At 40.8% G+C, this 55,260-nt stretch carries 71 protein-coding genes, 1 tRNA gene and 2 pseudogenes (1 of these 74 only partly in view); 23 read left to right on the top strand and 51 right to left on the bottom strand.

The genetic code is table 11. From position 1 onward, the window contains the following. Together AC07E5_RS04360 and AC07E5_RS04365 are read left to right on the top strand one after the other, a co-directional pair. A pseudogene (locus tag AC07E5_RS04360) lies at positions 1–111 on the top strand (IS701 family transposase); the annotation flags it as partial. A 27-nt stretch (positions 112–138) separates the two neighbouring features. Further along, a complete protein-coding gene (locus AC07E5_RS04365; protein WP_498624700.1) occupies positions 139–384 on the top strand; it encodes a hypothetical protein in 246 nt (81 codons plus the stop codon). Between the two features lie 305 nt (positions 385–689). Here AC07E5_RS04365 and AC07E5_RS04370 read toward each other — a convergent pair whose 3' ends face one another. Beyond that, positions 690–1,172, bottom strand: a complete 483-nt coding sequence (locus tag AC07E5_RS04370; protein WP_004973490.1) for a hypothetical protein — start codon at positions 1,170–1,172, stop codon at positions 690–692. Positions 1,173–1,402: 230 nt separating this feature from the next. On the opposite strand from AC07E5_RS04370, the gene AC07E5_RS04375 reads away from it, so the two are divergent. Next, complete coding sequence (locus tag AC07E5_RS04375) at positions 1,403–2,836, top strand: GGDEF domain-containing protein (RefSeq protein ID WP_207973578.1); 1,434 nt, start codon at positions 1,403–1,405, stop codon at positions 2,834–2,836. 51 nt (positions 2,837–2,887) lie between these two features. After that, entirely contained in the window at positions 2,888–4,378 is a 1,491-nt protein-coding gene (locus AC07E5_RS04380; RefSeq protein ID WP_131261947.1) for an amidase, read from the top strand. A gap of 99 nt (positions 4,379–4,477) precedes the next feature. Here AC07E5_RS04380 and AC07E5_RS04385 read toward each other — a convergent pair whose 3' ends face one another. The 3 genes from AC07E5_RS04385 to AC07E5_RS04395 form a co-directional block, all read right to left on the bottom strand. Then, positions 4,478–5,659: an MFS transporter gene (locus AC07E5_RS04385; RefSeq protein ID WP_104851996.1), complete on the bottom strand. Its 1,182-nt coding sequence runs from the start codon at positions 5,657–5,659 to the stop codon at positions 4,478–4,480. A 278-nt stretch (positions 5,660–5,937) separates the two neighbouring features. Then, positions 5,938–6,948 (bottom strand): hypothetical protein, encoded by a 1,011-nt coding sequence (locus tag AC07E5_RS04390; protein WP_498624702.1) that lies wholly within the window; start codon positions 6,946–6,948, stop codon positions 5,938–5,940. Positions 6,949–6,959: 11 nt separating this feature from the next. Further along, the gene (locus AC07E5_RS04395; RefSeq protein WP_498624704.1) at positions 6,960–7,475 is read right to left on the bottom strand and encodes a Panacea domain-containing protein; all 516 of its coding nucleotides are present in this window, start codon (positions 7,473–7,475) and stop codon (positions 6,960–6,962) included. A gap of 735 nt (positions 7,476–8,210) precedes the next feature. On the opposite strand from AC07E5_RS04395, the gene AC07E5_RS04400 reads away from it, so the two are divergent. The 3 genes from AC07E5_RS04400 (at position 8,211) to AC07E5_RS04410 (ending at position 10,618) form a co-directional block, all read left to right on the top strand. After that, on the top strand, positions 8,211–8,825 hold the full coding sequence (locus AC07E5_RS04400) for a LexA family protein (RefSeq protein WP_104851998.1): 615 nt from the start codon (positions 8,211–8,213) through the stop codon (positions 8,823–8,825). Between the two features lie 20 nt (positions 8,826–8,845). After that, the gene (locus AC07E5_RS04405; RefSeq protein ID WP_498624705.1) at positions 8,846–10,144 is read left to right on the top strand and encodes a Y-family DNA polymerase; all 1,299 of its coding nucleotides are present in this window, start codon (positions 8,846–8,848) and stop codon (positions 10,142–10,144) included. 93 nt (positions 10,145–10,237) lie between these two features. Continuing rightward, a complete protein-coding gene (locus AC07E5_RS04410) occupies positions 10,238–10,618 on the top strand; it encodes a hypothetical protein (protein WP_291341522.1) in 381 nt (126 codons plus the stop codon). A gap of 23 nt (positions 10,619–10,641) precedes the next feature. Here AC07E5_RS04410 and AC07E5_RS04415 read toward each other — a convergent pair whose 3' ends face one another. From AC07E5_RS04415 to AC07E5_RS04630, 44 genes are all read right to left on the bottom strand, one after another. Then, entirely contained in the window at positions 10,642–11,223 is a 582-nt protein-coding gene (locus AC07E5_RS04415; RefSeq protein ID WP_498624706.1) for an N-acetylmuramidase family protein, read from the bottom strand. After that, a complete protein-coding gene (locus AC07E5_RS04420; protein ID WP_498624708.1) occupies positions 11,204–11,491 on the bottom strand; it encodes a DUF7940 domain-containing protein in 288 nt (95 codons plus the stop codon). Before AC07E5_RS04420 ends, AC07E5_RS04415 begins: the two co-directional genes overlap by 20 nt. Then, positions 11,488–11,859, bottom strand: coding sequence for a hypothetical protein (locus AC07E5_RS04425; protein ID WP_498624963.1), 372 nt, complete (start codon positions 11,857–11,859; stop codon positions 11,488–11,490). The genes AC07E5_RS04420 and AC07E5_RS04425 overlap by 4 nt, the downstream gene beginning before the upstream one ends. 58 nt (positions 11,860–11,917) lie before the next feature. Continuing rightward, positions 11,918–12,148, bottom strand: a complete 231-nt coding sequence (locus tag AC07E5_RS04430) for a hypothetical protein (protein ID WP_180061119.1) — start codon at positions 12,146–12,148, stop codon at positions 11,918–11,920. After that, entirely contained in the window at positions 12,141–14,219 is a 2,079-nt protein-coding gene (locus AC07E5_RS04435) for a hypothetical protein (protein WP_498624710.1), read from the bottom strand. Before AC07E5_RS04435 ends, AC07E5_RS04430 begins: the two co-directional genes overlap by 8 nt. Before the next feature lie 17 nt (positions 14,220–14,236). Beyond that, positions 14,237–14,623 carry a hypothetical protein gene (locus AC07E5_RS04440; protein ID WP_498624711.1) on the bottom strand — a complete coding sequence of 129 codons (387 nt, stop codon included), beginning with the start codon at positions 14,621–14,623 and terminating at the stop codon, positions 14,237–14,239. Then, on the bottom strand, positions 14,620–14,907 hold the full coding sequence (locus AC07E5_RS04445; RefSeq protein ID WP_498624713.1) for a carboxypeptidase regulatory-like domain-containing protein: 288 nt from the start codon (positions 14,905–14,907) through the stop codon (positions 14,620–14,622). Before AC07E5_RS04445 ends, AC07E5_RS04440 begins: the two co-directional genes overlap by 4 nt. Then, the gene (locus tag AC07E5_RS04450; protein ID WP_498624715.1) at positions 14,907–16,169 is read right to left on the bottom strand and encodes a hypothetical protein; all 1,263 of its coding nucleotides are present in this window, start codon (positions 16,167–16,169) and stop codon (positions 14,907–14,909) included. The genes AC07E5_RS04445 and AC07E5_RS04450 overlap by 1 nt, the downstream gene beginning before the upstream one ends. Before the next feature lie 51 nt (positions 16,170–16,220). After that, positions 16,221–17,837, bottom strand: a complete 1,617-nt coding sequence (locus AC07E5_RS04455) for a hypothetical protein (protein WP_498624717.1) — start codon at positions 17,835–17,837, stop codon at positions 16,221–16,223. 11 nt (positions 17,838–17,848) lie between these two features. Next, positions 17,849–19,816: a hypothetical protein gene (locus tag AC07E5_RS04460; RefSeq protein ID WP_498624718.1), complete on the bottom strand. Its 1,968-nt coding sequence runs from the start codon at positions 19,814–19,816 to the stop codon at positions 17,849–17,851. Continuing rightward, positions 19,816–20,217 carry a hypothetical protein gene (locus AC07E5_RS04465; protein WP_075315823.1) on the bottom strand — a complete coding sequence of 134 codons (402 nt, stop codon included), beginning with the start codon at positions 20,215–20,217 and terminating at the stop codon, positions 19,816–19,818. Before AC07E5_RS04465 ends, AC07E5_RS04460 begins: the two co-directional genes overlap by 1 nt. After that, positions 20,217–23,579, bottom strand: coding sequence for a tape measure protein (locus AC07E5_RS04470; protein WP_498624720.1), 3,363 nt, complete (start codon positions 23,577–23,579; stop codon positions 20,217–20,219). Before AC07E5_RS04470 ends, AC07E5_RS04465 begins: the two co-directional genes overlap by 1 nt. A gap of 83 nt (positions 23,580–23,662) precedes the next feature. Further along, positions 23,663–24,241 (bottom strand): hypothetical protein, encoded by a 579-nt coding sequence (locus tag AC07E5_RS04475; protein WP_498624722.1) that lies wholly within the window; start codon positions 24,239–24,241, stop codon positions 23,663–23,665. Then, the gene (locus AC07E5_RS04480) at positions 24,241–24,654 is read right to left on the bottom strand and encodes a Pmp3 family protein (protein WP_498624723.1); all 414 of its coding nucleotides are present in this window, start codon (positions 24,652–24,654) and stop codon (positions 24,241–24,243) included. Before AC07E5_RS04480 ends, AC07E5_RS04475 begins: the two co-directional genes overlap by 1 nt. After that, positions 24,654–24,941, bottom strand: coding sequence for a hypothetical protein (locus AC07E5_RS04485; protein WP_498624725.1), 288 nt, complete (start codon positions 24,939–24,941; stop codon positions 24,654–24,656). The genes AC07E5_RS04480 and AC07E5_RS04485 overlap by 1 nt, the downstream gene beginning before the upstream one ends. A gap of 61 nt (positions 24,942–25,002) precedes the next feature. Next, entirely contained in the window at positions 25,003–25,572 is a 570-nt protein-coding gene (locus tag AC07E5_RS04490; RefSeq protein ID WP_498624726.1) for a hypothetical protein, read from the bottom strand. Between the two features lie 74 nt (positions 25,573–25,646). After that, on the bottom strand, positions 25,647–26,177 hold the full coding sequence (locus AC07E5_RS04495; RefSeq protein ID WP_498624728.1) for an antA/AntB antirepressor family protein: 531 nt from the start codon (positions 26,175–26,177) through the stop codon (positions 25,647–25,649). 265 nt (positions 26,178–26,442) lie between these two features. Further along, positions 26,443–27,204, bottom strand: coding sequence for a phage tail tube protein (locus AC07E5_RS04500; protein ID WP_253104427.1), 762 nt, complete (start codon positions 27,202–27,204; stop codon positions 26,443–26,445). Beyond that, complete coding sequence (locus AC07E5_RS04505) at positions 27,204–27,371, bottom strand: hypothetical protein (RefSeq protein WP_368779935.1); 168 nt, start codon at positions 27,369–27,371, stop codon at positions 27,204–27,206. The genes AC07E5_RS04500 and AC07E5_RS04505 overlap by 1 nt, the downstream gene beginning before the upstream one ends. Before the next feature lie 9 nt (positions 27,372–27,380). Continuing rightward, a complete protein-coding gene (locus AC07E5_RS04510; protein WP_498624730.1) occupies positions 27,381–27,803 on the bottom strand; it encodes a phage tail terminator protein in 423 nt (140 codons plus the stop codon). Further along, on the bottom strand, positions 27,778–28,275 hold the full coding sequence (locus AC07E5_RS04515; protein ID WP_498624732.1) for a phage virion morphogenesis protein: 498 nt from the start codon (positions 28,273–28,275) through the stop codon (positions 27,778–27,780). Before AC07E5_RS04515 ends, AC07E5_RS04510 begins: the two co-directional genes overlap by 26 nt. Before the next feature lie 7 nt (positions 28,276–28,282). After that, positions 28,283–28,726 carry a gp436 family protein gene (locus tag AC07E5_RS04520; RefSeq protein ID WP_498624734.1) on the bottom strand — a complete coding sequence of 148 codons (444 nt, stop codon included), beginning with the start codon at positions 28,724–28,726 and terminating at the stop codon, positions 28,283–28,285. A 5-nt stretch (positions 28,727–28,731) separates the two neighbouring features. Continuing rightward, the gene (locus AC07E5_RS04525; protein WP_180158849.1) at positions 28,732–28,911 is read right to left on the bottom strand and encodes a hypothetical protein; all 180 of its coding nucleotides are present in this window, start codon (positions 28,909–28,911) and stop codon (positions 28,732–28,734) included. A gap of 10 nt (positions 28,912–28,921) precedes the next feature. After that, on the bottom strand, positions 28,922–30,001 hold the full coding sequence (locus AC07E5_RS04530; protein WP_498624736.1) for a major capsid protein: 1,080 nt from the start codon (positions 29,999–30,001) through the stop codon (positions 28,922–28,924). Between the two features lie 3 nt (positions 30,002–30,004). Then, the gene (locus tag AC07E5_RS04535) at positions 30,005–30,370 is read right to left on the bottom strand and encodes a hypothetical protein (protein ID WP_242769292.1); all 366 of its coding nucleotides are present in this window, start codon (positions 30,368–30,370) and stop codon (positions 30,005–30,007) included. A 3-nt stretch (positions 30,371–30,373) separates the two neighbouring features. Beyond that, positions 30,374–31,333: a hypothetical protein gene (locus AC07E5_RS04540; RefSeq protein WP_498624738.1), complete on the bottom strand. Its 960-nt coding sequence runs from the start codon at positions 31,331–31,333 to the stop codon at positions 30,374–30,376. Positions 31,334–31,389: 56 nt separating this feature from the next. After that, positions 31,390–32,595, bottom strand: coding sequence for a phage head morphogenesis protein (locus AC07E5_RS04545; protein WP_498624740.1), 1,206 nt, complete (start codon positions 32,593–32,595; stop codon positions 31,390–31,392). Between the two features lie 213 nt (positions 32,596–32,808). Further along, positions 32,809–34,296, bottom strand: a complete 1,488-nt coding sequence (locus AC07E5_RS04550; RefSeq protein ID WP_498624742.1) for a phage portal protein family protein — start codon at positions 34,294–34,296, stop codon at positions 32,809–32,811. Positions 34,297–34,306: 10 nt separating this feature from the next. Continuing rightward, positions 34,307–35,869 (bottom strand): phage terminase large subunit, encoded by a 1,563-nt coding sequence (terL, locus tag AC07E5_RS04555; protein WP_104852023.1) that lies wholly within the window; start codon positions 35,867–35,869, stop codon positions 34,307–34,309. Continuing rightward, entirely contained in the window at positions 35,847–36,323 is a 477-nt protein-coding gene (locus AC07E5_RS04560; protein ID WP_498624744.1) for a DUF2280 domain-containing protein, read from the bottom strand. The genes terL and AC07E5_RS04560 overlap by 23 nt, the downstream gene beginning before the upstream one ends. A 46-nt stretch (positions 36,324–36,369) precedes the next feature. Continuing rightward, positions 36,370–36,999 carry a putative metallopeptidase gene (locus AC07E5_RS04565; RefSeq protein ID WP_498624745.1) on the bottom strand — a complete coding sequence of 210 codons (630 nt, stop codon included), beginning with the start codon at positions 36,997–36,999 and terminating at the stop codon, positions 36,370–36,372. A 281-nt stretch (positions 37,000–37,280) separates the two neighbouring features. Continuing rightward, on the bottom strand, positions 37,281–37,445 hold the full coding sequence (locus AC07E5_RS04570; RefSeq protein ID WP_208011711.1) for a hypothetical protein: 165 nt from the start codon (positions 37,443–37,445) through the stop codon (positions 37,281–37,283). Between the two features lie 111 nt (positions 37,446–37,556). After that, a tRNA-Arg gene (locus tag AC07E5_RS04575) sits at positions 37,557–37,633 on the bottom strand. 275 nt (positions 37,634–37,908) lie between these two features. After that, positions 37,909–38,373 carry a hypothetical protein gene (locus AC07E5_RS04580; RefSeq protein ID WP_168526674.1) on the bottom strand — a complete coding sequence of 155 codons (465 nt, stop codon included), beginning with the start codon at positions 38,371–38,373 and terminating at the stop codon, positions 37,909–37,911. Between the two features lie 207 nt (positions 38,374–38,580). Continuing rightward, positions 38,581–39,135 carry a hypothetical protein gene (locus tag AC07E5_RS04585; RefSeq protein WP_498624748.1) on the bottom strand — a complete coding sequence of 185 codons (555 nt, stop codon included), beginning with the start codon at positions 39,133–39,135 and terminating at the stop codon, positions 38,581–38,583. Further along, a complete protein-coding gene (locus AC07E5_RS04590; RefSeq protein WP_225530860.1) occupies positions 39,132–39,536 on the bottom strand; it encodes a DUF559 domain-containing protein in 405 nt (134 codons plus the stop codon). Before AC07E5_RS04590 ends, AC07E5_RS04585 begins: the two co-directional genes overlap by 4 nt. Further along, positions 39,529–39,789, bottom strand: coding sequence for a hypothetical protein (locus AC07E5_RS04595; protein ID WP_498624749.1), 261 nt, complete (start codon positions 39,787–39,789; stop codon positions 39,529–39,531). Before AC07E5_RS04595 ends, AC07E5_RS04590 begins: the two co-directional genes overlap by 8 nt. Before the next feature lie 2 nt (positions 39,790–39,791). Further along, complete coding sequence (locus tag AC07E5_RS04600) at positions 39,792–39,995, bottom strand: hypothetical protein (protein ID WP_242769316.1); 204 nt, start codon at positions 39,993–39,995, stop codon at positions 39,792–39,794. Beyond that, positions 39,992–40,258 (bottom strand): hypothetical protein, encoded by a 267-nt coding sequence (locus AC07E5_RS04605; protein ID WP_498624751.1) that lies wholly within the window; start codon positions 40,256–40,258, stop codon positions 39,992–39,994. Before AC07E5_RS04605 ends, AC07E5_RS04600 begins: the two co-directional genes overlap by 4 nt. After that, on the bottom strand, positions 40,255–40,539 hold the full coding sequence (locus AC07E5_RS04610; RefSeq protein WP_498624752.1) for a hypothetical protein: 285 nt from the start codon (positions 40,537–40,539) through the stop codon (positions 40,255–40,257). The genes AC07E5_RS04605 and AC07E5_RS04610 overlap by 4 nt, the downstream gene beginning before the upstream one ends. Then, complete coding sequence (locus tag AC07E5_RS04615; RefSeq protein WP_498624754.1) at positions 40,536–41,285, bottom strand: ATP-binding protein; 750 nt, start codon at positions 41,283–41,285, stop codon at positions 40,536–40,538. Before AC07E5_RS04615 ends, AC07E5_RS04610 begins: the two co-directional genes overlap by 4 nt. After that, on the bottom strand, positions 41,282–42,184 hold the full coding sequence (locus AC07E5_RS04620; RefSeq protein ID WP_498624756.1) for a replication protein: 903 nt from the start codon (positions 42,182–42,184) through the stop codon (positions 41,282–41,284). The genes AC07E5_RS04615 and AC07E5_RS04620 overlap by 4 nt, the downstream gene beginning before the upstream one ends. Before the next feature lie 44 nt (positions 42,185–42,228). Continuing rightward, positions 42,229–42,687, bottom strand: a complete 459-nt coding sequence (locus AC07E5_RS04625) for a phage regulatory CII family protein (protein WP_498624757.1) — start codon at positions 42,685–42,687, stop codon at positions 42,229–42,231. Positions 42,688–42,738: 51 nt separating this feature from the next. Next, positions 42,739–42,957: a Cro/CI family transcriptional regulator gene (locus AC07E5_RS04630; RefSeq protein ID WP_151805483.1), complete on the bottom strand. Its 219-nt coding sequence runs from the start codon at positions 42,955–42,957 to the stop codon at positions 42,739–42,741. Positions 42,958–43,071: 114 nt separating this feature from the next. Between AC07E5_RS04630 and AC07E5_RS04635 the strand changes: the two genes are divergently transcribed. The 15 genes from AC07E5_RS04635 to AC07E5_RS04705 all read left to right on the top strand — a co-directional run bounded on the left by AC07E5_RS04635 (position 43,072) and on the right by AC07E5_RS04705 (position 52,334). Beyond that, positions 43,072–43,800 carry an XRE family transcriptional regulator gene (locus AC07E5_RS04635; protein ID WP_498624759.1) on the top strand — a complete coding sequence of 243 codons (729 nt, stop codon included), beginning with the start codon at positions 43,072–43,074 and terminating at the stop codon, positions 43,798–43,800. A gap of 21 nt (positions 43,801–43,821) precedes the next feature. Then, the gene (locus tag AC07E5_RS04640) at positions 43,822–44,034 is read left to right on the top strand and encodes a hypothetical protein (protein WP_498624761.1); all 213 of its coding nucleotides are present in this window, start codon (positions 43,822–43,824) and stop codon (positions 44,032–44,034) included. Between the two features lie 126 nt (positions 44,035–44,160). Continuing rightward, entirely contained in the window at positions 44,161–45,843 is a 1,683-nt protein-coding gene (locus AC07E5_RS04645; RefSeq protein WP_035265474.1) for an AAA family ATPase, read from the top strand. A gap of 15 nt (positions 45,844–45,858) precedes the next feature. Further along, positions 45,859–46,710, top strand: a complete 852-nt coding sequence (locus AC07E5_RS04650) for a DNA adenine methylase (protein ID WP_035265476.1) — start codon at positions 45,859–45,861, stop codon at positions 46,708–46,710. Between the two features lie 146 nt (positions 46,711–46,856). Then, on the top strand, positions 46,857–47,210 hold the full coding sequence (locus AC07E5_RS04655) for a hypothetical protein (protein WP_498624763.1): 354 nt from the start codon (positions 46,857–46,859) through the stop codon (positions 47,208–47,210). Positions 47,211–47,314: 104 nt separating this feature from the next. After that, positions 47,315–47,632, top strand: coding sequence for a hypothetical protein (locus tag AC07E5_RS04660; protein ID WP_498624765.1), 318 nt, complete (start codon positions 47,315–47,317; stop codon positions 47,630–47,632). After that, on the top strand, positions 47,629–47,886 hold the full coding sequence (locus tag AC07E5_RS04665) for a hypothetical protein (protein WP_498624767.1): 258 nt from the start codon (positions 47,629–47,631) through the stop codon (positions 47,884–47,886). The genes AC07E5_RS04660 and AC07E5_RS04665 overlap by 4 nt, the downstream gene beginning before the upstream one ends. A 2-nt stretch (positions 47,887–47,888) precedes the next feature. Beyond that, on the top strand, positions 47,889–48,869 hold the full coding sequence (locus tag AC07E5_RS04670; protein ID WP_498624769.1) for a YqaJ viral recombinase family nuclease: 981 nt from the start codon (positions 47,889–47,891) through the stop codon (positions 48,867–48,869). A gap of 29 nt (positions 48,870–48,898) precedes the next feature. Further along, positions 48,899–49,891: a recombinase RecT gene (locus tag AC07E5_RS04675; protein WP_498624770.1), complete on the top strand. Its 993-nt coding sequence runs from the start codon at positions 48,899–48,901 to the stop codon at positions 49,889–49,891. Between the two features lie 139 nt (positions 49,892–50,030). Then, positions 50,031–50,783, top strand: coding sequence for a hypothetical protein (locus AC07E5_RS04680; protein ID WP_498624771.1), 753 nt, complete (start codon positions 50,031–50,033; stop codon positions 50,781–50,783). After that, on the top strand, positions 50,783–51,046 hold the full coding sequence (locus AC07E5_RS04685) for a hypothetical protein (protein ID WP_498624772.1): 264 nt from the start codon (positions 50,783–50,785) through the stop codon (positions 51,044–51,046). The genes AC07E5_RS04680 and AC07E5_RS04685 overlap by 1 nt, the downstream gene beginning before the upstream one ends. Before the next feature lie 9 nt (positions 51,047–51,055). Further along, the gene (locus AC07E5_RS04690; protein ID WP_498624773.1) at positions 51,056–51,589 is read left to right on the top strand and encodes a hypothetical protein; all 534 of its coding nucleotides are present in this window, start codon (positions 51,056–51,058) and stop codon (positions 51,587–51,589) included. Beyond that, a complete protein-coding gene (locus tag AC07E5_RS04695) occupies positions 51,582–51,758 on the top strand; it encodes a hypothetical protein (RefSeq protein ID WP_498624775.1) in 177 nt (58 codons plus the stop codon). Before AC07E5_RS04690 ends, AC07E5_RS04695 begins: the two co-directional genes overlap by 8 nt. Next, positions 51,751–52,068 carry a hypothetical protein gene (locus AC07E5_RS04700; RefSeq protein ID WP_498624777.1) on the top strand — a complete coding sequence of 106 codons (318 nt, stop codon included), beginning with the start codon at positions 51,751–51,753 and terminating at the stop codon, positions 52,066–52,068. Before AC07E5_RS04695 ends, AC07E5_RS04700 begins: the two co-directional genes overlap by 8 nt. Beyond that, a complete protein-coding gene (locus tag AC07E5_RS04705) occupies positions 52,068–52,334 on the top strand; it encodes a helix-turn-helix domain-containing protein (RefSeq protein WP_104852053.1) in 267 nt (88 codons plus the stop codon). Before AC07E5_RS04700 ends, AC07E5_RS04705 begins: the two co-directional genes overlap by 1 nt. 7 nt (positions 52,335–52,341) lie before the next feature. Here AC07E5_RS04705 and AC07E5_RS04710 read toward each other — a convergent pair whose 3' ends face one another. The 3 genes and pseudogenes from AC07E5_RS04710 to AC07E5_RS04720 all read right to left on the bottom strand — a co-directional run bounded on the left by AC07E5_RS04710 (position 52,342) and on the right by AC07E5_RS04720 (position 54,749). Continuing rightward, the gene (locus AC07E5_RS04710) at positions 52,342–53,604 is read right to left on the bottom strand and encodes a site-specific integrase (protein ID WP_498624778.1); all 1,263 of its coding nucleotides are present in this window, start codon (positions 53,602–53,604) and stop codon (positions 52,342–52,344) included. A gap of 401 nt (positions 53,605–54,005) precedes the next feature. Beyond that, positions 54,006–54,206 (bottom strand): annotated as a pseudogene (locus AC07E5_RS04715) (I78 family peptidase inhibitor); the annotation flags it as partial. Positions 54,207–54,443: 237 nt separating this feature from the next. Further along, complete coding sequence (locus tag AC07E5_RS04720; RefSeq protein WP_346805239.1) at positions 54,444–54,749, bottom strand: DUF4298 domain-containing protein; 306 nt, start codon at positions 54,747–54,749, stop codon at positions 54,444–54,446. Positions 54,750–55,014: 265 nt separating this feature from the next. Between AC07E5_RS04720 and AC07E5_RS04725 the strand changes: the two genes are divergently transcribed. Further along, positions 55,015–55,260, top strand: the 5' portion of a protein-coding gene (locus tag AC07E5_RS04725) for a putative periplasmic lipoprotein (protein WP_096901594.1). It continues 108 nt past the right edge of the window; 246 of the gene's 354 nt are visible here — the first part of the coding sequence; its start codon is at positions 55,015–55,017; its stop codon lies off the right edge, out of view.

Genomic DNA, 55,260 nt, shown 5'->3' on the forward strand with positions numbered 1-55,260 from the left:
GAAAATGTATATCGTTGGCAGAAGAAATTATTTAGACCAGTTATCAAAAACTTCATTGATGACTTTATTCTCGATAAAAATCATCTGCTACCACAGAGAATCTATAAATAATAGTGCGTAAGTCCTAAATATACTTATATGCAACCTAAAAAATTCAAAAGTATGTTTAATGACACGACATATCAATATGGTTTATATACCAACATTGGTTCAAGCAATGCTTTTGGTTATGGCTATGCACAAAACAGTGCCGAAGAATATATGATGGATGCTAACCCAGTTTATCGTAATGCGGGTGTCTTAGTATTTGATCCAAGTGCAAACTTTGCTGTGGGAATGCAACAACGCAGCAGTAGCAAAGATGTCAGCATGATTTTGCAATAAGTGATCAGTAAATATGGACAAAGATTTAAGTTTTGTTCAGCTTAAAAGAACTGATACGAATATTCAATTTACAGTTTTTGCTTTTTTATCAGCCTCCTTCAAGACCTCGTGACTTGAAGGAGTTTTTTTATTCATTCATAGTGAGTTTAATCAGTATAACGATAAACTTCTTTCATAAATCGAAAATGATCATAAGCAATAAGTCGAATTGATAGTGAAAGTCCCTTTTCTTGCGCTATATAGCCGCAAGAGGATGAGGGGTGCGGATTTATGAAAGAACTCTGATAGACGAGATAATGAAAAGTTTAAGGCAGGACGCGGTACAACGTCGCAAAACATTGTTCTGCTTTTTCATTACTACAGAAATTAATGGTGTGCGCATTTTTCCATTTTACAAAATATTGTGAAATGTCCCCTGTTTGGTCTTCCTGATATCCAGAACAATCCACTTCATTATTGTCATATTTAACTTGCAAAATTAAAGCTGGTAACGAATTTGCAGGGTCTTGTGAAGGTTGATAATCATATACACCTGCAGACCATTCTTGACCGCTTTTAATCACCACATCGCTATTACTTTTAAAGTTGTAATATTCAATACATTTACGATTATTTGGGATTTGCATGCCCCACAGCCCCACAATTTCTGGACGGGTCACCACACGAAATTTATTGGTCGTTTCTGCTGCTACTGGCGTTAACTTGGCTGAATCTATTGTTGTATTTTCATTCGCAATCGCGCAGACAGAACATAAGCTTAAAACTGTGGTTAGATATATTTTTTTCATACATTTATTTAAAGATATAAACCGTTTAGACAACTTAGCATATTTTTAATCCAAATCTGCAAGCATAAACATAAGACAACAATTTTATTTAACGAAAATGTGACTTAGTTTACATTTAATCGACTTTGTAGGTAATGGTTATTTGATATGATCGCCTTTCTGTTGTGAACGTCACACTCATTCAAGTTTTTTTCTTAATTATCAACCCATTGCAAAAGTGAGTTTAGTACTTGCAAAACTTTAGCATACCGCAAACTATATCTTCGACTCAAAAGCAAATATTTGCCTTTGGACTGCTAGCCGTTGTGGTATTTTTTTCTTGTTTATTGGGTATTTTTACTCGCCCACTTAGCTACTTTTCTTTTTTTTGGCCAAGCAACGCCCTCTTGTTGGGGCTACTCATTCGCTTTCCATCTTTAAAAAGTTTTGGTGGAATTTTGGGTGCTTTTTTTGGCTATATGGGCGCCGATTTGGTCACAGACAATACTTTCCTGATGACGCTAGGTTTAACGCTTTCCAACTTTGTAGCTGTTTTTAGTGGGTTGTTTTTCTTTAATTTTGCCCGCGCTAAACTTCCAGCGAGCAATAATAATGTGTCAGAGCTATATCCACATATTATTGCTGTAACTTTAGGCTGTTTCTTTGGGGCTTTATTTGCCATTCTTCTGCTGCCAAATTTGCCGCACACCTTTATGTTAAAAGAAAATCGTTGGATTGATTTTTTTACTTGGTGGTCTGGTGAAATTTTAAATGCGGTAATTGTCTTACCTTTAATTTTGGCTGCCCCAGGCTGGTCTAAATTCAAAAAACTTATAAATAATCAATATGCTAAAGAAACTCAAATTCAGGATATCTTGCCCTTTTTTGCATTACTGATCTCTATCGCCTGCACCCATATTTTCTATGGGCCAGGCGCACTATTATATCCATTGGCTGCGTTAATTTGGGCAGCTGCCAGCTATCAACTTTTCAATTTGGCACTGATTAATAGCTTGGTCTGTTTAACTCTGTATCACAGCGTCACAGGCTTGTTTATAGATCAAGTGAATTCGAGTTATTTAACCACCATTATTTCTATTCGTGTGGGTTTAATTATTTTAGGTCTTGCCACGTTAATTTTATGTGTGATTAGCCAAAACCGAAATCAGTTGTATAGAGAAGTATTGTATTTGGCAAATCATGACAGTTTAACCGAAACACTGAACCGCCGTAGTTTTACTCAGTTAAGTGAAAAAGCTTTAAAGCATAAAAACAATCATTCATTGTCTTTAATTATGTTAGATATCGACGATTTTAAAAAAATGAATGATCAATATGGGCATTATGTCGGTGACCGTGCTTTGCAACATCTCTCTAACATCGTTAAAAGCAATTTACGTGATCACGATTTATTTTGTCGCATTGGTGGTGAAGAGTTCATTATTTTGCTGAACAATAATAACTTAAATAAAACTCAACGCATTGCAGAACGTATTCGTATGTGTATTGAACATCAAGCGTTAAATTTAGAAAACCTTGAACCCATTCATTTTACAGTAAGCATGGGCGTGTCACATACACACTTACCCACCAATCTCCCTTTACAAGATTTAATTATTCAGGCAGATCAGGCGCTATATCAGGCAAAAATGCAAGGTCGTAATCGGGTCATTCTTGCTTCTTAAACAAAAATAGCATACAACATCAATTTGACAATACAGATTTTCAGGATTGAAATGAAACTTGCAGAATACCTCCAATATGATGCTTTAGGCTTGGCAGAGCTCGTTGCCAAAAAGGATGTTCAGGCCTCAGAATTATTAGATATTGCGTTACAACGTGCTGAACAAACCAATCCACAATTAAATGCCATTATTATTCCTATGCATGAACATGCACGGCAGCGCACACAAACAAAATTAACAGGCCCATTTGCAGGTGTGCCCTTTTTAGTCAAAGACTTATTTCAACAATATGCAGGCTATCCGACTTCATTTGGTTGTCAGGGTTTAAAACGTGCGCATCATCTTGCAGAACAAAATGCAGAAATTGTAAATCGTTGGGAAAATAGCGGAATCGTTACCTTTGGACGTACCAACACGCCTGAATTTGGGATTAAAGGGATAACCGAGCCAGATGCTTGGGGTGCATGTAAAAATCCATGGAATTTGAAACACAATAGTGGTGGTTCTTCTGGTGGTTCTGCGTCTGCAGTTGCGGCAGGTATTGTGCCGATTGCAGGGGCAAGTGATGGCGGTGGTTCAATTCGTATTCCTGCGTCTTACTGTGGTTTGTTTGGTTTAAAACCAAGTCGTGGACGCACCCCGTGGGGGCCACAACTCAGTGAAGCCATGCATGGTGCAGCGATGCAACATATTTTAAGTAAAAGTGTACGTGACAGTGCGGCAATGCTCGATGCAACGCATGGCGCAGATGGTCATTCACTTTTCAAAATTGAAGCTCCTGAACGCAGTTATTTAGATGCAATTCAGCAAGCGCCAAAAAAATTAAGAATCGCATATTCGACCCAATCTCCGATTGGTACAGCTGTTTCACAAGATGCCATCAATGCCATTCAAAAAACCGTACAGCTTTTAGAATCTTTAGGGCATGAAGTGGTTGAAGACCGTCCTGCTATTGATGGCATGCAATTGGCCAAAGATTTCATTACCACATGGTTTAGCCAATTTGCTTATTTAATTGCTGAAATTCAAACTCGCCTGCCAAATCATTCCGATAATTTTGAGCTAGACTCTTTGGCTTTGGCTGCCTTTGGCGCAAAAACCACGTCAGTAGATTACATTCGCAATTTGAATAATTGGGGGGTATATGTCGCACAAATGAATCAATTCTTTGAGCGTTATGATTTATACCTCATTCCTGCAACAGCTTCAGTTGCACCGAAAAATGGCGAAGTTAAAACTCCTGCATGGCAAAAACCAATTTTAAAAACACTATTACATGCAGGTAAAGCACATTGGTTAGCGCAAGGTAAATTGGTCGATCGCATTGTCAAAGAAAACCTAAAATGGGTGCCATTTACTCAACTTGCCAATATTACTGGGCTGCCTGCAATGTCTGTGCCATTGTATTGGAATAAAGATAACTTACCATTGGGTTCGCAGTTTATTGCGCCTTTTGCACGTGAAGATGTGCTTTTACAACTGGCTGCACAACTTGAAACGGCTCAACCGTGGTGGCATCAATACGCTAAAATCCGTATTTAATGTAGCAATCAATTAGTAAGAAGCAAGCAAACTATACCCATCCAACTTTGCTTGCTTCTATTTTTGATAAAAGAACGGTATCACTGCAAAATCACCAATCTAGGCTTTGGTATCACTCGACATTGACTGCGATTCTAATTGCTTTGGCAATCCCCAAATAAAACACAGACCAACGAGTGTAGATAATCCTGCAAAAATAAAAATCCATTCGCCTGAAACAATATCCCAATAATGCCCTGCCAAAATACTCCCCAGTGCAACACCTAAACCCCACATGGTACTGTAAAGTGCTTGCCCACGACCTTGTTGCCCTGCAGAAAAGTTTTGAAAAATCACCCGCATGGCAATGATATGAAATAATCCAAAACTAAAGGCATGGATGCTTTGTGCAAAAAAATGTGCAAAAAATATGGATGGAAATAAACCAACTATCACCCAACGTAAGCCTGTTAAAATTAAACATACGGCAACCAGTGAACGCCAAGACCAACGCTTTAAAAACAAACTCGCATAGGCAAACATAATGATTTCAGCAACCACCCCGACAGACCACAATAAACCGATCTGACTTGTGCTAAATCCTGCCTGACTTAAAAAATTACTATAAAAACTATAAAATGGTGCATGCGAAAACAGTAAAATCAATTCAATTATAAAAAATGAATAGACTACTGGGCGCTTTAAAATAGGCAATAAGGGTTCAAGTTGTTTTTGTGCAATGGGTGCGGAGCTTGGTTCTTGAATACTGAATGACCATAGAAATGCCAGTAAAGAAATACTGAGTAGCAACATCGGTAACATGGAGATTGGTATAATTTCTAAAATAGCACCTATGCCAAAAACCCCGACAATAAAACCTATAGAACCCCATTTACGCACTTTGCCATAGAGTTCTGCACGTTTCTCGCCCAACCAAAACAAAGTCACGCCTTCAAATTGTGCCAAAATTGCATTTTGAAAAAAGCTAAAAATCAGCATAAGTAATGCAACAGACTGAAAGCTATTCGGAACAATAAAAATCAGTAACCAAATGCTGGCTTCCATCCAAGTTGCGATGCGTACCAAAAGCATCCGTTTGCCTGATTTATCTGCAATCCATCCCCAAATAAAAGGCGCGAAAAATCGAGTTAAAATGGCAATGGAAGATAAAACACCAATTTCCTGATAATTAAAGCCCTGATCTTCTAAGTACAGGCTCCAAAAAGGCAAAAACGTCCCAACAATTGCATAGTAAAAAAAGTAGAATCCACTTAGTTTGTGTCGAATTGGAATAGGTTGCATTAGCTTGCATATCCCTGTATTTTCAATAACTTAAAATATTCAAAGGTTGCATAGCATTGCATAAGTTTGTCCTTGATTGCAGTTCAACTGTCTACAAATCAGTCTACAAACTTTAAAAAAATATTTTTCCTAATTTTTTGTAGACCGCAGCATAAGACACAGATGTTCTTAATTTTATGATTAAATTTGATGAAAGGCACGTTGCATTAAGTGGGGTGATGGATTGATGGGGTTCTTAGGTGGTTTATGTCGCACTTCAAGTGTTACTCTGCCTACTATCAATTCTCCGTTTTTTCCTCTTTATTTTCTTCCCTTGCATCCTCTTTAATCTTATTGGTTACAGTTAGTTTTTTAACTTCTGTTGTCTCAACAGTTTCTGACGGTTTTTTATTATTAGGCTCTACACTTGGTGGCGTGGCAGCAACTATTTTAGTGGTAGTTTCATTAGTAACGGTAAATAAATTCTCCTTATTTACGTTGTACATACCAACCAAACTTATTATTAAAATTACCAGGAATGAAGAAACCGACTTGCTATAAAAATCCCATGATAAAGGATTGTACAAACGACACTTATCAGTGTTTTGTACACCATCATTTTTATTCTGGGTCTCTAATGCCATTTTTAAGTTACTCATTGAGTTAATCCATTTAACCAACATATTCAATAATGTCAGTAAACAGATCATCAACAGTGAAATAATAAAGGTTAAATACGGCCACCTAGAATTTACTTCTAATAGTTTTACAGTGGAGCCAATTAGGTTCACTCCACCAAAGAGCGTAAAAATAATTGAAGCAAATATACCCAGAATAGTCACAAAATTTGTAACCATCCCACTAGACATATCTTTTGCTTTTTTAGCTTGTTTTCTCGCAAACTCAGCCTGTTTTTGAGCAATATCTGCTACTCTTTTTGCCTCTTTTGCGGAGCTGAGCATAAAATTCTTTTGAATTAAGGCGAGCTCAATGTGTAAAGCAAATTTTTCATAACAAGCAATTGCATGTTCTAGTTTGGTGCTTAAATTATATAAACCAAACGTATTCTTAATTTCTTCAGTTACAGTTGTTATAAACCCATTAAATGTATCTGATTTAATTTCACTTAATTGATCGTTAAAAACTAAGACTGAAATATCTTTATAAGGTAGGTTATAAAATGTTTCGTCAGCAGCCTTTGTTACATAAACATCTACTAACAAACTAAACATTGCAGCAGTTTCTTCAACAACTGCTTTCCTATTAAATTCATCTGGTCTTAAATGCCTTTCTACAAAGGCATTCAGCACGTGATTTGTACTCATTTATCATTAATCGTCTTTGCGGACATTAATTCAGGATCTGAATAAGTAAGTTCAATGCCTTTCATGATTTCTGACTCAAAGGCCTTCCATGCCTCCTCGTCATGTGTGCGCTCGACAAGGTCAAAAGCTTTCCAAGGTAAATAATGCTTTATAACAGGCTCTGCGACAGACTTAAACTCGGTGTCCTCATTTAATATACGAGCATCAAAATCCTTACGAGAAAAACCCATTTCACCCATTTCTAAGATTGCTTTTGGTTTGGCAATATGATGGAAACCTGAAGATTTGAACTCGTGATAAACATCTTTAACCACTGGTCCATACTGCCATTTTTGAAAATCTTCACTAAATAATCGCTTTCCAGATTTTTTAAAATACTCGGAAGCAATATAATATAAAATCTTTTGCAGTTTTAATGGACTCAGTGAGTAAATAGATACATTATTCGGTTCATGGTTTGCATACCAAACAATATAGTTAGCAACATCCATCGCAGTATATTTATTATTCATATTCACCTCCCAAATTAACACTCAAATCAACAAAACCCAGATCGAAAAATCTAAGGCTTAACATTGTCGGAATTCAGTGAAGGTGTGCATAATATTTCCAAAATCAATATTTTATAGTCAAAAAAAGACAGATTGGAACTTGTTGTTCGTCATACTGCCTGTCGCTGTATTTAATAACATATACCGCAAATATGCAATACTGTGGAACATAATTGTTTCACAGACCACATTATGGTCAACCTTAACACTACGTTTTTTTACTCGAAAACCCCTTTGAATGCTGTGCTTTGCACAATATTCCAACTACCTAGCCACCAAAAGGCTATCAAAAAAACTTAGACAGCCTTTGTGGAACTCTTCGTTAAAATTTATTTCAGGGTCGTCTTTTTCATCGTCGCAATTATCTGCTGAGGGTAAGTCATTGTACTTGGCATATAGATACCCATTACATAGCTCGGTGCGGTATTCATGCCCACACTCAGGGTCTATTCTTCGGGTCTCTTCTGCTTTAAGTGTGAGTAAAGTGCCAGCGATAAGCAAAGCAAGAATGGCTAAAACCAAGTGACCTAGGTTCATTTTAATTTTCCGATTTTATTATTATTGCTTTCAATAATTTATCAACCAACTTTCGTTTGTTCAAAATAATTCAGACAAACACTACTTGAAAGCCTGATCTATTTATAGCTATTCTATGTGTGCAAACTTCAAACACGCCATGTAGCGTAGGAGCACATAATGTCAAAAAAACTGCCGATTTATTTCTCGGATGACGCTTGGTCATCACTTCAACAAATTATGGGTCCTGAGGGTAAACCTAGCCCTACAATCAATGCAATACTTGAACAAATCACGCTGCTTGATCGTCATGGTTTTACGCAAGTGTCACCACGTACACACGTAAGCATACCAATTGCATCCGAATCCATTCCTGCAGGTTTCCCATCCCCTGCCCAAGACTACATTGATAAAAGCATCGACCTAAACGAGCACCTTATTTCAAATGCTAATGCTACGTTTTTAAATACGATACGTACGACATCAATGGTCAATGCTGGGCTTGAATATGGCGATGTAGTCATTGTTGACCGTAGTAAAGAAGCCAAACACCGCAGCATTGTGGTTGCACTAATCGACCAAAAAGACCTGACCATTAAGCGCTTGATGATTACCGCCCAGATGTCAAAAGCCGAGTTGATTGAGCATTTTGGTGAAGACTACGACCCTGCCACTTTGCCTGAGGCATGGCTCAAGGCAGAAAGCCCTGACTATGACAGCATTTACCTGAAAGATGGGCAAACGTTTGAAGTTGTCGCGGTTGTGACTTGGAACTTAAAAAACCTGTCTGTCTAAAACAATAAGAAGAATAAATCATGAAAAACGCAAATCGTGTATTTGCGCTCATTGACGTGAATAACTGTTACGTCAGCTGTGAGCGTGTATTCAATCCATCACTTAATAATCAGCCCGTTATTGTTTTATCAAACAATGATGGCTGTGCGGTCGCTCGTAGCCAAGAAGCCAAAGACTTAGGCATCAAAATGGGTGTGCCTGTATTTCAGATCAAAGACATTATTCACCACAATAATGTCCAAGTATTGTCTAGCAACTATGCTTTATATGCTGAAATGTCCCGTCGCTTTCATTCGATACTGTCTGAATTTGTGGGACCTGGTGAACAAGAAATATATTCTATAGATGAAAGCTTTCTTGAGTTGACTGCATACACTAATAAGTTTGACCTAAGTGACTACGCGCAGCAGATGCGTGAGCGCATTTGGAAATGGCTGGGATTGCCTGTCTGCGTTGGTATTGGCAGAACAAAGACCGAAGCCAAAATTGCAAACCATATTGCCAAAAAAAATGCCCAGTTCAAAGGTGTATGCGATTTGGTGAGCATGGATCTAATAAATAAGGAGCAGCTTTTTGGCACAATCGATGTGTCAGAAGTTTGGGGCGTTGGGCGTAAACACGCAAAAAGACTGAATGATATGAATATCAATACAGTACATGACCTTGCGTGCACTGACCCGCGCAAAATTAAAAAACTATTCTCGATTGTTATGGCTAGAACAGTGGCAGAGCTGCAAGGCATTTCATGCATTGAAATTGAGCATACCCCACCGAGTAAGAAACAGATCGTGGCCAGCCGCTCATTCGGCACAAAAGTCACAGACATAAATGACTTAAGAGAAGCAATTTCGATGTATGCCCAGGATGCATGTTCACGCTTAAGAAAAGAAAATCTGTTGTGTGGATGCATCACGGCTTTTGTACAAACAAATCCCTTTGATACAAATGTGCCATTCTACAGCAACGCACATACCTCAACATTTTCACAGCCCACTGACTGCGTGCTTGATCTTGTTGATAGAGCTGTGCGGATGCTAAACATGCTATATAGAAAGGATATGAAATTTAAGAAATGCGGAGTTGTTTTGACGTGCCTTGAGCCGAAGTCATCACATATTTATGACTTGCTCACTGACATGGAAGAATTGCAGAAAAAGGAAAGTTTGATGCAGGCTTTGGAAGGAGTTCAGAAGAAATTCGGCAAAAAGAAAATAGCTGCAGGTAGCGGCTTTCTGCCTGACCGTAACTGGTCAATGAGCCGTGATAAGCTAAGCAGAAATCCGTTTAAGTGGGATGAGCTGCTTGAGATTAAGCTCTAAATGTCATTTGCTTGGGGGTGCCGTATTCCATTTATTCATCAACAATGATTTAACTTTGTTTTTTAAAAATATTAATTTTAAAGGTAATAAATAATGATTCAGAATTTTAATGCAAACACTCAATATAAAGATTATGTGGGTAGTGTGGCTGCTGATGATGCAGACACATCCACGCTACGCTCGTCGTTAAAAAAATATTTTGATATCGATAAAGATGAAGTGATTATTGGTATAAAAACAACTGCTAATTATCATGGACGTTCTAATGATATTGAGAACTTTACCGTAACGATTCATGTGCTCAGCGACATGAATCAATTGGAAAAGTTAAAGAGTGGCGAGGCAGTAAGCGTTAACGAATACCAGAAGAATATATCTATCCAAGAATATTTTAAATTTTTTAAGCGTTTGGAGTTTACACTTTCAATTAAAGGTGAATTTGAAAATGCTAAATATGAAGTGATAAATAGCTAATACCTTTAGAGAACAGCCCGCACTTAGCGGGCTTTTTTATACGCATTACCAAGCTTCACATCATAAGAATTCTTTGCGTACGCAGGGCCATTGTAGCCACGCGCAAATGCTCGCCAATCTTTATTTTTGAGTGCATTAATCAGCTTGTTCGTCACAATGTAGCGGCACATCGCATCAAGCTGTGATGCTTCATCATGGTACATGGCATTGATGAAATTTTGCAGAGTCGGATAGCCTAAAGCTTTCCAGTGATAACCCATCACTTGCCCGATTCCCCAACTTGCCGACTCTAAAGCTGACTCACGATGATATTGAGCAGCTGCATTCAAACGTCCGTGCTGTGCAGAGTATAAGCCATAGTTGCCCATGGTTTTATTGCACAGATCAGGACGTTCTCGCATAGCCTTGTCTGCTGTTGCTGCTTTACCATTTGCAATTAGTCGCTGCCGAAATACATGGCGCTCAAATAGAATGACTGGTGTGCCGTCGGCATTAAACCCACTGCCCTTGCACTCAACTTCAATCACAGCTTTTAGTGCCGCAACTTCGATACCGAGTCCTAGTGCCTGTGCTTGAATCTGAGCTTCAGTTAGTTTTTTGCTCATCATTATCTCCGTGCAATTCAGGCTGATATTTCAAGCGTGAAAAAACACTTAAAACATTGTTTAAAAAGCCAAGCCATAACACCCACGAATGCGGTAATAGCTCTTTAACTTCCTGTGGTACTGCTGCCCAAACTTGTGGAAAGTTAGAACCAAATAGCCATAACAATTCAAAAGCCGCGTACATCAAGACGTAAAAAAATGCCCATAAGGCGCCTACTTGTACTGACTTGAGTTTCCATGCTTGTTTCCAATCATTAATTAATTTCACTTGTTGCCACCCCCTACAATCGCAATAAATGCCGCTTTCACCTCGGCGATTACTTCTGCAAGCGACTTCCCGTGCATGAGCGCAATTGATTGGTAAATAATGCCGATTGCCAGTAAGCCAAACACAGCAAAAATCAACATCACAAAGCCTTGTGCCATGTGTGAGTAATTGTTTAATTCGTAGTATTCAATGAATGCAGCACCGCCATACAAACTGACCGATACACTAAATAAGAACTTGCCGATGACTCCAAGCGTGACTTGGATTTTCCCTTCTTTATCGATGTCCCCACTCAATACAAGAGCAAGGATTGCCCCCACAACTGCTGGAACTAATTTAATGACCCACGGTAACGTGTTTTCTTGCATTGTCTTTTCTCCAGACATAAAAAAACGCCCTTTCGGACGCTTGCTTCAATTTAAATTTTTACACTTCAATCTGTACTACATCACCGCTTGCCGCCAAGCGTTTAATCTCCCCATCTGAAATAAAAACCGTTGACCCAACGCTATAGCGGGTCGTACTGGTACACATTACCAATCCCGACCCATCCACAACTAAAACTTTATAATTCGGATGATTTTCATGCGTGATTTGCCCCACAAATTCAGGCGCCTTAGGCATTAAATCAATCAATCGCTGCAGTGCATTACTCACGATTCACACGCTCCACTTTGACAGTTTGGTTCACCTTTGCATGGCTGAATGACACGCTGACACTTTCAACAATGCCCCACCACTCGGCACTAAATGCAAGAACTTCACCAGGTGCACATTCACCTACTTCCGCAGAAATCGGCATAGTCAATGTGTGTGTTTCCACCATGCCTGCTTTGGCTAGTTTGGCTTTACCGAATGCGCCCATGCTGACCACATCAAATAAAGGATTGTTTTCAGGTGGCAATAGCACGTCTGCTGCTGTGCCTGTGCGTTTAACTTGCGCTTGCTTGCCTGTTCTATCGTTTGTTAGTGTGATGCCGTTGTAATCGGGATAAAGCTCATAGTCTGTGGACTGGCTTGTAACGAGTGAATCAGGCACTAAACGGTCATAATCATCAACTGTGAGCGCATCCCAAAATGTCTTTTTATAAAGCGGTTTAATTGAAAGTGTATTGCTACCCTTTTCGCTATAAATAAAACCACCGCCACTTTCTGCAATCAACTTAATCGCAGCGATTGGCGCAAGGTTGGAATAACTTAAACTGTTGTTGGCCACGATCCAGCCTAGATCATCAATCAATTGCCAATTCAGCACGGTATCGCTAAAAACACGGTCTAACTCTGCCTGTGCAAGTTGTACCGATGTGCGCTCGTTTTCCTGCAGGAATGAACGTAAAGGCGCATACGGCGCATCAAGTAAAGCGGTTTGACTGCGACCTGTAAGCACATAAGTGATATTGCCGAACTTACGTGAGCGTGTACGGTTCTCAAGCAGCATGTGATGCTCATGCCCATTGACCACACTTTTAAGAATTACAGGCTGTCCATTGATTGGCTCTAGCTTGGCAATTTCAGTATGCGGCACGGTTAAGCTATACGACCACGCCCAACTACTACGGTCAGTACGATAGTTGCCGTCATACACTAAAATTTCTGCACCATTATCAAGCCGTGTCACAGATAAACTATTCAAGATATACCACCAATTTTTATTCGGAATTGCGGGAATACAGTCATCAACCCCAAAGTTTAAAATGACGTTATGCGCATCAACTTCATGGCATAAACAAACGAAATTTAAATCGCCTGTACCTTCATATTGCGGTAATTCAGGTTGTGGCCATGGCTGAATTGGATGCTTACGATAATGAATCGCCTTGGCTTTTTCCCAAGCCAAATCATCAGTCGTGACAAGCTCTAAACCCTTATCCCACTCAAATGTGAAATGCTTTTCAAAGACGTGAGCAACTTCATGCGCATAAGTGACCGTGCGACGCTTACGAATCATCTCATGCCAATCTGTGACTCGATTGATACGCAGCTTTAGCGTTTCATCAAATAAGTAGCTTTGATGAATGAATCGCTTGTCACCTGTTTGCCAAACTAAATACGCATCAGTCTGCAGGCCAGTAGCTTTCTCATGTTCAATTCTGACGGCTTGTGCGAGTGAATTTGAACGATCAAAACCAGCCATAGCTTGCTGACTCAGCACTAAGCCCTGGTCATAAAAAAGAGCCTCATTTGAGACTCTTAAAATTGGTTTTGCCCATGGTATCGCTGTGACACTTAATGCAGCGATAGCCTTTTGATAACTGGCATCAAACGCATAAGACACCCCGACAATATGATTAATGTCAAATACCGCATCAATTTCAAATTGGAAGGCTGTATCTAATACCGTATCAATGGTGCACAGGTTTTCAGCAAAAGAGGCTTCGATCTCAAAGCTAAAACTGGTATCCAGAACAGTATCAATCTGCCCGATGACATCAATATTGTCTTTAAAGACTGCGACAACATCAAAGCTGAATTCGGTATCCAGTACCGTGTCTATGACTGCAGTATTGACACCACTGTCGGCATAAATTGCAGTGACTTCAAAACTAAAATCAGTCTCTAAAACCGTGTCAATAGCTGCGGATACATCATCCCCAAAGTTGAGATTAGTCGAGCCGTCGGCTAGATGCTCAAAATTGAGAATGATGTTGTGGCTGTCGGTATTTTCAGGCTTAAAGTTTAGGTTTAGATTATGCGCATCAACGGTGCCGAGCTTATTTTTAAAATCCACATGAGCACTCTTTTCAGTTACGGTCTAAGTTTGATGGACTGGATAAACAGTGTGCCGCCCAAAGCCAAATTGGTATTTGCCAGCGATATATCAGTACCCACGGTTAAATCCGCTGCTACCTCGCCTGCACCATTAAAAATACGCGCCCATGTAGCTGTGCCAGTCTTAATAACGGAGCCTGTATCAGTCGGATGAAATTCAACATAGGTGGCTGTAGTTTCTTTAATGCATGGTTCAGGAAATACCAACGTCACCAAAGCATTATTGGAATCCGCTGCAACGGCAGTATTTGCAGGCTGCACACCTTCATAAAAAATAACGGTAGCACTTTGGCTACCGCTATCCATAAATTCTGAAAAGGCTTGAATCATGGCAAGCCGAGCATTGACTGATGTTTTACTCATTTTGGCACCACGTTATCTTGAATGACTGCGTTGAATTGAGAGGCTGGATGATGTGCAACAACAAAAAAAATTGAATGTAGCAAATGATCAAATTCATAGTTACCATTCTGATCAGTTGTAATATCTCTAACAATCCGACCTGTCAATTTATTAAACAACCTAACACGGCATGGAATATTATTACCAACTTCTTTAATTTGGCCTTTTATGCTCAATCCTTTTTGATAAACAACAGGATTTACATCTACAGGTTGCATTGAAAATAACTCAATATTCGTCAGCATTAAATCACCCTTATTAAAATTTGACCTATGCTTGCTGATGAGCCTGATGCCACATCAAGAGCAATATAAGACTGCTCACCATAATCAATAAAATTGTAATTAGTGTACGGGCGTTTCTGAAATAGCCATTTCATTAAGGGCAACTTCCCCCTCAAGCTACCATCAGTGACAAACACATCAGCGCAAGGAATTTGGTTGGCATTTGACGGTGTATCAATCCAATCACCTTCACCAGAGTAATCAACTGAATTTGTGCCTAGCTTGATTGATATTGCTTTTGCTGAAAATACTGGAATCATTTGCTGAAGGTGATTTCTCTGTAGCGCAAGACTTGCAATTGAGTTTGCGAGAGGTGTATTCGATGCGCGACTCATGGATACATTTGCCGCAATATTCATCAATGTTGATGATAAAAATGTATTACTGATATCTGCTGGAATCAAGCTCTCAAACGCTCCAAACCCATACACGAGCTTACTGTTATCCGATGTTGTCATCCCGCACAAAATATAAAATACATCTTTAGTGCCTATAAGAATGAAAGGTCGGCTGCCAGCTGATGGGGGAGTGCTATCACCCGCATTAGCCGCATTTGCTGTCGTATTTCTCGCATAATACCACCTTGCCCAGCCATTGATTACCGTTGTACCACTCCCTGTTGCCACCCAGTTTTTATCAGGATTTACTGCATCAAATGGAGTTTGCACGCCAAGCATCGTATCAATATCAGTCATATCTTCTACAATACCGACCTTTGCATATTTGGCATAAGTTGCTGTGTATGCAGGGTCTAATTCATCCACTACACGCAAAAATGGACGGCTTGGCAGAAGTAGATTTAAAGAGCGGTATGCTGCCTTACCGCCGCCATTCGGATTACTGCTTGAGAACGGTTTCTCCCAACCTAGTGGGGGTAATGACGCACTAATTGTACCTGTTGCAGTGGATACGCTCGGTGCTGCAGCTAACTCAAATGTGAGCGAACTTGAGTCTGGAATCGTTAAAATACGATGCTCACCATTAAATTCTGGCTGGTTAGCACCCGTAATTTTAATCACTTGGTACTGCATTAAATTATGTGCAGCACCGAATGTTGCTGTTACCGTACTCCCTACAGCTGTAAGTGAATTTACAGCTCCAATCTGGATGCCATCAATCAAACATGCATCCAACACATTAATCATTGAGCCGTAGGCATTTTGCAGTTGCGGCGCATTATTGTTGGTATGCACATAAAACTTAATATTTGTACTTGCGACCATCTCGATTTCCCATAAAAAAGACCGCATAAGCGGTCATATTTGATTTAACTTTTAAACAACGCGGTCAATGTCACCACGCAGCATGATCTGGAATTGATCTGACATAACAGTTGGTTCAGATTGCTTCACTGTACGAATCACCCAGACTGGAAAATTTGCAGCCACAGTATTGAAGCGCAAAACATTACCGCTTGCCCAACCTGCGCCCCAACCTTCTTTCTTCACTGTGAAATATGGCAAGCCAGTCACAGGGTTAATTGGAGCAAAGTCAGCATTTACGCTACCTGTGCCAATTTGCCCCGAATATTCACCAACACAACGGAAATTCGTGTTATCCGTAAAAATCAAAGCCCAGCGCTCCTGAATTGCGCCCTTATTGGTAACAGTAATTGGATACAATGCATCGTTGTAGTTGGCTGAAATGCCCGCGCCAGTTGCCTCATCTGCCCATGCGTTATTCCATGTTTGCTGCACAAATTTACGTGTGTAGCGCGATTGCATATCACCAATCACCAAGGCTGAACCCACAATCGTATCTGCTGCATCGTAGTTATGAGTCAAAGGCTTGGTAAAGGTCAGCTGCCCGCTGATCTGCACATCACGAATTAAACCCATGTCCTGATAACGATACTTGGCCACAATTGGCGCAACCAAAGTATTCAGAGAAAAATCACCGTTTAGCGTCACTTTGCCATAGTCATAATCGACCACATACATATCAAACGGCACTTTGGTACCTTGGCTATCTTCTAGCTCACACCACGAAATACGCTGGTCGTTTAAATCATAGGTTTGCCCTGCAATATGGCTTAGCAATTCCTGTGTTTTGCTTGAGCTAACAATGCCAATATCACCAACTCGGAAAATAGGTACACGACCATCTAGCGGCAGACGTGTTGCAGACAAACCTAGAATTTCAGAATCAAGCGGGATGTAGGTATAGGCAATTGCGTTATAACGCACCGATGAACCATCAATCCAAACTGGCACGTTAATGTAGGTTTTGCCTGCTTCCTCGTATTCCATGCGGGCGTCATACCAATCTTTGGCAATAATCTCAGCGCGATTGGCTTCTGTAATTTCGGTTTTATCGTAGAAGTAAATATCCACAAAACCTGTAATGTGATTGATCTTGCCGTGTGCAAGGCTTGTTTCAATCACACCGTTTTCGTCAGTGGTCAGTGTCAATTGACCATGCTCTAACGATGCCACAACCACAGTCAAAGACTGTGGGCGTATTGGAATCACAGGTGTTCTGAAGCTGACTTGGTTCATCGGTGGCAAGTCAGTTGTAGTCGTCAGTGAGTCCAAGTGGACTGTGTTGTCACCATTTGGTGTCCATGACTCAATTTGAACTTGCCCTGTGCCGTACTGAATCGAACCTGATGCAATACCGCTATTATTTGACGGGTCTACATTGCGATAAAGCTGCCCATCACGATCTAAGAAAGTATCAGCGCCCACTCTAAAACGTGCTGAGCCTGTCAGAATCTGTTCGTCATAACCCGATGACAGGTCGAGCCGCAACTTATCAGCCACAGCAATGGTGCTACTTTGGTTTACGCCTGAGCTATCTCGGTATTTCACTGAAATAGATGTTTCGTTATAAGCCCGAAATTCTTGTGTTGTGCCATTAATTCGGGATGTAACTGGAGAATAAAAAGACATTTAGACCACCTTTATGCAGACGCATAAGTTGCTGTATATCGTGCCTCATACACATAGTTAAATGTCTTGTACGAAGCTGTTGGTGTCACAATGCATTGACCAGTGTTGTAATCAATCGTGCCTTGAATATCGCCTGCATCGTTAATTAAATTACCCATATTGCCGCCTGTTGGGTCGTCTTTAAGATGCACAATCAGCGTATTTAGACCTGACTGATCTGTCACAGGAATATCTAAAGCCACGCTACTTGGCTGAATGTTTGAACCTGTACCAATGGTAAACGTCAGTTGTTGGTTGCCATCGGGTATCGCTGACTTAGACTGGTCGAGTTGTGGACCATAGCTATACGTGATGTTGAATTGCGTATTTTTCTGCGGCAATTTATTCGGAATAATTCGACCTGTGCCTAATGCGTAGTTGATATATCCCGATGCATCACCTGTAAACAAGCCTTTTGCATTGCTAGATGCTGTTTTGGTTTCACCTTCTAACACCCAAGTCACAGTTATTCCCGAAGCAATACCCGTGTGCCCAAGATCAAAATCAAAGCCTGCTTTCTCTACAGGCAACCCTGCTCGCACGAAAGTTGCAATCGGTGTACCCCAGTGTGCCAAAATTGGCGTATCAACATCAGGCAAAGCACCTGTGGTCAGCAAAAATGAACCCGTTTCGTAGTTAATCATGCCTGAGCCAAAGGAGCTGTGAACACCTTTTAGCTGACCCGATCCATCGTCTTTTAACTCATAAAACTTGCCTTGAGACATATACGAAAGTGACAAACTACCAGGCGCAGGAATCGGAATTAAAACGCCCGTCCAGTTGGAACTTTGGCTATTTTGCGTCACAGGAATGGCATAGCTTTGGAAATACTGTTTTGGTGCAGCAGCAGGTTTAAATGTAATTGCTAAGGTGGTTGAGCCAGTACCCGCTGCAGAAGTCCATTGAATCAAGCCACGCTGATAATCAATCGTGCCGACTTGTGTGCCTTGGCTGTTTTTAAGCAAGCCACCTTGGTCACTCACAGGCTGACCAAACAGGGTAAACGCAATGCTTGAGGGCATTACGCTCGAACCTAAATACAAGTTTTGACTTTCGCCCACGGTAGTTGGGAAGTTTGCAGTAATGCTGCCATCATTACCAGGCACCAAAATAACGCTCTCACCTGCAGCATTCACATCAATAATCGGGGTTTCAGTCTGTGCAGATGGAATCAACTGTGTGAACATGCTAGACGCATTCACAGTGAACTCACCGACTTGCGCATCCGATGCCAGTTTGACCGATGCACAATATTCACCTGTATCTGCAACCAATGATTCACGAATGATGGTTTTTGATGCCTGCCCGTCGTACCACTGCCGAGCTGTCAGGCCGACAAAATCACGCTCAAGCGGGTCATTAATCGTGTACGTGGCAATCTTGTATTCCACGTTTTTATTATCAACCACCATAATCGCAATGCGTGTTTCAACTTTCGTGATACGCACATATTGCTCAAATTCAAGCGCCTTGCCTTCGTCACTGACTAGAACAATGGTATCGCCAACGCTAGACTCAGCCTCTTGCGGAAACATGGCTACTTGCAACTGCTTCATGCCTTGCCAGTGCGTATCCAGTGGTGTGCCTGCAATCTGCCCACCTTTAGCCAAGTAATTTTCTACACGGTTTTGGGCGCTACGGCGTTCATCTGTCCAGTTTTTTGTACTGAATAGTAAAGCCGATACGTTTGGATCCTGCGGGTTTTCAGAGATGAATACCGTTGCACCCATCAATGAATCTGTATCTTCAGTGATGACTGCTGGAAAGATTTTACGCATAGACACATCGCCCATGGTTCGATCCATTTCTGACACGTCATTGAACAGGTTATTACTTTGACCATCAATGATGACCTGACCTGAATATTTACCGCCACCATCGTCTGTGTCGGTCAAACGCTCTGATTTATAGAGCACCAAGTCTTTTGTTTCAATTGCCATTATTCGCTCCAAAATCTTAGCGTTAAACGCATCATTTCATCTGAACTGGTTGCTGGTGAACCCCATACGCTGACCGCTTCTAGTGCTGTATCTTGATGATTAAAAATCACATCAAATTGTCGATTGTCATGTGGCCATTCAAACTGCAAGCGGAATTTTTCGCTTAAAGCCGACCATTCCTGTAGCTTGCGCACATCACTTAACTTTGCCCAACCACGGTTGCTGTCGGGCGTTAAAGTGATAGGTCGAGCACCAACTTTGATGCCTTCCTGAATAATGGCCGCACCACTTATGGCACGCTCCACGGTTTGCTCTTTTGGCTTCCATTCAAATTCATCAGACCATAAAAAACCGTCTTCTAATGAGACGGTTTCGGATGTCGCTAAGCGTATTAATTTCATCACATTGCCTTTTTCAGCATTTCAAATTCACGCAAGATGCTTTCCATCGTGTCTCCATCTTCCTGCGAGCCTTGCATTTCAAAGCGTTTGCCGCCTGATACAAACTCAAAGCGCACGTTTTTGGTTGGTGCATCATTCTGCAGATCGCGGATTTTTGGTTCAGAAATATTAGGTGCATAATCATTGATTTTAGGCGTGTTGCCCGTACTTCTCACATCAAGATTACGAAGTAATTCATTGATCTTGTTTGTACCGTGCTGTGTGGTTAAGCCTTTCGCTGCAGCGTTATTAAATTCTTGCTCGATGAGTTTATTCATCGCCAAGTTACCGCCTTTGCCGTATGCAGCAAATTTGGCATCACGATCTGTAGCCATGGCTTGTGACCAGATTGACCCCGCCAATTTCTTGGCTTGATCTTCACTGTATCCCATGCTTTTAATCTGAGAAATTACATCGTTCTTGCTCATGGATTGATAGCCTGAGATAGCCGCGCTTAAACCTTTGGATTGGCGTTTCATTTCAGCATCCCATTTCTGAGCCGCTTCCTGAGATGCCTTATTCCATGCGATTTGCGCTGCATTGGCTTCTTCGCGTGCAATCTGCCCTGCTTCACGATAACCATCACCAATACGGCGTGCTGATTCACGTACGCGGTGGTTGGCTTCGGTTAATTCATCCATCGCTTTAACAGAGGCTTTGCCTGTTTCGTCGATCTCGACGCGAAGGTCACGACCTGCACCCGCAGCATTAGCCGATGCAATCACCGCTTGATCACCTGATAGGGCAGCCGCTTGCGCTGCTTTCTCATAAGCCTTTTGAATGCCTTCTGCCGTAGCCTGACCACTATCACGGATAGTGATGTAATCCATCAATGCCTGTTGCGCAGAAAGCTTAAGATTCTCTTTGGTCTCAATCCCTAATCGCTTAAAAGCAGCCGTTACAGGATCAATATCATCTGGCAAGCCTTGCGCTTGATTCTTAATTGCAATCAAGCCTTGTTCAACTTGCGAAGTTGATAGCTTGCCTTGTTCACCAAACTGCTCAAGCTTGGCTTTAGCCATGTCAATTTCAGCTTGGCTTTTAGCTGTTTCTAGCCATTTAAGCCATGCCTCATAGGTTACACTTCCAGCTTTCTCGCCTGTAACACCTAAATCCTCAAGACCAGCAGTAAAGTTGTTTAACTGCCCCTCTGATTCTTTGAATTTGGCTGAAACGCGGTTGAGTGAAACGTCTAAATCCAAACCCAGTGCTGCTGCGGCTTTACGCGCCTTGTCTGCCATATTGGCATTTCTTTCAGCACCTTCAGCAGCCGCGTCCCAAGCTTCGACACTGACCTTGCCAGCCTCATTCATTGTGACGATGTAACCTTTCGTCATCAGATCGGCTTGCATGGTGCCATCCATTGCACCGCCATTGGCTTTAATGGCGGCTTCGGCGTAATCCTGAACGGCTTTTAGCTTTTCTTGCTCGGTTGCTTTCCTGCCATCAGCTTCGGCGGTTTGATCTGCTAAAAGTTTTTCAAGCTTAGCTTTGGATGACGCAACCGACTCAGCATCTTTTTCAGTTTGGGTTTTACTAATTTCCTCAATCGCAGCTATGCTTTTAGATTTAAAACCTTGTGCATCCCTATCCGCTTCTGCATAGTATTCTTTAGCCTTTTGCTTCATTAAATCAGCATTGGCTGCAAACTGTTTGCTTAAGTCACCCCAAGTCAAGGCAGCAAGTACGCTATTTGCTGCGCCTGCTAAATCGAAGAAAGCGCCAGTTAAGAGATTGACCCCGATTTTAATGCCTGACGCCGCGTCAGAAATGACGCCGAACGCTACTGAAAGACCTTGAAGCACACGTTCTAAAAAGCTGACTTGTTCGCCTGCTTCTGTAACTTCACCAGTCAGTGATGACAAAACCGATAATGCTGCTGATAAGCCTGTCCCTAAAACATCCGAAACAGTTTTGCCCAATTCAGCCAACGTCACCACAACGTCTTTAATGGCATCGTATGCACTGCTTAAAGCATTTTTAAGGCTTACCCATACAGATGGATCGATTTTTTTAAGTTGGTCGCCAACCCAAACAAAACCATCGCCCAAATCATCAATAAGGGCTTCAACAATCCCCATATTGTCAGCAATCACAACAAGCCATTCAGCTACAGTTGCGCTAGCACCATTCGCTTGATCCATTGTGCCAATCAGAATTTGCCAACTTGTTTGGATGCGCTGTAAAGCATTACCAATAGTTGTTGGGAATTGGTCATAAGTCGATTGGACTTGTGCGGCTTGGCTTTGCAGCGCCTTTGCTACACGCTCGGAAGTTAGCTCTCCATTTTCAGCCATTTTTCGGAGTTCACCTGTAGTGACTCCCAAGCCTTTAGCTAGCGCCTCGGCTAAGCCATAGCCGTTTTCCATGATTGAGTTAAATTCTTCACCACGCAAAACACCGCCTTGCATGGCTTGAATAAACTGAGTAATTGCTGCTTCACTGGCTTGAGCAGAACCACCACCAATCTGAATTGCTTGTGTAACTGTCTTGGTTAGGTCTAACGCTTGTTGTTGCGTCATACCCATTTCTTTACCGACTGCATCAATACGGGTAAATAGGTCACCAGTCGCTTGCAGACTCGAGTTTGTAGCCAAAGCAACTTGATGCACGCCCGCCATTGCAGACTCAAAGTTACCACCATCTTTGGTGGCAATCTGAATGCGTGCAGAAAGTCCAGTGTATGCGTCAGCGGCTTCTGCTAATTCACGCAAGCCAAGCCCAACACCTAATGCAGCCATAGCACCAACAAGTGCATTAACTGCAAACTTAGCGCCATCTAAGCCTTTTTTAGCCGATGTTGCTGCTGAGTCTGTTTCTTTAAGTTGAGTGTTTGCTCTGCCGACTTCTGCCTGAAAGTCGTTAAATGCTTGGTCAGCCTGTTGAACTTCTTTTTCAAGTTGATCTACTTGGCGTTGTGCAACTTCAATGTCTGCAGGTGACGCATTGGAATTAGAAAACTCTTGCAGTTTTTGTTTAGCACTTGTTAAGTCGGCTTTTAATAAATCTAAAGCCTTGTGTGATTTGTTGCCAAAATCTGTGAAGTTGTCTGCAGTAGATTTTGCGTTTTCGCCTGCATTTTTAATAATCTCTGTGGCACTGGATAATGATTTGGTTAAGCCTGCAGCTAACTCACTCGTGCCTTTTGGGATGATATTTCCAAGCTCTTTTGCTGCTTCTGCCGAGCTTTGTTTTAACTTATCAGACTCGGTTTTAATTGCTTCAAATACTGACTTTGCGACACTTTCAGATTGTTTTACACCGCTAACAAAACCTTTGCTGTCAGCGTCCAAGATAAGTTTAAAAGTTAAATTTTTTGACATGCTGACCTCAAATTTTTGGCATTAAAAAACCCACCGAAGTGGGTTTGTAAACAACAATGTGGCGTTCTAGCTACTGCATTTAATCAGCAGTAATCAATTAGGGTATTCGCATTCTGCTGATAGCTCTTACTCAAAGACATAAAACCACTCGATAGAATTTCGTTTTTGTGCATGAAATTCAAAAAGCCATCAATCGCAAAATCATAGGATTTCAATAACTCTTTTTTTAATCTATCTTCACAGTACGTCATGGTTTGTTTTTCAGAAAGCTTTCTGCGGATTTCCTGCAGGTCCTTAACTGGCTGAGATAAAGCTATACGGGATGTGGCTCCTGCTACATTTAAAGCATCCACCCATCTTGCAGCTAAGTCTGCGTAAAACTCCCTGTCTTTCTGTGACATTTTTTCTGATTCTACAATTTGTTTTGCATCCAAATAGTCCATTGAATACTTTTCTTGCAGCCCCTTAATCAATAAATCGGTTTCAGCTTTTTTTAATTTAGCCTGCTGCTCTTTAATAATCTCAGCTTTTTCAGCATCAACTTTCTGCTGATGCACAATTTCAGCCTGTTTTAGGCGCTCCGCATCTGCCTTATTGCTTTGATGCATAAAATAAAAGACAATAGCCATAACTGCTATCGCGGCTAATATACCGTATTTCATTATTCCACCATGCTTCCACAATGCTTGCATTTACGCGCATCAAATCTAATTAATTCCATGCAATCGGGGCAATTCTTCTCCTCTACGCCATTTTCATCTAGCTGCATCCTTTTACCCGCATTGTAGGAAAATACGTCATGAGCTACAGGTGCTGTTTTCCCTTTTGACACAATAGGTTGTGTAAAATCCACTTCATTAACCTTAGGCTGCGATTGTCTAGGTGTTGGCACATAGAGTCGCACACCATGACTTCCACAGGCGCTACAGACCTTTCCACCCGATCTTCGCCAAATCTCATAAATAATACCTGGCAGAAGACCTATAAATAATAAAATGATAGTTATAGCAAAACTGCCTTTCGTCTTGGGCTGACCAACATGCCCACATGCTATACATTCAACTGTTTGAGCCATCACTCACGCTCCCAACCAATGCTATAGACTTTCCCATCTACAACAGTGATTTCGTAGCGCGCGTTATTCATACGGTATGTGTAAGTTGTGGCTTTGTGCGACCAACCTTTACGGTCTTGGATTACATGGCGATATGATGAATCAGGATTGCCCAAGGCTTCCATCATGCGACTCTGTGAATGCCCCACTTCAACAATCATCGTACTGCCACGCACAGCATTGGTATACTCCAAAGCAAATACAGATGATGACGCTAATAACATTGTTGCAATTAATATCTTTTTCATAAAGTTACCCTCATAACTTACATAAGAATAACAATCACATCACGAAATGTCATGACCAAAATCAATCAACAACCTTCAAATCTTCCATAAGTTTTTTAAATTCACGGTTTTGAGCATGTTGTGCTGAGCGCATTAAATTGACCTGTGACCGCATTTTTCTAAGCTCACTTCTTTGTGCGGCTTTTACATACTGCAGATATGCACCGTATGACATATTCATAATGTCATCGTGACGATGACCAGACTCAATTAAATACTGGAACGAATCAAACCAAGTGCTTTTCTCGTTACTTGTCTTGCTGCCACGCTTTGGTTTTTCAGGCTTGAAATATGCTGTATTCACAGTTAAGACTGCTCGCAGCATACCTAAAAATAAAGCCTGATCTTTTGCCACATTAAAAATGCTTTCTGCTTCCAGATTGGTGGTCATGACGCAGACTTGAATCACTTCAACCGTGTGAGCCTTAAATAACTCAATCAAAATTTCATCTGAATAATCTTTGTCTGTCAAAAACTCTTTGACCGTTTCAGCATGTCTGCAGAATAGATCAAGTGACTTAACTTGAATTTGCCTTACTTCAATTTCGCCAATTTGAAACGTGCGGTTATCTGCTAAGAAAAAATCATTCATGATGGAATCTCAAAAAAGCCACCCTAAGGTGGCGGTAGCTTGAATTTCAGATTTAGAATCCAGAATACTTTTCCTTATTCATCTTCTTTAAAATCTAGGCTGGGTTGCGCTTCTTTAATCAGCTCGTCTAACTCTTTAAGCATGGCTGGTTTTGTCTGCTTGCCATTTACTGATAAAAACCGCCCCGCTTCCGATAAGCACTGTGTAATCAATTCAACTTGTGCTGAAAGCTTACCAATGCGCACCTGCAAACCATCTTTTAGATGACGTGCCAATTCTTCTTGCTCGATATAGTATTTGCGGATTTCATGGCCTTTTTCGTTGCGCTCCATCATTCCAAGATGCTTTGTCATATCCACCGAGATGATGTATTCAATTGAAGTTTGACCAGTCTTTGAAAGCTCCACTTTTTGGTGGAGCTTAACGTAGTCAAAGTTTTCTTCGAAATTGCACTGAGTAATTCTTCGTTTAATCCATGTTGAAAAGTCCTGCTTGCTCTCTAGCATTTTGTGCAGGTCACGCGCATTCACACCGAGTTGAACTTTTCCATTTAATTCAACTTCGATAAATGGGGTTTGTTTTTCATGGTTTACCATCATGTTCATAAGATTTCCTCTTATATGCTCATGTTCAAAAAAAGAAACTGGCAGGCACGTTGAACATGGAAACGTGCTTTTCGAACCGTCGTTCTAGCCAGTGGTTTGCCTGAAAACAGGCATAAAAAAACCGCCCTTTCGGACGGTTTAATTAAGTGGTGGGATGAATCCCTTTCGTTTTCATTAATCGCTTAATGCAAATGAAAGAAATTTAAAAAAAGGCACAAAAAAAGACGCTTATGCGTCGTGGAGTTTTCTTGTGCCTGTGTTGGTTTTAAGGTGATGGTACCGATGGAATTGTTACGATATGACCGTACAACCCAAGTGCTGCGTCGCTTTGTTTTGAAACATCAGACAACGCTTGACCTGAAATAGAGTATTGCCCTAATTCTTCGTGAATCAGTGGAAATGTGGTTTCAGGTGACTTCTTAGTGCGCCATAAACGAACCGCCATGTGCTCGCTAGTAGCCGTGTTAATACCCTTGAAAAACAGCTCATATTCTGTTTCAAAGTCCGATGCCAGTGTCGTATGCGTTACTGCGCCAGTGGTGTAGCTTGCCAAAAGTGGCATAGTGAGGTCTGAAACATCGTTAAAAACAACCGTACCGAACTTTAGGTCCACTGTGTACTTTGTTGGGTCTACTGTAACCGCTGTTCCAGTTGTTGAATCTTTAAATGACACGGTAGACAAGTTATAACCGCCAAGCTTAATTTCTTGACCTGCCACCACAGTGCCAATATTTGCGTCGGTAATGGTTTCAGTGGTCACTTCGGTGGTTTCACCAGAAACAATGTATTTCAGGTTTTCTTTATCCACTTTTTCAAGCTGACCAGAGAAGTTTACCGCTGTAGTTTGAACCATGGTGAAGTCAGTTGTACGCTTGCCTGTCATCGATTCAACATGCTCTAGCACTTCAGCACTGATTTCTAATTCAAACTCTGGTACGTTGCCCAGATGACGCATTGCACCTGCCACACCATTGGTGATTTTAGATAAGTAAAACTCACCTTGTAGCGAAATATATTGAGTGCTCATTATTTAGCATCCCCTGTAGTTTTCTTTGTTGTTGCAGCTGTGGCTTTCACTTCTTGGATGACACCATCAGCAACTAATTTTTTGATCTGATCTTCATTCAGACCACCAACCAATTCGCCAACCTGAAAGCGACCTACAGGCTTTAAGGCTTTATATTGTTTCGCCATGTATGGCTCCTAGATAAACTTTTCAGATTCAAAAATAATGGTGATGTATGCAAAGCTTGAGCTATACCCATCACGCACAGACAAAAACCGCAATGGAATACGTGAAGAAGATGGCTTCCACCCCGCCAAAAGCTGAATGACTTTTTCAGTCAGTGCGCCCGCCTCATCTGCCACAGCGCTACCATCATTTAACTGTGATTGCGCATTGCGGCATGCAACCGTAACCGACCATTGCTGACCGATCTGATTCAACTTGCTGTTACCCTTGGAGTCTTTTAGGTCGATACGCACAAAGTTCACATGGGCAGATGGTGTGACCTGCGACATTTCAGTCACGTTTACCGAATTAAGCGGTGTATAGATTTTCCGAAAGTCTGAAATTTCTTCCAATTTTTCGGCAATTTCATCACGCACCGCGAAGAATGTAGTCATTAATAAAATTTCCTACGATGTCTAAAACCATTTCCTCATCATTCGCATTAATGCCAAGTTGAGTTCGTGGTGGTAAAACAGATTGTTTTACTTTGCGATATTGACCAGCTACTGCAAACGTAATGTACTGACCGTTTTTCGGAAGGATTGTTGCCCCATAATGAAGATACGGCGCATACTCAACATTGGTGCCAACTTCCACACCATTAGACAAAACATTATGTGTGTAGGAGTTCATCAAGCGCCCTGTATCACGCAGCGTTTGACCGCCTTGCTGTATTGCACGCCATGACATTTTCCATGGATTGCCATCAACATCACGCCCATTAAAGAAACGATCCTGCACACTAAAAATAAGCCCTGAACCAATTTCATCAAATAGTTTTGACTTATCAGCATCGAACTGATTTAAGCGAGTTAAGATTGCCTCAATAGGTGAACTATCAGCTTTGATCGTGATTGCAAATGCCACACACACCTCACTTGATGCTAGGCATCAGGTCTAAAGTGGAATCACCAAACACCCCACCTGTGTAGCTGGTACCGATCGGCATGGTAGATGGCTTATTCTTTGGCTGGTCGTCCACGATTTGGTTACTCACTGCATCCTGAATCTGCAAATGCGCTTTGTTGTTGGCCACCAACTTTAAAAATGAAATAGCATCGTCATAACGCTGTCGCACTTCATCCGTTGGTTGCTGAAAGTAGAGGCGATAACGTGCAATATCACACGCCATGCGCTCTAAATTACTTGGCACATTAGGCAACGGCAAAGCATAACGACCACCGATATAGCCGTTAATTTCTTCCGTTGCATCCTGAATGGCATCCTGAACCGCAGTTGATGTATTTGCATGCATCAATTTTAGTTCTTGGATTTCCTGACCAAATCGTGCAACCAAATTTGCTTCAGTTGCATACATAAGACTTACTCAGCTGTCGAGCGAGTACGGCGTGCAGGCTTTTCTTGAGTTTCCTCTTGATCAGCTTCCACTTCTTTAATCGCACCCATAACTAAAAGGGCCTTAGCACGTTCTGCACTAAGACCCTCGACTGTTTCGCCCGGTAGATACTGCCCTACGGACTGCGTTGCAATGTATTTAGCCATGCGTCACTCCTTAAATCGTGATGAAGCCAGTACCACCACAAATACCATTTTTATTTGATGGCACGACCAATGGAGCCGATTCAGTCATGAGTAAAATGCCGCTTGGATCTTCTTCGTACCATTGGCGGTCAAAGTATTCCAAAGCCAAGCCATTTGCATGGATGTTTTCGATCTTACATTGCGTCACATAACCATTGGTATCGGAAATAAGCGCAAAGTAATCCACTGGAATGAAGCGTTTCACCTGCCCTTTGTGGCGGTACGTTGCGTCATACGTCCAGATTTCAATATCACCCAAGTAGCCTTTGAACTTCGCAGAACGTGAGGCGTTTAGACCAGGGCGATAAGGAACGCTAATACCTGCATACGGCTCAACAAACTTAGCTTTAAATGCCGCATTCTTTTCCAACACTGACCACACTTTGCCAGTTGTAAGAATCATGGTCGCATCACCACCATTTTCATCCAACATGCGTTGTGCCATGGTTTCAATGTCTTCAACAGGCGTAGCACCTGCTTGATCCCAAGCGGTTGTCGGGGTAAATGCAAGTGATGCATCGCGACCAAAAGACACTACGTTTTTAGTGTAGTCGTCTGACTCAAGCACAATTTGACCAGTTGTGACCAATTCAGCCGCCATTAAGATTTTTCGATTATCAATCGAGTCGTGGTTACGCTTGATCGTTTCGATCTGAGCAATCATGTATTGCTCTGCTGTGCTCAACTGATTGTTACCTGTTGAGATAATGCCAGCATCACGCAAACGCGCCAATAAAGCGGTATCCCAAGCGGTTGCAGGAGTGACCTGATTCTTTGGTTTTAAGTAAGCTGGCTGTACGTGGCTTACTTGAATTGCTGTGGTGCGGTCAAACGGCTTACCTGGCACCTGTGGGGCAACCAATGGAGCAATGTCTGATTCAGTTTCAAGCTCGGCAATAGGCACCACATTTGTCGTGAATGATTTGCGACGAGGAAATAGCTTGTCCAAAAGCCATGTATCCATCGGCTCATAATTTGAATGAATTAATGCTAATTCATCAACGCCCAATAGCTCCAGTGGAGCACCATCAATAGTAAAACTTTGTGGCATGATTTACACCTTTGATAATTCAATGTTGTTTTTAGATGCTTTAGCGCGTGCTGCATCGTATTTGCTTGTTGCGAGTGCGGTACCAGCAATTGATACAGCCTCAATATTGAACACCCCACCGTTATAAACAGGGATTTCAGTACCGTTTGCAGCTGCTGCAGTTGCTTGTGCAGCTGTTAGTGTTGCACCGCAAATAACGTCCCAACTTGACTCATCGGCCGCTTGGGTGAGTACGTTTGCCGCAGAAAGGGCCAACAGATCGCCTTCTTTGTATGCCGTAGCAGTTGTGACCTTGGCATTAACACGGCGCGTCTTGCCTACATCCAAATTAAATGGACGTGATTCATGTGTAACTGAAACAGTGGTCATGGATTACTTCCCCTTTTGTTGTGCCGCAAATGCTTTTGCACCTGCAGATAATTGGTGTTCTTGGTTACCCGATGGCTCCCGTCCACCTTGCAGATTAGCTTGGTGGCTGAATAAGTGCGCCAATGCTGGATTTGCTAATGGTGCTTGTTGCTGCTGACCTGCAGGTGGTTGTTGTTGAGTCGATGCTGCAAATTGCTTAAGTGTTGCAGCCATCAAATCAAATGCATCATCTGGCATAGCCGCAAACTTGGTTTTTTCTTCAGCAGTAAATTCCTTGCCCAAGTCTTTGGCCAAAGCATCAATGGCTGAATTACGTTTATCTGCAGCAAACTTATTAAGTTGATCCTGCAAACCAGAAATGGTTTTTTCCTGCTCTTGGATTTTCGCTTTCGCTTGTTCTAAGTCCACGTCTGTGTCCTCTTTGCTAGATTGTGTTGGGTTATGGCTGGCTGCCACGGCGTTGGTGTTGTCATCTGCACCCAAAGCACAGAAAGACACTTCACGAATACGACCACCACGAAATACCGTGATAGGTCCTTGGTGAACTTTTCCATTGACCGTGACAGATGTATCAGCCTGAATTTCTTCTACAGATGAAGGCTCAATGCGTACTGACATTTGCCACGGAAAACCATCGTCAGAATCCTGAGCAACTTCGGTACCGAACTCGTTACTCATTAAGTCGCCTGAAACGACTAAACCCTGTTGGTGGTTAATGCTGTGTTCATTGATGACACCTGCACGCTGACGTGGTGAGTGATCGAGTAATGCTGGAATACGCCCCTTAATTTTCATTGAGTCCAAATCAAAAATAATTCGGTCCCAATACCAATGGTCTGTAATCACTTCACCGCTATATGCCACGCCTGTGAATGTGCGCTTTTTCTTGCCTTCCTCGGCTTGGTTGACGTTCAGATCGCCAAGCCGAAAGCAATATTTGTCCTGTGTTTCCTCTACTGGCATTTTCATGCTCCAATAAAAAAACCGCCCCAAATGGAGCGGTCATATTCATATTTAAATTAGTTCAGCAAAGGCTTGAGCGTATAAATCAGTTTGCCTTTGATTGTTTCAATCGAAACCACTTCAAACGACAAGCCAAACGGAATCAAAACACCTTGCCCTGCATTCAGCTTTTCGAGATCAATACCTAAACCTTTGGCATTCTGAATCTGAATCACGATGTCACCTGCAGAATCAGCCATTAGCAACGGCGCATTGAATTGTACTGTTTGTCCGACTTGATACGCTGCCACCTGCTGAATAGTCGCGGCACCTACCACGGTTGAAGTCGTATTGCTTGCCACAGCTTGCATTGCTGCCATGTCAGCACTCAGCCACCGTTTCAACACATCGTCAGCCAGTGAAGCAGCAGACGCATTTAAATACGTGCTTAGTGCCGTGTCATTGCCCTGCACATAATCAATAAACGTCCGAATTGCTGTTGGTCTAATCTTTGGGTCAAGCGGGATGACTGTATCTGCAATCGTGTTGAACAAATCCCGACTCTTGTCATCCATTGGTGCAAACAAACTTGTCAGCTTTTTGGATGCTGTCCACTCGGCTTGAATGACTTGCTTTTGGTCAAGCAAATACTCTTTATCCAGTGATGAATCAGCAATCTTTTTATCGACCAATGATTCAAGCTCACCAAACTGCAAAGGATGTGATGACCAGTCCAAAGCTTCAGCTACTTCTGGCAGCTTGTCATCTGGCGTAATGCCGTATTTCAATGCTTGTTTTTCGGTTAAAGCTATGCACGTGCATCTACAACGGAATGAGCTTGGCGGGTAGTGTGTCAGCCAAAACGGATGGTCAAATGGCAAAACAATCTTATCCAAAGCCAAGTGGCTTGGACGTACCCGACTGTCATTGATAGCCGAGTACATCAAGTAAGGACGTTTAGCCTTGTTACGGTCTTGTTGGATCCATCGCCCGTGACCATACGCATTTTGGATATTGGTACGAAATACGTTGTCCAGATAATGCTTAGGCAACTCGATACCTTCTTTTTCAACCAACTTTTGAAAGTCCTTAAAGGTACCACCGTCAGCAATGGATTTATTCACCGCCTTAATGACCGTTTCAATCTGCTCAAGACTCGACAAAAAGCTCACCGTGGTTGCCATTTGCCGTGTTTTTAAATCCAGTGAATAAAATTCATCAGACAATACAATCTTGCGCTGCCGTGCATATTGCAAGGCTTCAAGAAAGGTAACTGGCTGCATACAAGCACCCCACAATACCAACCATCACACCAAGTACGAAATACAAGCAAGCTCGATATTTCCAAGGGTACACGGCAAATAGTGAATGATCGGAAATAATTAACGGCGCTGGAGCGGGTACAAATTTAGATTTTACTGGCTCGCATGAGCACGGCATATATCCATTCCCATTGCGACCATTGAAACCCTTACGACATGAAATACATTTTCCCATCACTTATCCTCGCTCGCAGCCATATACCCCAAAATATCTGCAGCATACAAAGCCTGATCTAACTTGGCTGTGAACTCGGTTTTAGTGGCTTTCGGAATAAGCTGTGCAAGATTGAAAGCCAAAGACTCAGGACTATCCGATTCACTTAACAATTGCTGGATTTCAGACACGCTCAACAGTGATAAATCATCTTGGCCATCGGTCAGTTCTTCAACTTCCTGCTGAGCACCTGACAACTTATTTGGCTTAGCTTTAAAGTTGAATACCTGCTTAGGTACGTGTGTGAATTGATGAGGTACCACAGAAGTCGGTTCAATCACATCACCATCTTCCAGACCATATTCACGCTTAAAGTATTGTGGTGTTAATACTGCACCAGCATTTTTAAGCTTCACATCACGTTCCGCCTTTTCAGGTTCAAGTGACTTTTCCTCACCAAGAATAATCTGTCTGCGCTTCCAACCATTAAGATCGCACAATGCATTAATAATCGCCTGCACTGTTGGGGTAATCATCCGAATGTCTGCACGGTATTTCGCATTTTGGACCTCCAAATGCACATCACCTAAAGCACGAGAGCCTGATCCATCGGTACCACTGGTGAGCGTCTGACCTAAAACCACCTTTTGAATACGGCGTTCCAAATTCTTGTCGAATGTTTCATACGCTTGCGAGCCATTACCTACAGCCGATGCACTATGCAGTTCTACAGAGTCCATACTCGAAATTGCTAGAACAGAAGTTGCATGTGCTTTTAGTAATGCATCCCGCATATCTTGGTTGTGGCCAGTAGATGACTTGCCCACCAACAATGGCATACCGTACTTTTCCACAAATTTTGACCAGAACTTAAAGCCATTCGTTTTAAAGAACCAAACCCAGTACAAACGACTAAGCAGTGCCTCTCCATAAGGATTTTCAAACGTAGATTTACAGCGTGTTAAGAAGTGCTTAAAACGCTGGTCTACTTCTTGATCCTGATGTGTGTGGTTGTAGTTTTTTAAAAGAAGTAAAGTTCCATTACTCTTTGGCTCATACCATTGCATAGGCTTTTCACCAATCCATTCAAAGCCTATGAAAGGCGTGACAGTATCACCTTGAATATGAACCCTTGGGTTTTCAAGTTTGGAGTAAATTGCCTCAAGCACAGAATATCCGTACCATCGCGCGTTTTGTGCGCCTAAAATGATTTCAGACCACCATTCACGAAGATGTGCATACAGGATTTCTGTTTCTATACCTTCTGCTGGCTCTAGCCGCCATGGAGCACTTTCCAGTTTATCCTGTCGCTTCTCAATTGCCTGATAAACTTCATCGTCATACATCATGACTTTTAAGCGGTGTCTTGTGATACCTGCTTTACGCAGTACCTCATCCACATCAGGCATTTTAGTTAAATAATTGAGTAGCGCTTGTTCAGCCTCATGCACACTTAAGTTACCCGACACAGGCTTTTGACTTTCGGGATTGCGTTTTTTCTTAGCCATATTTAAAACCTTATGCCGCTGGTGGGCTGTAATTCAACATCACGACTGAATCTTCAATCGCATCAATTAAGGTATCGACTTGGTCGTCGTGATCATGGGTCATTTGGGCGTTAAATGCCTCACACTCATCTAGGAAGGATTGCTTCCAAGTTGCATTTCGAGGCAGCATGACAAACCTGTTTTGATTTTCAGGGTAAACATCAAAGTTGTTCTCTAGGTGTGGTGCTACATCCATAAAGCGAGTCAATTTGTCCTTTTCACGTTGAACAGGAATAATTGGAATACCGCCATATTTTTGCCATGACTGCACCAGTTGGGTTCCATGCGCCTTATCCTCAACTTTCATATATCGAACAGGCTTGGTTCTAAGGTCATACACCTTGTGTTTATCGATAAATGCTTTCGCTTTTTTATTCATCTCAGGCGCTTCCCATTTGCCGCGCAAAAGATCAATCAAATAAAGCTTGCCATCTACCCCCATACCAACCAAAAGAAAGACAGTGAAGTCATTTTCTTCTTTGACCTTTTGAGCGGTATCCACATATACAGCACGCCAAACCAGTTCAGGTAATTCGTGATATTCACCAAACCACTCGCCCTTGATTAGATCGCCACCTAATTTCTTAGGTCGCTGCATGTATTGGCTACTGAACGTGTAACGTGAAACTGTTGCGCCATCTTTGTCTTGGCCACCTTTCTCCAATTGCAGCAAAGACTGCAATGATTCTTTCAATGGCCAATAGCTTTGACGCCCTTTTTCGTCTCGCTCAACGTCACGCGGTACCTTCTTTTGAATATGCTCAGGCAGTGACTGAATGTAATCATCATCAATCAAGGCAGGGATTGAAATTTGATGCCATTCGCCTGGTACGTTGCCAGTCATAACAAAGTTAGTCGGATCCTCAACGTGCAAACGCTGCATGATCAAAATAATCGGTGTCGATGATTTAGCTTTACGTGAGTTCACCGTGTTTAGAATTTTACGGTTTGCTTTGTTACGTGCTGTCTTACTGAATGCATCTTCTGGTTTAAGTGGGTCATCAAGAATGATAGCCCCTGTAAACCCAAGATCAGCTAAGGTACCAGCACGACGCCCTGTAACCTGACCACCCATCGAGGCGCTATACACATGCCCCGCCTCATACCCATCTACTGTGGTTTTCCATGATGCCTTTGCATCGGTACTGGTTGAAATTTTGACTGGCCATAAGGCTTGAAAGTCTGGTGACTTCACGATATTTCGAGCTGTGGCCGAAACATCCTCAACCAAAGACTGTGAAAATGATAAATACAGAAAGCGTGAACGCTGGTTACGCCCAATCCCCCGTGCAATCAGGTTGGTAAGTAATTCAGTTTTACCACTGCCTGGTGGTACGTTAATCACAAGGTTGGGAATTTCACCACTGATAACTTTATCAATCGCATCAGCAATATATTCATGGTGCCAATTCACCAAGAATTTAAACCCCATACGTGGCAGGAAAAATGCCCGAGTAAAAAACAAATGCTCATCTTCACATTTGATTCTTTTTGCTTTTAATTTGACTGGGTCAATATTCGCTCTCGAGTTCATTTATCGCCTGCCTTACCTGCTCATCAGTGGCAGTAACAACTACTGTATTTTTGTTCTGAATCGGTCCACCACCTGCGCCTGTGATTTCTTGTTTATTTGTAAACTGCCCACCGCAGTCTTTAGCAGCCTGTTCAAGAATCTTGAGTGACATCACTGTGTTCTTTGCATTGCGCTCTAATTGCTTCTGATACTGCTTTAAGCGGTAATGCTTGTTTGCAATCGGGATATCAATTAAGCCAGCATCAAAGTCGGCGCGTGTCTTATTGAATAAATCGACAAATTTTTTACTTAGATTTCTGCCTGAATATTTTGTTGGATCGTAAGCCTGGCATTGGCTTCGTGAAATTTGAATCCCATACTCTTGTTTGACGAGATCAACCACCTCTTGAGGGGTGTCACGGCATGCAAGAGCTTGAACTATAAATATTTTTACAGGCTCTTTTAATGCTGCCATAAGCTCCCCTTTGTACAACTACGTACAACAAAGCAGGCAAAAAAATTTAAGCCAACTTCAATAAACACGTACCACATGCATGAGCAATTTTTGCTTTGCCGATTGTTGGACCATCATTTGCAAGCTCCACCATTTTTTGAACGTCTGGTGATGCACCGTAACGTTGAACGACACCGTGAAATTCTTCTACATCATGCGGTCGCAAATAATATTTATACTCGCCTGTAGACGGGCTGATTTGGTAGTTACCATCTTCATCTTTTTTAGCACCCACGTGATACAGCTCATGTTCGATCAATGCGCAAAAATCAGTATCGCTGGCATTGTGTGCAAACCATGCATCAATCGTGATGATGAAATTCGGCACACAACCAAACCAATCAATCATCTGTTTTTCTTGACGCAACTTTCGCCAGCCGCCCGCCATCGGTGCAAACTTTTCAGTCTGACCTAAAACAATTTTTTCAGACTTTTTAAACCCACTTGATGCCCATAGCACCATAAATAAATCATCATCCCATGGCGATATATGCATGTGATCAGGGTTGTGTAGCTCACCATCCTCATCAATGAATGTTTTTAAAATCCATTCTTTTAGTTCGTGTGCAGGCTCAAATCCCACTGGTTCTTCAGGATCAAGATCAAGCAGGCTTTGAGGCGGCATTGGTCGTTTCACAGCAATACATTCCGTAAGTTTCTAATTCGCTCTTTCAATCGGCGCATGATGCCGTCAATCGTTAGCATCTCATTTCGTGTCAATCCCGATCTACTGAGATTCTGATACTTAGACAGCTCAGCACTGCAAAATTCTAAGTCTTTTTTCGCTTGTACTTTGTCTGTCATGTAATCACCAATTAGAAAAGAAAAAGCCCCTCAACATCTAGAATGCAAGGGGCTTTATGTGCCGTAATCTGTTCGGCAAGTGCTACCAAGCCTATTGACTTGGCAACGGGGTTTTTAATCTATCTCAAGAATTACAAAATTCCATTTAGGGTAAGCTTTCTCAATAGCAGCCTCAACAGCTGATTCAGTCTTGCTTTCCGCCATTACACTAATTCTTGTTTTTCCTGATGGCTTTCCGCCATTTGGATGATAAAGAACGTAAACTCTAACCGATACCATAAAACCCCCTCTTGTTAAATTATTAAAATACTCTAAAAATCAATTAGATTGATTCACCCAATAAGGTATTAAATCCAACACAAAAGATCAATTGTTATGTATCTGTTTTTTTGGCACGCCATGTAGGATTCAAACCCACAACCATTGGTATAGAAGACCCATGCTCTATCCATTTGAGCTAATGGCGCTTAAAAAAGGATGTGGTGATCTGCCACACCCTTGCCTTAGATTACGATATTGACCAGCTCGGCAACTGATCTACCGCTACTCACAATCACACACACCCAACATGCACGGTCTGCTTTACTTGCTTTCAATCCTCTTTAGGTCGGGGCGCTACTCCCTAGCCTAGATTCCCGAAGGAAGTTTACTCGATGGTATGTTCCACTGGTCAGCACTCCAGTAGGCTTGGGTCGCCTTTTTACAGACATTAAAAAAGCCCGCCATTTGGCGAGCTTTTAACTTATTGACAATCTCTAAAGTTAATACTGTAAGATTTTAATTTTTTCATTGTTGGATTATTGATTTCATAAACAACATTTCCCTGAGTTGTTTTAGTAAAAAATTTAGATTCAAATATCAGCGGTTCTCCACACATTCTGTTTTTGATCATTTGCAAAAATAAACGTTCGTCCAATTTTTCTTCTAATTCCTCTACCGTGTTAATTCCATCTAACTCAAGTGAAACTCTCAGTCCATTCTGCGATAGCTTGAACATTGTATACGTAGTTTGACTATCAACCTGAGCTGGCAACCTTTTCGCAAATTCATTATTTATCAATCTGGTTACGTTTAAATATTTATCGTAATTAATTATATCAAATTTCTGATTCACCGCCCCAGCATCTAGGTACATTTGATCATAACTTTCAATTGCAAATACACTATTTCCAATCCCTAGTGCCAGTAACAAAAATATTATTTTCATGTGAAATCACTGCAAACCGGATAACTATCTTTTACTATATTAGTCCAAATCAAATATTTATAAAACGCAAAAAGCCCACATTTCTGTGAGCTTTACGGTAATTATCAGTCTTTCCTGATCGTCATTTGCTTTCGCTTATTAAGCTAGATAGCCATAATATGACCATCTTATAAAAACTATACCCTAGTTTTCGGAATAACGAAATACTTATGCTCGCAATTCTTTGTAAGTATTTTTTTTATACTTTTCAATCGCCTTTGATGCTTCATCAATTGCTGATTCAATAGCCATAACCATGAGTCGTTCATAGGTTTTCCATGTCATTCGATAATTATCAACCGTCATCTGGTGGCAATTAATACCCGCATAATACAAACGCCCCTGTGCTGTGAAATTAGCCTCAAGCTGAGGATCCAATGCAAAGTCTATAATCATACGCGCAATCAGGTACGCCATGTGATTTATTGTGATGTGTTCAGGCTCGCGCTTTTTATCTGCCATGGCGTTTTTAAGCATGATATTTACCAGATGCCCACGAACATATTCGTAATCACTTTCGCATTTACCATCAAAAACAATCAAAGCCGTAACTGACTTGGCTAATTGCGTCTCCATAGATGCAATAGCACCCAAGCGATCTTCATAATTCAAAGGCTTCTCTCCAGTGCCACGCACATTTGGTTCAAAATTTGGCGACTTAGCCGTAATGCCATGAGTCAGCCATTCAAATTGTTCAAACTTTTCCGCCACTGCTGCATTCATCCCTTCACCAACCCTTCAATCTGTTTAATCGCAAAACCACTTGTCACTTGCTCTGTGCTGAACCGTAAAACCTGAAAACCCAACATTGTTGCCGCGTTATATTTTTCCATGTCCCCTATGTAGCCCTTGCCCCTTGTGTGACGCCCACCGCTCCAAATACCGCCTTCAATCTCGATCAATAATTTCGTATTTTTGATATGAAAATCTGCCCGCCATTTTCGTGATGTGTGAAATTTAAATTCCTGCACAAATTCGATTTTTAACGCTCTGAGCTGCTGGATTAATGCTGCCTCACCCACACTTTCCACCTTTGCGCCTTTAACCTTTTTCTTACGCTTGCTGGCAGTCTTACGACCACCGCCATAAAGTTTTCTGTATTCAGCAAGCGAGATGCTAGTCACTGGCACCTCGCAAAGCCTTTTCCAAAACAAAAATCAACAATGCCGCATCATCTTCATCACAATAATTACCTGTGATACTCAAGGCTTTATCAATCCGATCTTGCTTTTCTGCCCAAACCCGATAAGCCAACCGCACAGTCAGATTCTCAAACTCACCATCACGTTGAATGAACAGACGCTCACCGTGTTGGAAAACTAATGTTTGGTATTCAGGCGTTGTTTTCAGCCATTCTTGGAAGTCATTCGCTTTCATGCTCAATCCCCTTGCAGCAACTTCAAAACCAACACCACGACAGCCAATGCACTGCAAAGGCCAATCCCAAAGCTAAACCCTCGGCTCATCCATTCCATAACCGCAGTGTTATTGAATCCACCACTGAGCCACTTCCAAAAGAACCTAATTGCAAAAAATAAAAATGCGCTAAGCAGCACACAAATCAAAAAGTCTTTATTGCTCATAAATCCCCTTGCACTATCGTCATTGGACTAATGTGGTTTTTAATATCACTCACATAATCAGTGTTTTTATCAATGCGGTGGCCAACTGCTATTTCTTCAGGTGTTGCATGGCGAACACAAAAACACGGCACAAGAAACTCTCCAAATAAGCGAATAGCCAAATGGCTGCCGCTATTGTCCAGCCTCAAAACTGGATACACTGCGCTGTACTTCTTGAGCTTGCCTTCAACCACAACAACCCTGTCACCTGCTTTAAAACTCATGCCTTCACCTCAAATAATTCCTTGGCCATACCTGATAAGTAATAGCGATACCCAGTGTTTACATAGCCAGTGCGACGCACTAACCCAATGCCTTCCAAGTTTGTTAAATATCGCTGTACCGATCTCTTTGACATGCCTGGTAATACCTGCGCTCGAATCACGTCAACTGAGGCAACTTTGGTGTTTTTAATAAAAATTAGAACTGCGATACCGCGTGTTAACTGCGATACGCCCTTAGATCCAACAAAATCCATTGTTGAAAAATCTTTAGGATGCTTCAAACTGCACCCCCTACTCGCTGATCTGCCCAGTTGCATTCCACAACATCCAACCCATCATGTTGAAAACGGGACCACAGTCGATCACCTAAATCTTTGCGCAATTCTTCTAACGTATAATTTGAAATGAGCATCGTTGGCTTTCCTTCGTCATAACGTGCGTACAGCACTTTGTGCACCAGCTGCAGTCTGTTCTCGTGCCGATCATGCAAACCGTATTCATCCAAAATCAGTAAGTCATACTCAGTGAATCGATAAACGGCTTGTGCTTCGGTGTCATCAGGCTTAGTCCATGCATTGGCAATTTCTGCTGCCATGTCTTCAGACGTGATGTATCTTGCGAATTTGCCCTTATCCAAAGCGTTTCTAGCCACGGCGCAAGACAGATGTGTTTTACCCGTACCTGTACGACCAACCATGATCAAATTACGTGTAAGGCCCGTAATAAAATCCTTGGTGTATTTCACGCAAAGCTCTTTGGCATTTCTTTGGCCATCGTTTTGAGTGATGTACTCGTTGAATCCACTTTTGGCGTGTCGGCTTGGGAGTTTGGCACCTTCAAAGTGTTTTTTTCGCACCATGGCATCAACTGCTTTTTGGTGCTCAAGGTTGCTTTGAATCACATTTTCTTTAGCACAGGTTCCACAAATTAAACTACTCCCTGCTTTGATTTTGAGTTCACCGTGGATGGGACAAATGTCACTACTCACTTGGAAATTAAATCCTGCTACTGCTGCAATTGAGTTCATACAAGGTCCCCCAAATCGATATCGTCAGTTGAGCAAGGCGCATACTGAGTCACATCACCCCAAGCGTCGTTGACGTTTCGTGAAGTGCTAACTTGGCTTTGTTTGTGTTGGTGGGTGTTTGTACTGCGTGAAAACTTTCGCTTAATCCATTTCACAAAATTTGAATACATCTGAGTTTCTGTAATCAGGCCAGATTTAAACTTTTGCTCGTAATGCGCATTGACCTCCAGCAAAACCTGATTCACTTGATCTTGTGTCATTGGCATTTCACCTGATCGTTGCAACCAAGAATTCAAAGAATGTAAATCTGGTGTCCAGAGATTCAATACCTGATCTACTGGATTTTGCTGCGTGTTTCTCTCTTTAAAGTTTTCTTTAAATGTTTCTTTAAGTGTTTCTTTAATAGTGCCCCGTTCAACGGGACTAGTCCCGTCACCTTTCGCGGTACTAGTCCCGTCCCGTTTGGCGGTACTAGTCCCATCACCTTTAAGGGTACTACCCTCATTTGGTACTAGTCCCTTTTCGCGGTACTGGTCAGGAGTGAATAAATATTCATTTAGACATCCTGTTGTTCTCTCAACTTTGATCAAACCAAGTTCTTCCAGATCGCGAATACATGACATAACCGTGTCGCGTTTTTTAATCCCGCAATACTTTTGAAATTGAGTAATAGCAATTGGGTGTGATGCGCGATCAAACCCTATGGTTTGGCGCATGACAAACATTAAACACTTAAATGCCTTATCGTTTAACTGAGCCATAATCCGACTATCAATTAACATGTTAGGCATCTTGGTGTAGCGCTCTTCTTTATTCGACATAGCTTTGCGCTCATTTTTTGGGAAATGAACTACTTGCCCTTGAGGTAGTGGTGGTTCATGTGCTAAATTTGTGTTCATTCAATGCCCTCTAAGTTTTGAATACAAAAGCCTGACCTAGACCGTCAGGCTTTTTCTTTGCCTTCAACACAAGCGTGTACCTTGGCATCCAGTTCAGCCAATATCTTGTGTAGCTTGTTTATGACTCGTGACATATCCACCGCTTCACCACGAGTTATACGGCCATCCAACATCATTTCTTTGAATACAGATTGAATGTCACCGCCACTGATCCCCATGTTTAACACCAGTTCAGTCAAGGCTGTGTCGCGGCATTCAGGAATTTTAGGTATATCAATTGCAACCTTGCCGTGCTCTACATTAAGTGCATGCAAAATACGGTAGTCGTTTGTGATTCCCATTAGTTTTGAAGCTTCAGCAAGCGTAATGTGATGGGTATCCGTATTTGGATTCACTTTGCTGTTCAGCACGGCTGGGCTTTTAATGCCGAGTCTTGGTGCTAGAGCATTTGCCCCACCTGGGTAGTCATGCACCGTGTGATATGCCGCATCTAAGATGTTCATTTAGGCTTCCTTTGAACGTGTTTAAATAAAATCAATTGGTTGATAATTGATTTATGCAGTTAATGCGGGAGCTATAGATGAAACTGACTTATCACGGCGTATTTCAAAATGAATACTGGGAATCAAAGCCATAATTTTTCCAACGGATGGGTCTGGAACATACTCCCCCCACTGGTTTACAGCTTGTGGAGTAACCCCTATCTCATCTGCTAAGTGGGATGCATTTTTGAAGAATTTCATAGCATCACTTGTCTTAATCAGTACTTTCACTTTTATTCCTCAAAGTACGCTTTATTTTTAAAGCATACTTTAATAAACATTTGCAAGCAAGCTTTATTATTCATGTTGTAAGCTAGCTTTAAATTTAAAGTGGGTTTTATTTTTATGAACACTCTTCAGGATAGGATTAACCTTGCTATTAGCCATTTCTTGAAAACCAGAAATGAAAAGAAATTAAAAAGAAGTGAAATGGCAAAGTTTTGTGGTGTGTCAGTTGCCGCCATAGGTCAATGGATTAACGGACAAACCAACTCACTTGATAGTTTAAAAAATGCAAAGGCTGCACAGTACTTGGGTGTAAACCCACACTGGCTAGCTGGCGATTCAAAATTTAAAATGCTGGACGATGTTGATTCAACTATTAAGTTTGATCCACTTGTTGCTGTAGATACCGTGGTTGCAACCGAAGACCACAAAGATGATTTTGTTTGGATCGATGTTGTTGAGGCTGTCTTTTCATGTGGCGCTGGCGAATCAATTGAATTTCACTTTGACACCATTAATGGAAAAATCCCATTTTCACCTTCATTTATGAAAGACAAAGGCGTTACTGAAAAATCCATGAAAATCATTAAAGCCAAAGGCGAAAGCATGGCGGATTTCATTAAGGATGGTGACCTAGTTGGTATTAACTTAGCGCAAACAGACATTATAGATGGTGAAATTTACGCTGTGTATTTGGCTGGCGAAGGCATGTTGAAGCAAATATTTAAAGAAGCTAACGGCTCTTTGGTGCTTCATAGCTTGAATGAAAAGTTTCCAGACAGAATTGTAAGTGAAGAAAATGGAAGGAATTTTAAAGTAATAGGTCGCCAGTTTTGGCGGGCGGGATAAATTTAAAAATAGAGAATACTTATGCACCCAAAACAAATAATGAATCAAATCATTGAGCGTATTAACAAGGCTTCAGCCGCTAACGAACCGCTAACGCTAAACCCTGAAGAAGTTAAAATTCTCTCAGAAGAAATTGGCGATCTACACTTCATTCCTGTTCTTACTAATGAGCAATTGATCCAGCTATGCAATGAGGGAAAGTTGGGTCAAAAGATGGTTGATAAGAAAGATTGATAAAAAAGCCGCTAATGCGGCTTGGGTAAGGTAGTTGGATTGTATAGGGATGTTTAAAATTTTATTTACTTTCATTTTATGATTTTACAACTTTAATTTATTGAATTTATTTTTATTGGGGCGGTAATGAAATATATAAAGTTATCTAAATTATCCTTTGATGAAATAGGTATAAGAAAATTAAAAAATTTTAGCATACCTATTACTGAAAGAATAACTTTAATAGCTGGGCATAATGCTATTGGTAAATCAACAATTCTTGGAATAATAGCAAACAGTTCAGGAATTAAATCTGCAGATTATAAATCGTATTTTGAAAAAACTTATCAATCAAAATTTGAAGAATTATTTTATCTAGATGATTCTGAAATACTACCCCCAGGTCATCGTGGCCATGCAATCCTTACTTATTATATTGAAACACAAAATAAGGAAGGCTTTGATTTTTGTGCAATCCATAAAAAGAAATGCAATATTAGTAAAAATACTACGTTATCAACAATAAGGCCTCGTTTAATTCCGAGAAGTGAAGACCGCGAACAAAGTGAAGAAATTGGAATTGGTGCTGGCGATGGTAAAATACCTTTACCAACTATATATTTAGGAATGAGTCGAATGACCCCAATTGGGGAGTTTGAAGATGCTGATATCAGCAAAAAAATTCTTAAAAATATGGACGATGAAGATAAAAGGTTTATACATGAAATATTCAATAAAATAATTAGAATAAATAGTGTTTCTGCTTCTGAAGTAATTGACCATGATTTCAAAGGAAGTAAAAAAAGATCTAAAGTACCAAATATGGATTTCAATACTTTATCTATATCTTTAGGGCAAGATTCTGTCAGTGCAATCGTCACTGCTTTAGCCTCTTTTAATAAATTAAAAAGAGAATTAAAAGAAGCTTATATTGGTGGAATTTTAGTTATTGATGAAATAGAGTCGGGGCTTCATCCTAAAGCTCAAATGAATCTTATTGAAGTATTAAAAAAACAAGGAAGAGACCTGAAACTGCAAATTATGGCTACGACACACTCTCTTACTATCATTAAATCTGTTCTTAAAGATCAAGAAGACCAAAGTAAGTTTGAAGAGCCAAAGGATTCAGTAGTTTATTTACAAGATACTCGAATGCCAAGGCCAATGCCATTTCCAACATATGAAAAAATTAAAAATGATATGCTTCTTAGTATTGAAGAGGTTAAAGATTTACCATCAATTAAAGTTTATTTTGAAGATAAAGAAGCTTGTTTTTTCTTCGAAAAAATAATGAAATATTTAAACTTAAAGGACGAACTTATTGAGTTTGGTCGTTCTCTTAAATTAACTTCAGCATCCCTGGGTTGTGATGTTCTAATAAAATTAAATAAAGCAGATGATTATTTTAAGAATGTAGTTATTATTCTTGATAATGATATCGTTACTAAATCAACTTATCTGGAATATGTACTTTCTCAAAAGAATATTCTGACGTTACCTGGGGATAAATCATTTACCCCCTCCACTCCTCCTTATTTAAGAAATCCTGAAAATATTATTTATAGTTATCTCAATGACAAATTAAAAAATTACTATGATAACTTAGATTTTTGGGAGAATTGTAAGTATACATCCGATTATGTTGAACAAAATATACTCAAATTAAATCAAAGTGATATGTCTAATAATGAAATTATGAAAAAATGGTTTAACACCAATACCACACATTTTGATAATATGGAAATTATTGAAAAATGGTGCGCTGAGAACGATTCATCAGTTCAAAAATTTAAACAAGAATTTTTCGAAGTTCTTGCACACTTACACTAAAGGCTCTAAATCTTTATGCGCTTCTCAACCCCGCTACGCTATCCTGGTGGAAAAGCCAAATTTGCGCCCTTTGTAAAAGATCTGATGGAAATAAACCATCTTTCGGGCGATTATCTCGAGCCTTTCGCGGGAGGTGCAGGTGTAGCTTTAGATTTGCTCTTTAGTGAGTATTGTAAAAATATACATATCAATGATTTTGACAGAGCTGTTTATAATTTCTGGAAATCAGTGACTTTAGAAACAGAGGAATTCCTAAAGGTCTTGTATGATACTCCAGTAACTATTGAAGAATGGTATAAACAAAAAGCTATTCTTTCTGCTCCCACTGAACATTCTGAACTTGAACATGGCTTCGCTGCATTCTTTTTAAATCGTACTAACCGTTCAGGGATCTTAAAAGGTGGAGTAATTGGTGGTAAAAATCAGGATGGCCACTATAAGCTTGATGCGCGTTTTCATAAAGAAAATTTAGCCAAGCGAATTGAAAAAATTGGAGAGTTTAAGGAGCGCATCAAAGTCTACAACTATGATGCTCTAGAGTTATTAAGCAAAGTAGATTCTTTACTTCCGGAAAATTCTCTCATTTATTTAGATCCTCCTTACTACGTCAAAGGTCAGGGTTTATATCGTAATTTTTATGTTCATGAAGATCATGTACAAATTCGAAAAGCTTTAGATAAAGTAAGAACAAAATGGATAGTTTCTTATGATAATTGCCCAGAAATTAAAGAAATTTATTTAGGGTATCGCCAAGAAGATTATGAACTTAACTATAGTGCCTATTATAAGGTTAAAGGCTCTGAAGTAATGATCTACTGCGACAATATAAAAAAAGTTAATATCCCATCTAAACAACATCAACAGTAACTTAATTTAGCTATTGCTTAAATCCATCCAACCCACCCCAGCGGTGGGTTTTTTGTGTAATAACTCTGTAACAGTGGATTTAAACGTAGTTTTATACCATTTATTATATTTACTCTAATGATTTAGAAGACAAAAAGGAAAATAAAATGAAATACGTGTTAGGTGCAACTCTTGTAGCTCTAGCGATCACTGGCTGTACTTCGACTCCAAATAAAGAAGTTACGCGCGAAAACGTGATACGCAATGCCCCTGAAAATACACAAGTTATCAGTTTTGTAGGCCCTAATGATTTAAAACTTTTCCTAAAATCATCAGACCTATTTGAAACTGCACAAATGATTGATGGATCGGGTAAAGTTTATCATCTTAAACGCGCTGTTTCTGGTAGTGGAGTTCGCTTAGCGAATGATGATGGAGTTTCTATTCACTTCAAAGGCGGTGAAGGTATCGTCGAGTTTGAGAAAGACAAGCCGATCAGTATTACTGAAGTAAAAAAATAAAGTATCAACTTAAGATCAACCCACCCCAGCGGTGGGTTTTCTTTTGTCTATTAAAGCACAAATTAAAGTAAAGTTTAAAATATTTATTAAAGTATGCTTTACACATGCAATTTATTAAAGTATGCTTTAATTATCAAAACAAAAAAAGCACACCGACCGTCAAATCATGTGTGCTTTTCCAAACTGCGAGGTCAATTATGACAACAAATACTTCTCATAACAAGCTAGTCGAAAGGCTAATTAAGCGCCAAGACAAAAAACGCTTCGTTTCTAAGCTTAAAAGCTTTGCTTCAAATGCTGCTGCATCTGCGCTGATTGCAGTAAGCACATTCATCTTTTTTGGTGTTGGTTTAAAAGCTTGTGAAGCGGAACAAGTTTCACAGGTTAATGCAACCAAAGCGCATTTGGAGGCTATGCGATGATGGCTTTCATTCCTAAAGTTGCTACCCCTATTGAAGCAACACACCACATTTTGGTCAATGGTGAAACGCTGGAGTATTACCGCGAAGACACAAACCAAAAGTTTGATGGCGGTCTGTGGGTTGATCTGAATTCTAAGTTTTTCCCGACATGGGTTACGCCTATCAACCAAATGCCTGCACAAGTAAGTCGTGGTTATGTGCGTTCTGAAATTTATCCTCGTAAACACGTTTTTGGCGCTTATCAGGGAGATTGAATATGAATACTGCAGTGGATTTACAAAGTGCTGAAAACGCCCGCCAAGCATGGCTTGAGTCTCGTCGTTTAGGCATTGGCGGTTCTGATGTGGCTGCAATCCTTGGTTTGAGCAAGTACAAATCACCTTATCAATTGTGGCTTGATAAAACTTCACGGTCTGAACTTGAAGATTCTCAATCTGAGGCTGCTTACTGGGGCAACACTTTAGAAGACATTGTGGCCAAAGAGTATGCCAAACGGAATGGCGTTAAGGTGCAGCGTGTTAATGCAACGATCGCTCACCCTGAACAAGACTGGATGCGTGCCAATATTGACCGCGCCATTATCAATCCAGAAATTGCAGGCAATGTGCGGATCAAAGATGGCAAGCTGACCACAGACCGAATTCTTGAGTGCAAGACTGCAAACCAATACTTGGCAAAACTTTGGGGTGATGAACAAACCGAATCGGTACCTGATTATTACCTGACTCAATGCCAGTGGTACATGGGTATTACAGGTGCATCACTTTGCGGTTTAGGTGTGCTGATCGGTGGTCAAAAGTTCCGTACCTACCAAATTGCTTTCGACCCTGAATTGTTTGAAATGCTTGTCGAGCAATGTTCTGAGTTTTGGCATGAGCATGTACTGGCAGACGTACCACCAGCGCCAACCACATTTGATGATGTCTTGCATCGTTGGGCAAAACACAATCCTGATCAGGCGCTGCAAGCAGATGACGACCTTGCCCAGCTAGTAGCTGAGTATAAGGACCTAAACGCCACGATCAAAGAAGCAAGTGGCGAACTTGATGCATTAAAGCTGCAGATCTGCACACGAATGGAAGATGCAGAAATGATTATTGCTGAAGAAAAGCGTTTGGCCACATTCAAATATCAGGAACGCAACACCTTAGACAGCAAAGCATTAAAGGCTGCACATCCTGAGATTTATGAACAATTTTTAAAGACCTCTAGCACTCGTGTGCTGCGCGTGTCTTAAACCAATAACTAAAGTATAGGAATTTAAATATGACCAACATCACTACAACTCAAAATACCGCAGTGAATTTTTTAACGCCTACAACACTGCAAGAAGCAATGCAGATTGCTGACCTTTTGGCGGGTTCTGACATTGTGCCAAAGGATTATCAACGCAAGCCTGGCAACATTCTTGTTGCTATGCAATGGGGTGCTGAAATTGGGTTGCAGCCACTTCAAGCAATGCAAAACATTGCTGTAATTAATGGTCGCCCTTCTATCTGGGGTGATGCAATGCTTGCCTTGGTGCGTGGCTCAGGCTTACTTGACTTCATCCGTGAAGAACTTTCAGAAGATGGTACCAAGGCGATTTGCACTGTAAAGCGAAAAGGCGAAGAGCCAACCGTTTCAGAATTCAGTATGGAGGATGCTAAAAAAGCAGGCTTATCAGGTAAGCAAGGACCTTGGACACAGTATCCAAAGCGCATGATGAAGTTACGCGCACGCTCTTATGCTTTGCGTGATGTCTTCCCTGACGTGCTCAAAGGTATGGCAATTGCTGAGGAAGAAAAGGATAAGGAAATTGATATTACCCCTGCTGCGGTTACACCTGAAACAAGCACAGCAAAAGCCAATAGTGGTTCGTCAGCATTAAAAGCACGCATGGCTAAGAAGCAGGCGGTTGAGTCTGTTGCTACTGAAATTGACTTAACACCATATTACCAGCGCATTGATAACGCAACGTCACTTGATGATTTGAAGCAGGTCGGTGCTGATATTGCGGCACTTAATTTGGGTGAGCCAGCCAAATCTGAAATTGGTGAGGCATACAAAGCCAAGCACAAAGAGCTTAAAGAAGCTCAGATGTTCCCTGCTGAATCTGTGACCGCTGTGATTGATGAAATCAACAATGCAAGCGACTTAGATGCGTTGAATACGGTTATGGCGACCCGCTTTGAACCATTTACAGCAAAAATGACTGAACAGCAAATTGCTCAAATTAATTCAGCGTATGAAGCTCAAGAAGCAGCTCTAACACCATGAGTTTCTCATATTCAACCATCACCCGAACACTAACAGTGTTCGGGACCAAGATGACACACATATTTAACAACGTGAGTTTAGGTGAAATTGACAGCCTAATTCTTGACGCAAAATTCAAAGAAGCGAACTGGAGAGAATAATGAATTCAGCTGCTGATATGAGACGCTTTCATGAGCAGACAGCTCTACAAAAAGCAAAAGACAAGGTAATTGATGCTTTAAAGAATGACCCGCTTGGCTTGTCTGCAAATCAATTAATGACTGTTTGCCGCCTTAGTATTAAGACCGTGAAAAACATCCTAGCAACGATCGATGTGCAAGAAGAGCATGGTGTTTATTTTCTGTCAGGTGTGGCTAGAGCAGAAATTTCAACTGAACCAGAGGCAGAACAAGTCACAACTGTGGTACAGGGAAAGGTTCATGATGCAATTTTGCAATATTTGCATGACTTTCCTGCAGGTTTAACAAAGCCTGAATTGATGGCTGCTTTGCAACTAAATGACAAGCAATTCGCCAATGGCATTTATAAGCTGAATAAGGATGGTGCAATTATCCGTACTGGTAAATTCGGCAGCTACAAATACCAATTAAAAACTAATGGCCAAGAAATGAATACTGAAGTTATTGCGGCACCAGCTGCTGAAGAAAATGTGATTAGTGTGCAGCCTGTTGTAGAAACATCTGCTCAGGATCCACAACCAAGTGAGCCTGATGCCATCGCTTTATTAAAAGAGCAGGTTAAAACAGTGGTCACACGTAAAAGCGAATTGACTCTACAGCAAGACCAACTGACTGAGCTTTTATCAAGTGTTTTTGGTTTAGACACTGTCAATTTTCACATTGAAGGCAACATCTTAGTGGGTGTGCATCTTTCTCAAGAAGAGGTGGCGTGATGAAAAAAATAGATTTAACAAATTTTGAAGGAACGGCTGATCAGTTGGGCGAACAAGTATTTAAGCAATTAATCGCGCCAATGCTTGATGAAATGAAATCTCAAGATCCTGATTCAGCAAAGCTGTTTGCATTTTCTATTCTTTGGCTTGGTCTTGCTTCGTATGCAAATCAATTTAAACCTGAGGGAGCAAAGAAAAGCATTAATTTTACTGTTGATAAATTTATGTCGGCTTTCGACGAATTTAACAAAAGACCGAGTTGAGGTGGCGTGATGGATATTGAAAAAATTAAAGAATTGGCTTTAGTAAATGGCTTCAAGTTAAAAGAACAAGCAAGTGGAAACATGGATTTAAACGCTTATGTTTATGACTTTGCAAATGCTATTGAGCAAGCAGCTAAAGCTGAATCTCATAAGAGTGCATCACTATATCAATTGGAAATAAACCATTTAGCATCCGCAAATCAACAATTGAGGGACTATGCAGCAAAAGCCAGTGCTGTGCCTGATGGGTTTGTTTTGGTTGCTAAAAAATCAGTAGAACACTGGTATTTAGATGAGGGTGAATCCCTTTGGATGGATGAGCCTGATAACTGGTTGTGTGATATGGATGTAGGTGATGTTCAAGAAGTTGAGCATAAGGAATACATAGTCACAGAAAGCAACACACTCTACGCAACTAAAGTTTGGGATGGTGAAAACCAAGATGTTAGTAGTTGGGAGTTTTTCAACTCTAAAGATGATGCAGAAAAAGCGGCTGAATATTGTAAAGCCATGATCGAAGCACAGGAGCAAGCCAATGACTGAAAAACAATGTGCTTGGGTTGAGAATCAAGATGCAAATTGGGAAACAGGGTGTGGTGAAACCTTTGTTTTTAATGATTGCATGCTGCCATCGGAACATTCTTTTAAGTTTTGTTGTTTTTGTGGTGGGGAGCTTAGTGAAACAGTGTTTGAGGAAGAGTGGAATGACTGAAATTCAGCAAACGAACGTCGGCGTGGCGAATTTCATTGCTGGTGAGTTGCAGAAGGAGTTGCCATTTGACTTGGTGTTAGATCCAGGTGAAACAGGTGCTCTTTATGAAATAGCGGTGGATATGCGTCATTTAAATTCTGATTTTGTTGATTGGATTATCAAGGTCACAAAGAGTAGAAAGGTTGATGGCACTGGAATCATTATCCGTGTGCAAAAACACTTTGTGCATCCGCTCTACAACATGCTTGCTTTATATATTAATAAGCATGACCAGTATGGTGTGGTTAAAGCATTGGGAGAGGTGTCGTGATGGCATTAAAAAACTTAGACTCAGTTGCTGAATGTAAAAAACAGCAATTACTTGAAAGTTTTATAGCTGCTCCAAATGATCAAAATTTTGGTCAAGAAGTGGTGGCGCTATATTTGGGTTGCTCCCCTTGGACACTGGCACGAATGCGCTGCGATGGTTCTGAGTTACCATATACAAAAATTGGACGACGCATCGCCTATAAAAAACGTGATGTACTGGCCTACGAAAAAAGCCGCACAACAACGTGCACGGCTCAGTATGTATAAGGCAGGTCTATCCTGCCTTAATTTGTTTTAATCGCTCATCCCAAACACTTTCATAATTAAAACAGTCAATTTTGCCTTGATAAACAGCTTCAACCATGTTCATTGAAGCCCTGAGTTCTTCCATTGGAATTTGCACATATCCACCAGTCACATCAACACGTGGCCTAGCAGTATGATTCAGTAATCGCTTGGTCACGTAAATATTGAATCGAAGTAAATTACAAATCGTAGCGAAAGTACGTCGGAAATCGTGCATTGAAACATAGAAATCCACCTGATCACCTATGACTCTTAGAATCCGATCAACACAGGTGGCATGGATGTTTGCTGACGTTGGTATTTTTGTCGCAGGGAAAACCCAATCGTTCTCACGCAATAAATAACGGTCTTTCAGGATTGATAATAGATGTTCACCAATTGGAAACCAATGGTCAGCACCATTTTTTGTATCCCTAAACACAACAGTTCCATCTTTAAAATTGATGTCAGTCCATTTCAGCTTACAAACTTCCTGACGACGGCAACCCGTATACATTGTGAATAAAAGTATATCTCGATGTGTGTTAGATCGAGCAGTATTTTCTAAATTCAGTTCATCCTGGTAATTCAGAACTGCATTGTAATATATGTGAATAACCTCTTTATCCAAGTGCCTTTCACGACGCTCAATTTTATTCCAGCCTTTGGTTACAGCAATAACATCAACAGGATTTGTGCGCAGGATTGGATCCTCATCACTTGAGTACAGCACATGCATATATTTCCACAACGTACCCAGTAGCGATACAGCACCATTCGCAGATGAAGGGCTCAACTTAGTTACTTCAATAAATTTATCCAGGACTTCACTTTTGGTGATTTCAAATAATTTTCTATTCGACCAGCGCAAATACAAATTGAAGTATTTATTATATTGTTTGACTGTTTTTGGCTTGAAGTCATTTTTGCTTAGATAAATATCCAATGCTTCTTGTACTGTAATATCAAGTGGATTATTAACAACTTGTTTTTTAGATGGCTTTACATACTCACCATTGGCAATTTTAGCCAAAATGGTTTGTGCTTTTGCACGAGCAGACAAGGTAGAAATTTCATTAGTTTTACCTAGCACTACCCTGTACAGTTCCCCTGCATTTCGTCTTTCAATGATATAGGATTTTGATTTGGTGGTAGCCCGAACAGCAAAGCCAATTAACTCACTATCCCGATAAATTTTTTGACCTGACGTCGTCAATGGAATAGCATCAACATTGGACTTGTTGAGTTTCATATTTAATTCCAGATACCTTAGACAGTACTGATTTAAGCATGTTTCTCAACAGTCTACAAATAATCTACAAGTAAAAAAGTTACACTATAAAACCTGCAAATTACCAAAACAACAATTTGTTTTTATTAGATTTATAAAAATAAACTTTCCACAATGGTTCTATAGAAAAAGTAGAATCCACCTAAACGTGTCGATATATTCAAGGCTTGCATCAATGTATATTTCCTTGATTTTTCAAACACATAAATAAGTGCATTATCTGACCTGATCTAAAATTTTAAGACAACCGATATATTAACACTGTAGTACTTTAATTTTGAGTGATTGGCTGATTAAAACGAAAAACCCTGAAAATCAGATCAAATTTTCAGGGTAATATTGAGAAAATTTCTTAAAATTGTTTAGCCGCAAGAAGCTTGTAGAATAATTTTAGTTTTCGGATCGACCACCACAGTGACTCGATTCATACGATAATCCATTGTTACAGGCTGACCTGGTGTAACCATTCTCACAATTTCAGCTCGGGTAAGCGCTTTAATTTGTGTTTCAGTCAAACCTGTTTTACCAACTAACTGCGCAGCAGATTCTGGGACACAATTTTGCATGGTCTGTGGCACCTGAGTTTGTTCATTGATAGGCTGATTACTACACGCAGCTAAAGTTGCCACACTTAAAACAGCCAAAACACTATATAACTTTTTCATGTTGATACTCGTTTTTAATTTCTTCAAACCAACTCAAAATAACATAACTGATTAAATATGCAGTAAATTTACTGAATAAAACTGTGATGATAGTTTTATTGATCAAAATAAATTAGATGTAAGTTTGGATTAAGTTTAATTCTCAATCACACTTAAACTCAGTTTCATCCAATCAATTGCCTGTTGGCGACGCTCTTCTAAAGCATTCCATAGCGTATCTTGCGATAATATAAAATATTCCCCTTCGCGGCAGCTAAGTTCAGGCGCATTTTCATAGTCCTCAAGCCATTGTTCACTTTGATAATAGGCCTGTAATTCTTGCCAGAGCTTTTCTGCAGCTTGCCATTTTTGCTGCGCTTCTCGCATCTGTCGATGTAAATCATGCCATTGCTCATATTGTTGCTGTAAAACCTGAGCATCGTACATTTTATTTTTACTCATAGCTGAAATTCAAAAATTAAGATGACATGAGCGTACAATAATTCAAGATCAAGGAATGTGAGTGTATGTAGGTTTTATTTAAAGAAACATATATTGCTATATTTTTTTGCATTAATTTTTAAAGAAGACAATTCCTGATTTATTTAGTCAACTTTAGCTTCATTACTTTCAGTAAAATTTAGTATAAAAGTGTAATTCCATCTTTTTATCAAAAGTTAAAGTCATTAGTATAAGTTTGCTTCAATTTTTTAGAAAAGGTACAAAAATGAAATATTTTTTAGGGGCAACATTACTTGCATTCGGTTTAATGGGATGTAACTCAAATTCGAATAATGAAGTGAGCCAAGAAAAAGTACAAAGTAATGCACCTGCAGAAACACAAGTTATTTATTTTAATGGCCCACAAGACTTAACCATTGAATTAAAATCTTCAGATAATTTTGAAACTGCAGAAATGGTAGATAATTCAGACACAGTTTATCATTTAAAACGTGCTGTATCTGGTAGCGGT

This window comes from Acinetobacter seohaensis, from assembly GCF_056431365.1.

What these genes read in the sequence shown, in the direction of transcription:
- AC07E5_RS04365 (WP_498624700.1), top strand. Translation starts at nt 139, where the DNA reads ATGCAACCTAAAAAATTCAAAAGTATGTTTAATGACACGACATATCAA.
- AC07E5_RS04370 (WP_004973490.1), bottom strand. Translation starts at nt 1,172, where the DNA reads ATGAAAAAAATATATCTAACCACAGTTTTAAGCTTATGTTCTGTCTGC.
- AC07E5_RS04380 (WP_131261947.1), top strand. Translation starts at nt 2,888, where the DNA reads ATGAAACTTGCAGAATACCTCCAATATGATGCTTTAGGCTTGGCAGAG.
- AC07E5_RS04385 (WP_104851996.1), bottom strand. Translation starts at nt 5,659, where the DNA reads ATGCAACCTATTCCAATTCGACACAAACTAAGTGGATTCTACTTTTTT.
- AC07E5_RS04395 (WP_498624704.1), bottom strand. Translation starts at nt 7,475, where the DNA reads ATGAATAATAAATATACTGCGATGGATGTTGCTAACTATATTGTTTGG.
- AC07E5_RS04400 (WP_104851998.1), top strand. Translation starts at nt 8,211, where the DNA reads ATGTCAAAAAAACTGCCGATTTATTTCTCGGATGACGCTTGGTCATCA.
- AC07E5_RS04405 (WP_498624705.1), top strand. Translation starts at nt 8,846, where the DNA reads ATGAAAAACGCAAATCGTGTATTTGCGCTCATTGACGTGAATAACTGT.
- AC07E5_RS04410 (WP_291341522.1), top strand. Translation starts at nt 10,238, where the DNA reads ATGATTCAGAATTTTAATGCAAACACTCAATATAAAGATTATGTGGGT.
- AC07E5_RS04415 (WP_498624706.1), bottom strand. Translation starts at nt 11,223, where the DNA reads ATGAGCAAAAAACTAACTGAAGCTCAGATTCAAGCACAGGCACTAGGA.
- AC07E5_RS04425 (WP_498624963.1), bottom strand. Translation starts at nt 11,859, where the DNA reads ATGCAAGAAAACACGTTACCGTGGGTCATTAAATTAGTTCCAGCAGTT.
- AC07E5_RS04440 (WP_498624711.1), bottom strand. Translation starts at nt 14,623, where the DNA reads ATGAGTAAAACATCAGTCAATGCTCGGCTTGCCATGATTCAAGCCTTT.
- AC07E5_RS04445 (WP_498624713.1), bottom strand. Translation starts at nt 14,907, where the DNA reads ATGCTGACGAATATTGAGTTATTTTCAATGCAACCTGTAGATGTAAAT.
- AC07E5_RS04450 (WP_498624715.1), bottom strand. Translation starts at nt 16,169, where the DNA reads ATGGTCGCAAGTACAAATATTAAGTTTTATGTGCATACCAACAATAAT.
- AC07E5_RS04455 (WP_498624717.1), bottom strand. Translation starts at nt 17,837, where the DNA reads ATGTCTTTTTATTCTCCAGTTACATCCCGAATTAATGGCACAACACAA.
- AC07E5_RS04460 (WP_498624718.1), bottom strand. Translation starts at nt 19,816, where the DNA reads ATGGCAATTGAAACAAAAGACTTGGTGCTCTATAAATCAGAGCGTTTG.
- AC07E5_RS04465 (WP_075315823.1), bottom strand. Translation starts at nt 20,217, where the DNA reads ATGAAATTAATACGCTTAGCGACATCCGAAACCGTCTCATTAGAAGAC.
- AC07E5_RS04470 (WP_498624720.1), bottom strand. Translation starts at nt 23,579, where the DNA reads ATGTCAAAAAATTTAACTTTTAAACTTATCTTGGACGCTGACAGCAAA.
- AC07E5_RS04475 (WP_498624722.1), bottom strand. Translation starts at nt 24,241, where the DNA reads ATGAAATACGGTATATTAGCCGCGATAGCAGTTATGGCTATTGTCTTT.
- AC07E5_RS04480 (WP_498624723.1), bottom strand. Translation starts at nt 24,654, where the DNA reads ATGGCTCAAACAGTTGAATGTATAGCATGTGGGCATGTTGGTCAGCCC.
- AC07E5_RS04485 (WP_498624725.1), bottom strand. Translation starts at nt 24,941, where the DNA reads ATGAAAAAGATATTAATTGCAACAATGTTATTAGCGTCATCATCTGTA.
- AC07E5_RS04490 (WP_498624726.1), bottom strand. Translation starts at nt 25,572, where the DNA reads ATGAATGATTTTTTCTTAGCAGATAACCGCACGTTTCAAATTGGCGAA.
- AC07E5_RS04495 (WP_498624728.1), bottom strand. Translation starts at nt 26,177, where the DNA reads ATGAACATGATGGTAAACCATGAAAAACAAACCCCATTTATCGAAGTT.
- AC07E5_RS04500 (WP_253104427.1), bottom strand. Translation starts at nt 27,204, where the DNA reads ATGAGCACTCAATATATTTCGCTACAAGGTGAGTTTTACTTATCTAAA.
- AC07E5_RS04505 (WP_368779935.1), bottom strand. Translation starts at nt 27,371, where the DNA reads ATGGCGAAACAATATAAAGCCTTAAAGCCTGTAGGTCGCTTTCAGGTT.
- AC07E5_RS04510 (WP_498624730.1), bottom strand. Translation starts at nt 27,803, where the DNA reads ATGACTACATTCTTCGCGGTGCGTGATGAAATTGCCGAAAAATTGGAA.
- AC07E5_RS04520 (WP_498624734.1), bottom strand. Translation starts at nt 28,726, where the DNA reads ATGTATGCAACTGAAGCAAATTTGGTTGCACGATTTGGTCAGGAAATC.
- AC07E5_RS04525 (WP_180158849.1), bottom strand. Translation starts at nt 28,911, where the DNA reads ATGGCTAAATACATTGCAACGCAGTCCGTAGGGCAGTATCTACCGGGC.
- AC07E5_RS04530 (WP_498624736.1), bottom strand. Translation starts at nt 30,001, where the DNA reads ATGCCACAAAGTTTTACTATTGATGGTGCTCCACTGGAGCTATTGGGC.
- AC07E5_RS04535 (WP_242769292.1), bottom strand. Translation starts at nt 30,370, where the DNA reads ATGACCACTGTTTCAGTTACACATGAATCACGTCCATTTAATTTGGAT.
- AC07E5_RS04540 (WP_498624738.1), bottom strand. Translation starts at nt 31,333, where the DNA reads ATGCCAGTAGAGGAAACACAGGACAAATATTGCTTTCGGCTTGGCGAT.
- AC07E5_RS04545 (WP_498624740.1), bottom strand. Translation starts at nt 32,595, where the DNA reads ATGCAGCCAGTTACCTTTCTTGAAGCCTTGCAATATGCACGGCAGCGC.
- AC07E5_RS04550 (WP_498624742.1), bottom strand. Translation starts at nt 34,296, where the DNA reads ATGGCTAAGAAAAAACGCAATCCCGAAAGTCAAAAGCCTGTGTCGGGT.
- terL (WP_104852023.1), bottom strand. Translation starts at nt 35,869, where the DNA reads ATGAACTCGAGAGCGAATATTGACCCAGTCAAATTAAAAGCAAAAAGA.
- AC07E5_RS04560 (WP_498624744.1), bottom strand. Translation starts at nt 36,323, where the DNA reads ATGGCAGCATTAAAAGAGCCTGTAAAAATATTTATAGTTCAAGCTCTT.
- AC07E5_RS04570 (WP_208011711.1), bottom strand. Translation starts at nt 37,445, where the DNA reads ATGGTATCGGTTAGAGTTTACGTTCTTTATCATCCAAATGGCGGAAAG.
- AC07E5_RS04580 (WP_168526674.1), bottom strand. Translation starts at nt 38,373, where the DNA reads ATGAAAATAATATTTTTGTTACTGGCACTAGGGATTGGAAATAGTGTA.
- AC07E5_RS04585 (WP_498624748.1), bottom strand. Translation starts at nt 39,135, where the DNA reads ATGAATGCAGCAGTGGCGGAAAAGTTTGAACAATTTGAATGGCTGACT.
- AC07E5_RS04595 (WP_498624749.1), bottom strand. Translation starts at nt 39,789, where the DNA reads ATGAAAGCGAATGACTTCCAAGAATGGCTGAAAACAACGCCTGAATAC.
- AC07E5_RS04600 (WP_242769316.1), bottom strand. Translation starts at nt 39,995, where the DNA reads ATGAGCAATAAAGACTTTTTGATTTGTGTGCTGCTTAGCGCATTTTTA.
- AC07E5_RS04605 (WP_498624751.1), bottom strand. Translation starts at nt 40,258, where the DNA reads ATGAGTTTTAAAGCAGGTGACAGGGTTGTTGTGGTTGAAGGCAAGCTC.
- AC07E5_RS04615 (WP_498624754.1), bottom strand. Translation starts at nt 41,285, where the DNA reads ATGAACTCAATTGCAGCAGTAGCAGGATTTAATTTCCAAGTGAGTAGT.
- AC07E5_RS04620 (WP_498624756.1), bottom strand. Translation starts at nt 42,184, where the DNA reads ATGAACACAAATTTAGCACATGAACCACCACTACCTCAAGGGCAAGTA.
- AC07E5_RS04625 (WP_498624757.1), bottom strand. Translation starts at nt 42,687, where the DNA reads ATGAACATCTTAGATGCGGCATATCACACGGTGCATGACTACCCAGGT.
- AC07E5_RS04635 (WP_498624759.1), top strand. Translation starts at nt 43,072, where the DNA reads ATGAACACTCTTCAGGATAGGATTAACCTTGCTATTAGCCATTTCTTG.
- AC07E5_RS04640 (WP_498624761.1), top strand. Translation starts at nt 43,822, where the DNA reads ATGCACCCAAAACAAATAATGAATCAAATCATTGAGCGTATTAACAAG.
- AC07E5_RS04645 (WP_035265474.1), top strand. Translation starts at nt 44,161, where the DNA reads ATGAAATATATAAAGTTATCTAAATTATCCTTTGATGAAATAGGTATA.
- AC07E5_RS04650 (WP_035265476.1), top strand. Translation starts at nt 45,859, where the DNA reads ATGCGCTTCTCAACCCCGCTACGCTATCCTGGTGGAAAAGCCAAATTT.
- AC07E5_RS04655 (WP_498624763.1), top strand. Translation starts at nt 46,857, where the DNA reads ATGAAATACGTGTTAGGTGCAACTCTTGTAGCTCTAGCGATCACTGGC.
- AC07E5_RS04660 (WP_498624765.1), top strand. Translation starts at nt 47,315, where the DNA reads ATGCAATTTATTAAAGTATGCTTTAATTATCAAAACAAAAAAAGCACA.
- AC07E5_RS04665 (WP_498624767.1), top strand. Translation starts at nt 47,629, where the DNA reads ATGATGGCTTTCATTCCTAAAGTTGCTACCCCTATTGAAGCAACACAC.
- AC07E5_RS04670 (WP_498624769.1), top strand. Translation starts at nt 47,889, where the DNA reads ATGAATACTGCAGTGGATTTACAAAGTGCTGAAAACGCCCGCCAAGCA.
- AC07E5_RS04675 (WP_498624770.1), top strand. Translation starts at nt 48,899, where the DNA reads ATGACCAACATCACTACAACTCAAAATACCGCAGTGAATTTTTTAACG.
- AC07E5_RS04680 (WP_498624771.1), top strand. Translation starts at nt 50,031, where the DNA reads ATGAATTCAGCTGCTGATATGAGACGCTTTCATGAGCAGACAGCTCTA.
- AC07E5_RS04685 (WP_498624772.1), top strand. Translation starts at nt 50,783, where the DNA reads ATGAAAAAAATAGATTTAACAAATTTTGAAGGAACGGCTGATCAGTTG.
- AC07E5_RS04690 (WP_498624773.1), top strand. Translation starts at nt 51,056, where the DNA reads ATGGATATTGAAAAAATTAAAGAATTGGCTTTAGTAAATGGCTTCAAG.
- AC07E5_RS04695 (WP_498624775.1), top strand. Translation starts at nt 51,582, where the DNA reads ATGACTGAAAAACAATGTGCTTGGGTTGAGAATCAAGATGCAAATTGG.
- AC07E5_RS04700 (WP_498624777.1), top strand. Translation starts at nt 51,751, where the DNA reads ATGACTGAAATTCAGCAAACGAACGTCGGCGTGGCGAATTTCATTGCT.
- AC07E5_RS04705 (WP_104852053.1), top strand. Translation starts at nt 52,068, where the DNA reads ATGGCATTAAAAAACTTAGACTCAGTTGCTGAATGTAAAAAACAGCAA.
- AC07E5_RS04710 (WP_498624778.1), bottom strand. Translation starts at nt 53,604, where the DNA reads ATGAAACTCAACAAGTCCAATGTTGATGCTATTCCATTGACGACGTCA.
- AC07E5_RS04720 (WP_346805239.1), bottom strand. Translation starts at nt 54,749, where the DNA reads ATGAGTAAAAATAAAATGTACGATGCTCAGGTTTTACAGCAACAATAT.